Consider the following 56,251-nt stretch of genomic DNA (forward strand, 5'->3'; position numbering starts at 1 on the left):
TCAACGTTCTGTGGGCGATGATCCGAGACGGAGAGTGCTTTCACTCTTCACCCCCCGTCACGGGAGCAGCTTGACAACACGATTGGGAAGTTCCTCCCTGTAGACCTGATTCATGGCCTTCATCGAGGAACACGGGAAAAGTGGTGCCGGGGTTGCCTGTGGATGCCATGTAATTCAAGGGAGTTGAGGTCCGCACGGCTCTTCACGGGTCTCCCGGCACGGGCCGGGCCGTCGGTGATCATGTCACCATGGTGGGCTGAATGATTGACCCGACAACTACCGTGGAGCGCGACGCATGACGGACCCCGGCCGCGGCACAGCCGCGCCCCAGCGTGCCCCCGAGGGCGGCTCCGGCGGACACGGCGACCGGATAGCCGCGGCCCGGCGTACGGGCCTGCTCGTCACCCTCGTCCTCGGCGGCCTCACCGCCCTGCCGCCGCTGTCCATGGACATGTATCTCCCGGCCCTGCCGGAGGTCACCGACGCCCTGCACCGGCCCGCGGCGACCGTCCAGCTCACGCTCACCGCCTGCCTCCTGGGCATGGCGCTCGGCCAGCTCGTGGTCGGCCCCATGAGCGACAAGTGGGGGCGCAGGCGGCCCCTCCTCACCGGCATGGTGATCTACGTCCTCGCCACCGCGGTCTGCGCCCTCGCGCCCACCGCCGAGCTGCTGATCGGCTTCCGCCTCGTGCAGGGGCTGGCGGGCGCGGCGGGCATCGTCATCGCCCGCGCCGTCGTGCGCGACCTCTACGACGGCGACGCCATGGCCCGCTTCTTCTCCACCCTCATGCTGATCTCCGGGGTCGCGCCCGTCGTCGCCCCGCTCATCGGCGGGCAGGTGCTGCGGCTCACCGACTGGCGGGGCGTCTTCGTCGTCCTCACCGCCGTCGGCCTGCTGCTCACCGTCGTCGTGTGGCGCGGCCTGGGCGAGACGCTGCCGCCCGGGCGGCGCCAGGCCGGCGGGCTCCGCGAGACCCTGCGGGCCATGGGCGGGCTCCTCGGCGACCGGGTCTTCACCGGCTACATGCTCTCCGGCGGCTTCGCCTTCGCCGCCCTCTTCGCCTACATCTCCGCGTCGCCGTTCGTGATCCAGGACATCTACGGCGCCTCCCCGCAGACCTTCAGCCTGCTCTTCGGCGTCAACTCCGTCGGCCTCGTCATCGTCGGCCAGATCAACGGCAAGGTGCTCGTCGGCCGCGTCAGCCTCGACAAGGCGCTCGCCGTCGGCCTCGCCGTCGTCACCCTCGCGTCCGTCGCCCTGCTGCTGATGGCCTCCGGCGTCTTCGGCAAGGCGGGCCTGGTGCCGGTCGCGGCCGGGCTGTTCGTGCTGATGTCCGCGATGGGCCTCGCCATGCCCAACACGAACGCCCAGGCGCTGATGCGCTCGCGGGACGCGGCGGGCTCGGCGTCGGCCCTGCTGGGCACGTCGACGTTCGCGCTCGGGGCGGTGGCGTCGCCGCTGGTGGGCATCGCGGGGGAGGGTACGGCCGTGCCGATGGCGACGGTGCAGGTCGTTTGCGCGGTGGCGGCCGTGGTGAGCTTCCTGGCGCTGTGCCGGCCCTGGCGGCGCTGACGCTCCGCTCATGGTGGGTCGTGGCTGGTCACGCCCACGCGGTGGAGCCGCATGTCGAAACAGCCCCGCGCCCCTTCGGGGCACTGCCGAACCGCCCCGGCCTTCGTCAAGCCTGCTTGGATCCGACAGGTGAGGACGGTCTCGCCAGACCGTAGAATTCTGCGAATGCACGCCCCCCACCCCCTTCCCGTCGCGGACGATCTGCGCTCCGCGCTCGCCGCGGTGCTCGACGGGCTGCCGCCGCGGGTCGCCGCGCAGGCCGTCGAGCGGCTGATCGCCAACTACCGGGGGCGTACCCCCACGCACACGCCCGTGCTGCGGGACCGCTCCGACGTCGTCGCGTACGCCGCCTACCGCATGCCCGCGACCTTCGAGGCCGTGCGGTCCGCGCTGGAGGCATTCCGGGACCGGCTCCCGGAGTGGGTGCCCGCCTCGCACGTCGACGTCGGCGGCGGTACGGGCGCCGCGAGCTGGGCCGTGGCCGCTGCGTGGCAGGGGCACGCGCGCCGCACGACCGTCCTCGACTGGGCCGAGCCCGCGCTCGCCCTCGGTGCCGAACTGGTCCGCGCCGCGCACGACGAGGGGCTGCGCACCGCCGAATGGCGGCGCCAGACCATCGGCAGTGCCCTCGCCATCCCCGACGGCACGGACCTCGTCACCGTCTCGTACGTCCTGGGCGAGCTCACCGAGGCGGACCGCCGCGCGGTGACCGACGCGGCGGCCCGCGCCGCCCGTGCCGTCGTCCTGATCGAACCGGGCACGCCCGACGGCTACCTCCGCGTCATCGAGGCCCGCGACCGCCTGATCGCGGCCGGTTTCCGCGCGGTCGCCCCCTGCCCGCACAGCGCCGCCTGCCCGATAGAGCCGGGCACGGACTGGTGCCACTTCTCCGCCCGGGTGAGCCGCTCGTCCCTGCACCGGCAGGTGAAGGGCGGTTCGCTGCCGTACGAGGACGAGAAGTTCTCGTACGTGGCGGCGGTGCGCGACCTCGACGCACCGCCCGCGCCCGCCCGCGTCGTACGCAAGCCGCAGATCCGCAAGGGCCAGGTGCTGCTCGACCTGTGCACCCCGGAGGACGGCCTCACGAGGGAGACGGTGACGAAGCGGCACGGTGGGGTCTACAAGGCGGCGCGCGACACGGCCTGGGGCGACGACTGGGCGCCGCCCCAGAACTGACCTTCTGTGCCACCGGGCTGGGTACGCGAGGCTCCGCCCCGGACCGCGCTTCGCGCGGTGTCCTCAATCGCCGGACGGGCTGAAAGACAAAAGCAAAGCGCACCCCGAAACCTGATGTTGCCCACCGGTGGGAGGGGGTGGGGCCGGAGGGTGGGGTTCTGGAACGCGGTGCGACTTCAGGGCACCCAAAACGCGTAAGGGCACCCGCACCGCGTTCCAGGTCCCCAGCCCGGAGGACCCGCCCCCGGCACCCACCACAACCCAAGCCCGGCCGGCGTTTGAGGCCGCCCGCCGCAGGCGCAGTGGACCCGCACCTAAACACGCCCCCGCACCCAGTGGAAAGCGCACCCACCACCACCCGAGCCCGGCCGGCGTTTGAGGCCGCCCGCCGCAGGCGCACGCGGGCCCGCACCCAGAACCGCCCCCGCACTCAGCGGAAAGCGCACCCACCACAACCCAAGCCCGGCCGGCGTTTGAGGCCGCCCCGCCGCAGGCGGCAACGCACCCGCAGATACTGACGCGCCGTCACCGAAGCTCCTGCGTGCAGCACTTCACGCTTCCGCCGCCCTTCAAGAGCTCGCCCAGGTCCAGCCCGATCGGTTCGTAGCCCCTGGCTCGCAAGGGGGCGAAGAGGCCCACCGCGGCCTGGGGCAGGAATACGTGGCGGCCGTCGCACACCGCGTTCAGGCCGAGCGCCGCGGCGTCCTCCTCGGTGGCGATCAGGGCGTCGGGGAAGAGGCGCTCCAGCACGGCCCGGCTGCCGGGTGAGAAGGCGCCGGGGTAGTACATCACCTCGTCGCCGTCGAGCACGGACAGCGCCGTGTCCAGGTGGTAGTAGCGCGGGTCGATCAGGTCGAGCCCGATCACCGGGCGGCCGAAGAACTCCTGTGCCTCGGGGTGGGAGAGCGGGCTGCTGCGGAAGCCGCGCCCGGCGAGCAGCCAGGAGTCGGTGACGGCGAAGTCGCCCTCGCCCTCGTTGATGTGCTCCGGTTCGAGGACGTCGCGGTAGCCGTGCGCGCGGAACCACTCCGCGTGCACGCCCGCCTCGGCGGCCCGCTCGGGATGGGCGAAGCGGGCGCCCAGCACCCGCCCGTCGACGACGGTCGCGCCGTTGGCGGCGTAGACCATGTCGGGCAGGTCGGGGCGCGGTTCGAGCTCCTCCACGGTGTGCCCGAGGGCGACGTACCGGTCGCGCAGGTCCTCCCACTGCGCGAGCGCGAGGCGCAGGTCGACCGGCTTGGCCGGGTCCATCCAGGGGTTGATGGAGTAGGTGACCCTGAAGTGGGCCGGGGGGCACATCAGATAGCGCCGCGGCCGGGCGGTCCGCCGGGTGGCGGCAGCGGCAGGTGGAGCGATACGCAAGGAGAGCTCCTCACGGTGGTGTGGGGCACGTGCGGGGTTGTGGCACGTGCCCCAAATCGTCCTCGCTCCAAGGGCTTTGGCACATGAACCGTACGGGTGGTTTACCGTGACCCGCTCACGCTCCGGTGGTTTCGCCCCTTCCCTCCCGCAACTTCCGCAGCAGTTCCCGCTTCTGGGCGTTCGCGTCCGCGCCGCCACCCCCGGTGCGGCCGCCGCGTCCGCCGCCGCGGAGCGCGCCGCGGGAGAGGTTGCTGCGGGTGCCGCCGACTCCGAGCATGTTGCCCGAGCTGCCCCGGCTCATGAGATCTCCTCCCGATCCGACGAGACGATTCGTCTCGCTTCGCCGTCAAGGCTGGACGAGACGCGGCGTCTTGTCAAGACGATACGTATCGATTCGTAGGGTGCGGATCCTCGCTAGGATGCGGCCATGTCCCAGAAGACGCCCGCTCCCAAGAGCCCCGACGTCAGCCGCCGCAGCGAGCGCTCCCGCCGCGCGATCCTCGACGCCGCCCTCGAACTGGTCGCGGAGGTGGGGTTCTCCAAGCTCACCATCGAGGCCATCGCCGCCCGCGCGGGCGTCGGCAAGCAGACGATCTACCGCTGGTGGCCCTCCAAGGCGGCCGTGCTCTTCGAGGCCGTCGTGCCCGAGGGCATCGACGACCCGGCCACCGTCGAACTGCCCGACACCGGCGACCTCGAGGCCGACCTCAAGCAGGTCCTGCGGGCGACCGTGGACGAGCTGACCGGGGAGCGCCTCGAAGCCGCGACGCGCGCGCTGTCCGCCGAGACGCAGAACGACGCCGAGCTCGGCCGCGCCCTCACCGAACGGATCCTCGAACCCCAGCTCCAGTCGTACGTCCGCCGCCTGCGCTCCGCGCAGCGGGCCGGGCAGGTGGCCGAGGACGTCGACCTCCGCGTCGCCCTCGAACTTCTGGTCGGGCCGGTCTTCCACCGCTGGCACAACCGCACCCTGCCGCTCACCCACGACTACACCGACACCCTGGTCGACCTGGCACTTCGCGGCCTTGGCCCCCGCTGACGGCGGCGCGAGCGGCCGGTCTCACACCACCCGGATAGGTCCGACGGTCACACCAGGAGCAGGATGGTGGCAGCATTGACCGAAGACCGCGGTCGAAGTGAGGGGATAGATGGAACGCAAGAGCAGGTTCTCCCAGTGGCTGCGCCGCCCCAGGAGCGGAGCGGGCGGCGATACGGGTACCGGAGCGGCCTCCGAGGCCGCCCGCGAAGAACTGCTCCTGGCCGCGGCAGCCGCCGGCTTCCCGCTGGCCCCCGCCGCGCACCCGTCGGGCTACGGCTGTTCCTGTGAGCGCATCGGCTGTCCGACGCCCGGCCGCCACCCCGTCTCCTTCGCCTGGCAGACCCTCGCCACCACCGACGCCGAACAGGTGACCAAGTGGCTGCGGGCCCAGCCGGAGGCCAATTTCATCACCGCCACCGGCATCGCCCACGACGTCCTGGACGTCCCCGCGGAGGCCGGCCGCAAGGCCCTGGACCGGCTGGAGGCGGCCGGCGTCGAGGTGGGCCCGGTCGCCACCGTCACCCCCGACCGCATGCTCTTCTTCACGGCCACCCGCGGCACGCCCGACGACGAGGACGAGTGGTGGCCCTGCGAGCTGGACTGCCACCCCGAGACGCTGGACGAGCATCCGGGGCTGCGGTGGCATTGCCGGGGGAGCTACGTTCTCCTGCCGCCGTCGCGTCTGCCCTCCGATGGGTGCGTCGCTTGGCTGTACGGGCCGGAGCGGGGTCTTCCTGACCCGTTGTCGTTGCTCGAGGCGCTTACGGATGCGTGTGCGCAGGTTGAACACCACGAGTCTGCGGCGTGGCCGATCGGGCGGTAGGCGGGCCTCGCCTGCGGCGGGCTTGTTCCCCTACCCCGCCCCTTCCCGGCTGCATCTGATGTGCGGCTCCGCCGCGTGGGGGGCGCTGCCCCAGACCCCGACGTGCGGGTCCGTCGGCTGACGCGCAGCGCCTGCGGCGCTAGCGCGCGAAGCGTGCTTCGGGGGTCTGGGGGCTTGCCCCCCAGTTCGGGAAGGGGCGGGTAGGGGAAAAGCCCGCCGCAGGCGCGACGCACCCGCACCCGCCCACTCCACCTACTCCCCCTTCACCCCCGTCACGCTCTCGATCCGGTTGAGAAAGACCACCGGCCCCGAAGACTTCGGGATACGAACCGCCGCCTCCGACACCTTCGTATACGTCACGGACCGCCGAAGATCACCGCGAAGCAAAGCCTTCATCCGAGGATCAGTGATCGCCGGCCGCAGGCCCTGAGCCATCGTGCGCCGCTCGCGGTGGTGCGCGGTGAAGAAGGCGAGCGCGCCCCCGTCGGACGTGCGCAGAGCCGGGGCAGGGAAGCCGTCGGAGGTCTCCGGAGTGTCGATGAAATCCGTCCAGAACGTGGGCGTCCGCCGGATCTTGTCGCGGTCCTCGCGCAGACCGGTCGTGCGCGGGCCCGGCGCGAACGTCCGGCCGGTGCCGGTCCGCAGGAAGTCGGTGTAGGCGGTGCTCACCGCGTCCGGCGCGACGGCCAGGCCCGGGTCCTTGCCCTTGGCGGCCGGCACGGCCTCGGCGTAGCCGTCCTTGTCGGTGGCGAAGGACGGCACCTTGTCGGGGCTGAGGATCGACAGATAGGCGGCCCGCCAGGGCTCCTTGACGCCGTCGCGCAGGAAGACCACGAACCAGCGGTTGCCGTCGCGGTTGCTGCGGGTGTCGGCGAGGAAGAACTTCGGCCAGCCGGCCTGCTTGGGGATCGTGAAGCGGGCGTCGTCGAGGACGAGGGGCGGATACTGCGGGTTGCCGCCCGGCGTCAGCGCGCTCTGCGTCGTCATGTCGGCATTGCCGATCTCGGCGAGCGGACCGCTCTCGACCCGGGCTATGACACCCCGGTCGAGCTTGCGGTACGCCTCGTTGTAGCCCTCCGTGAAGCGCTGGAGGACCTTGGGGGCCTCAGCCCTGTCCACCGACGGGACGATCTCCCGTTCGCCGTGCACCGTCACGCACCCGGTCGCCGTCAGCAGCAGCGCCGACACGGTCAGCACCGCCGGGGCTATCGGCGATCGGCGGGACGGCCGGGGTCTCATGCGGCTTCGACTCCTTGGTGGCGGCTCGGGACGGCGCCACCCTACCCGGGGCGAAGAAGACCAGAAGGGTGGGTACCAGATACAGCGCCCACACCGCGACCTGGAGCCAGGTCGGGTCCGGCTGGAAGTTGAAGACGCCCTTGAGGAGGGTGCCGTACCAGCTGTCGGCCGGGATCTGCGCGCTGATGTCGAACGCCTTGCTGCCCAGCCCCGGCAGCGCGTCGGCCTCCTGGAGGTCGTGGAAGCCGTACGCGAGCACGCCCGCCGCCACCACGATCAGCATGGCGCCGGTCCAGGTGAAGAACTTCGCGAGGTTGATCTTCAGCGCGCCCCGGTAGAACAGCCAGCCCAGCACCACGGCCGTCAGCAGGCCCAGCAGCGCGCCGACCAGCGGCCGTACGCCGTCGTCCGTCGCCTGCACGGCCGTCCAGATGAACAGCGCGGTCTCCAGGCCCTCGCGGCCCACGGCCAGGAAGGCGGTGACGACCAGCGCGGTCGTGCCCATCGCGAGCGCCGCGTCGAGCTTGCCGTGCAGCTCCTTCTTCAGGTGCCGCGCGGTGCGCCGCATCCAGAAGACCATCCACGTCACCAGGCCCACCGCGACGACCGACAGCGAACCGCCGAGCATCTCCTGCGCCTTGAACGTCATGCTCTGCGAGCCGAACTGGAGCAGCGCGCCGAAGCCCATGCTCAGCAGCACGGCCACGGCGATGCCGAGCCACACCGGGCGCAGCGCGTCCTTGCGCCCGGTCTTGACCAGGTAGGCGACGAGGATGCAGACGACCAGGCTGGCCTCCAGGCCCTCGCGCAGGCCGATCAGGTAGTTGCCGAACACGCGGCTTCCCCTTCCGTAGAGAGACCGTCCATCATGCGAAGAGCGCCTTGCCCCACCAGTCGTCCTTGCCGCGGACGCCGGGCGGGACGGCGAAGACCGCGGAACCCACGTGCTGGATGTACTCGTTGAGGGCGTCCTTGGCCGCGAGCCGCGTCTGGAGCGGGACGAAGCCGTCGCGTACGTCCTTCTGGTACGCGATGAAGAACAGGCCGGCGTCCAGGCGGCCCAGGCCGTCCGTGCCGTCGGTGAAGGAGTAGCCGCGGCGCAGGATCGTCACGCCGTTGTTGCTGTCCGGGTGGGCCAGCCGCACGTGCGCGGTGTCCTTCATCGCCCGCAGGTCGGGCTCGTCGTGCTCGCGCTGCTTGCCCTGGGGCGCGCCCTCGGCCTTGTCGCGGCCGAAGACATCCTCCTGCTCCTTGAGCGAGGTGCGGTCCCAGGTCTCGATGTGCATGCGGATGCGGCGGGCGACGAGGTAGGAGCCGCCGGTCATCCACTCGGGGCCGTCCTTCTCGCCGACCCAGACGTACTTCGCGAGGCGGTCGGTCTCGGTGCCCGCGATGTTGCGGGTGCCGTCCTTGAAGCCCAGCATGTTGCGCGGGGTCTGGGCGTCGGGCGTCGTGGAGGACGTCTTGCCGAAGCCCAGCTGCGACCAGCGGATCGCGACCCGGCCCATGCCGATCCGGGCGAGGTTGCGGATCGCGTGCACGGCGACCTGGGGGTCGTCGGCGCACGCCTGGACGCACAGGTCGCCGCCGCTGCGGGCCGCGTCGAGGTTGTCGCCGGGGAAGGCCGGCAGGTCGATCAGGGCCTTCGGACGCCGGGACTTGAGCCCGAAGCGGTCCTTGCCGTCCTTCTCGAAGAGGCCGGGGCCGACGCCGAAGGTCAGGGTCAGCCGGGAGGGCTTGAGGCCGAGGGCCTCGCCCGTGTCGTCCGGCGGCAGCTCCTCGTTCTCACTGATCGCACCCTCGCCGACCTCGTGCCCGGCCGTCATCCGCGCGGCGGCGGCCGTCCACTCCTGGAGCAGCTTCACCAGGGCGGCGCGGTCGGTGGTGGTCACGTCGAAGGACGCGAAGTGCAGGCGGTCCTGCACGGGGGTGGAGATGCCGGCCTGGTGCTCGCCGAAGAACTCCACCGCGTCGCCCCCGGAGGCGGCGGGCGAGGTGTCGTCACCGACGCGCAGCGCGGCGACGGTGCCACCGGCGGCGGCCGCGCCCAGCGCGAGCCCGGCACCGCCCCAGCCCAGCACGGAACGGCGGGAGGGCGCGGGCTTCTTGCTGTCGGAGGACGTCTCGTCCGTCATCTTCTCGTCATTCATGAAAGATCGTTTTCCCCGGGCTACTTGGCGACGGCCGCGGCGAGCTTGGACAGCGGCTCGGAGAGGGCGTTGACGGCGTCGGACAGCTTCTTGCGGTCGTCCTTGCCGACGGTGTCGTACGACTTGAAGCCGTCGCCCTCGCGGTAGTCGTCGAGCGCCTTCTTCACCGCGGCGAACTGCTTGTCCAGTTCCTTGGTGAGCTCGGGGTCGTGCTTGGAGGCGACCGGCTTCAGCAGCCCGTACGCCTTCTCGGCGCCGTCGACGTTGCCCTCGAAGTCGACCAGGTCGGTGTGGCTGTAGCGCTCCTCCTCACCGGTGATCTTGTTCCGGTAGACCTCGTCGAGGAGTTCCTTGGCGCCGTTGGCCATGCTGGTCGGGGTGATCTCGGCGGTGCCGACGCGCTTCTGCCAGTCCTTGAGGTCCGTCATCAGCTGGTCGGCGAGCTTCTTGTCGTCGTCCGTGATCTTCTTGTCGTCCCAGAGCGACTTCTCCAGCCGGTGCCAGCCGGTCCACTTCTGGTCCTTCTCCAGGCCGTCCTCGCGGACGTCCACCTTCGGGTCGATGTCACCGAAGGACTCCGCGACCGGCTCGGTCCGCTCCCAGCCGACGCGGGAGACGGCGTACTGCTTCTTCGCCTCGTCCAGGTCGCCGCTCTTGACCGCGTCCGCGAACTTCTGCGCCGCGGGTATCGTCTCGTCGGCCTGCGCCTGCGCGTACTTGCGGTACTCCGCGACCGCCTTGTCCAGCTCCGGGTCGCCCTTCTTCGCGGCGCCGCCGCCCGTCACGGTGATCTTCTGCCGGATGCCGTCGCCCTTCATGCCGGGCTTGCAGGCGATCTCGTACGAACCGGCCTTGATGGTGGCGGTGATCTCCGCCTTGGTGCCGGGGCCTATGTTCTCGCGCTCGGTGACGATCCGGTCGTCCGGGGCGTAGACGTAGACCTCGGTGACCTTGGAGCCCTTGTTCTGGACATTGATCTTGACGTGCCCGGCCGGGAAGGTCGTCCGGGAGACCTCGCACTTGTCGTCGGACGCGGTGACGTTGACGGCGTCCGAGCCCTTGCCGTCCGACTTCTCGGCACAACCGGACACGGCGGTCAGGGCCGCTGCCGCCGCGACGGCGGTGACGGCGGAGGTGCGGAGGACGCGCATACGGGACTCCAGGCATGCTCAAGGAGGACGGAACTGAACTCGGCCCGTTGGCCGAAACAGCATGGCCTATTTAGGCCGCCCTAACTTATCTGAGGCTTGCCTATCCTGTTCCCCGATCGGTGCGTGATTCTGCTCTCATGGGGCAAATTCTCGCCCCTCGCGTCTCGGGAGCACCAAAGGTTCACCGGTGCGCGGATGATCAATTATCTCGACCGGCTGCATATAGATCTGACTCAGCAATTCCGCGTCGAAGACCGCGGCCGGCGGGCCTTCGGCCGCGATCCGGCCCTGGTGCAGCACGGCCACCCGGTCGGCGTACGCCCCGGCGAGGCCCAGATCGTGCAGCACGACCACCACCGCGTCACCCGCCGCGGCCCGCTCCCGGCACACCCGCAGCACCAGTTCCTGGTGGCGCAGGTCCAGCGCGGCGGTCGGCTCGTCGAGCAGCAGCAGCGGCGCGCGCTGCGCGAGGACGCGGGCGAGCGAGACCCGGGCCCGCTCGCCGCCGGACAGCGCGGCGAAGGGCCGGTCCGCGAGGCCGGTCACCTCGGCGGCGGCCATGGCACCGCGCACGGCCTCGTCGTCCTCCTCCTGTGCGCAGGTCCCGGCCCAGGGCGCGCGCCCCATCCGCACGACGTCCCGGGCCGGGAAGGGGAACGACAGCCCGGCCGACTGCGGCAGCACGGCCCGGCGCAGCGCGAGGTCGGCGGGCGTCCAGGCACCGGCGGGCCGCCCGTCGATCCACACCTCGCCCGACTCCGCGGGCAGGTCATGGGCGAGCGCGGCGAGCAGGGTGGACTTCCCGGCGCCGTTCGGCCCGACGAGCGCGAGCACTTCGCCCCCGGCGACGACCAGCTCGACCTCGGAGAGGACGGTACGCCCCCCGAGCCGCACCCGCAGCGCCCGCGCCTCGGCCCGCACGGTCCCGATGGGCGCGGGCAGCGGCGAGTGGGGCGTACGGGACCGGAAGGGGGATCGCATCATGCCCAGCCTCCCTGTCCGCGCCGCGTTTTCCGCAACAGCCAGCTGTGTCTTTCCGGGGGCAACCCCCGGGCCCCCGGCCGGACACCCGGTCGTGGTCTGCGTGGTTGCCTTGGCGGTGGGGCGTTCATGCCCAGCCTCCTTGCCCACGCCGCGACTTCCGCAGCAGCGCGAAGAAGAACGGGCTGCCCAGCAGTGCCGTCAGGACGCCCAGGGGAAGTTCCGCCGGCTGGGCCGCCGTGCGGGCCGCGAGATCGGCGGCGGTCAGGACCAGCGCGCCGCCGAGCGCGCTGCCCGGGACGAGGAAGCGGTGCCCCGGGCCCGCCGCCATGCGCAGCAGGTGCGGCACCAGCAGCCCCACGAAGGTGATGATCCCCGCCACGGCCACCGCCGCCGCCGTCAACAGCGCCACCACCAGTACCAGTACGAGGCGCAGCCGCTCGACGTCCACCCCGAGGTGCCGCGCGGGCCGCTCCCCGAGGGCGAGAAGGTCCAGCTTCCGCGCGTACCAGGGCGCGACGGCCAGCCCGGCCACCGCGCACGGCAGCACGGCGAGCACTTTCGGCCACGTCGCCTGGGCGAGCGAGCCCAGCTGCCAGAAGGTGATCTGGGTGAGCTGCGCGCTGTCCGCGAGGAAGACGCACAGGCCGATGAGGGCGCCCGCGAAGGCGTTCACCGCGATGCCGGTGAGGATGAGGGTGACCACTTCCGTACGCCCGCCGGACCGCGACAGCGCGTACACCGCCAGCACCGTCACCAGCCCGCCCGTGAACGCGCAGACCGTGACCGTCCAGTTGCCGAGGAAGGTCAGGCCGAGCGCGATCGAGGCGACCGCCCCGACGGCCGCGCCCGCCGAGATGCCGATGACGCCGGGCTCGGCGAGCGGGTTGCCGAACACGCCCTGCGTCAGCGCCCCCGCGCACCCCAGCGACGCGCCGACGAGCAGCGCGAGGGCCACGCGCGGCAGCCGGACGTTCCACAGCACGCTCTCGCCGACCCGGTCCAGCGGGTGCCCGCCGAGGCCCACGCGGTGGAGCAGCGAGCGGAGCACGTCGCCGACGGAGATGTCGTACGCGCCGAGGCCCGCGGAGAGCAGGCACAGGACGAGGAGGGCCCCGGCCATGCCGAGGGTGAGGAGCGTGGCTGTGCGGGGGCGCCGGGGCGGGCTGTCGCCGCCGGGCGCCGCCAGCTCCGGCGGCTTGGCCAGGAGGGCCACGTCAGGACCTCTTCGGGTGGATCTGCTCGATCAGGGAGGTGAGCACGGTGTCGGTGCGCGGCCCGAAGTTCAGCAGGGCGCCGTCGTCGGACGAGGCGACGCGGCGGTCCATCCCGGCCGGCGTCTGGGCCACGCCGGGGATCTTGAGCAGGCCGTCCACTCCGCCGACCGATTCGAGGCCCTTGCGCATGACCAGCAGGACATCGGGGGCCGCCTTGGCCAGGGCCTCGCTGGTGACGGGGGTGAAGTCCCGCTTCAGCCCCGACTCCTCGCCCGCGTCGACCCCGCCCGCCGCCTCGACGAGCGAGTCGGCACCGGAGCCCGGACCGCCGAGCAGATAGACGGACGCCGAGCCGCGCAGATAGAGAAAGGCGACCCGGGGCTTCTTCCCGTCGTGCGGGACACCCTTCCGGGCGGCGTCGAGGCGCTGCTCGGTGCGGCGGCGCAGCTCGTCACCGGCGGAGCGGACACCGAGCGCCTCGGCCACCTTGTCGATGCGCGGCCCGATATCGGCCAGCTTCTTCGCGGGGTCGAGCACGACGACGGGGACGCCGGCGTCCCGGATCCTGCCGACCGCCTCGGCGGGGCCGGTGCTGGTCTCGGCGAGGACGAGGGTGGGCTTGAGCGAGAGGACGCTCTCGGCGGAGACATCGTGGCCACGCGTGACGACGGGGAGTTTCCTGGCCTGTTCGAAGGTGGCGGTGACGTCACGCGCGACGACATGCTCGCCGAGGCCGAGCGTGAAGACGGTCTCGGCGAGCGCCCCGGTGAGCGGCACGATCCGGTCCGTGGCGCGCACGGTCACGTCGTGGCCGTCGGCGGACCGTACGGTGACGGGGAGTTGGGCCCGGTGCACGCTCGCGAGTGGCTCGACGCGGTCGGCGCCTTCAGCGGCGGCGCTCTTGGACGGGCTCGGGCTGCCGCTCGCGCTGTCGTCCTTCGAGCAGCCGGTGAGGCCGATGAGCGCGGCCAGGAAGGCGAGGAGGGCGACGAGTGCGCCGACGCGGCGCGGGGTACGTATCAGGGAGCCCGCCGACTGCCGTTGAAGCACGGTTCCGCCTTTCGCTCAGGCCGGGGATTCCGACGCGATGGGGATAATTTAGGTTAGCCTTACCTAACCCGCAATGGGGTGGGGTGAGTGTGGCGCGTTCGCTTCCGCTGGGCGTCGGCGCGGAGGCGTGTTCCCGGCGGTACGCAGCTGCGAGGTGGCGTCCGTAACGCGGATATCTGGTTCCGTTTCAGGGAAATGACCGGCCTGCCCGGTGTCGCCCGTGACGTACCCTCATGTGGCTCGGCCGACCCGGCACTTCCCCGGTCCCCGGTGACCTGATGTCATGGAGGTCAAACTCTGATCCCAGTTGTCTCAAGTTTCTCTAGGAGAACCACACATGACCGTCACCGCACGCCGTGCCGCGCTCGCCGCGCTGGCCACGGCGACTGCCCTCGGGGCGACTGTGCTGACCGCGCCCGCGTTCGCGGCGGAGGCGCCGAAGCAGGGCGAGGCGTCGGCTCCGGCCGATGCGTCGAAGCTGGGCGGCGCCCCGAAGCCGGTCGAGGCGCCGTCGTCGAACGACGCGTCGAAGCCGGAGCTCAAGGACGGCAAGCTCGAGTGGGGGGTGAAGCAGTCGCTCCGTGACGACATCAAGGGCGGGAAGGTCAAGACCGACGGCGCCCGGCAGGCCAAGGGCAACGGCGTCTTCACCTTTGGCGAGGGCAAGGGCACGTACGACACGGCGACCGACGCGGTCACCATCACCTTCAAGGACAGCCTGCGCTTCCAGGGGAACGGGGACGCGGAACACGGCTACAAGCTCGACCTCAAGCTCTCCGACCTGAAGGTCGTCACCGCGACCAAGGACAAGAAGGGCGAGATCACGGCGACCGTCACGAAGGGTGGGGGCACGCCCAAGGAGAAGGTGGTCATTGCCACCCTGGAGCGCGTCGAACACAGCGCGCAGGGCGGCGTCCACACCTTCAAGAAGATACCCGCGAAGCTGACGGCGGACGGGGCGGAGGCGTTCGCGCAGACGGACGGCGAGAAGCCTTACAAGGAGGGCGACGAGCTCGACTCGCTCGACTTCTCGGCGAAGGTGGCGACGGCCGAGCCGACGAACAACGGTGGGAACACGGGCAACGAAGGCAACGGCAACGGAAGCTCGGGCGGGGCGAGCGGCGGCGAGCAGGGGAAGGAGACCGACAACAAGGGCAAGGAGGGTGAACAGAAGGCCGGGACCGACGTCGTCGACGGCAACCTGGACTGGGGACTGTCGGACACCTTCCGTCAGTACATCGACCGCACGAGCGGCAAGGCCACGGTCGACGGTGACGCGAAGCGTTTCACGGGGGGCTACCGCTTCACCAAGGGCGAAGGTAAGTACGACGCCACAGCCAAGAAGCTCGACGTCACGTTCAAGGGTGCGGTCCGCTTTACCGCTCATGGTGGCGACGTGGATCTGAAGCTCACGGACCTTCAGGTCAAGGTGGAGGGCAAGGCCGGCACGGTCACTGCCATGACCAACCGAAGCACCAAGGCGATCCCGCTCGCCAAGCTGGCGCTTGCCGGGGACTTCCCGGAGATCAAGGACGGCGTGTTGACGCTGTCGGCGGTCCCGGCGACGCTCACGCCTGAGGGCGCGGCTGCGCTCACCTTCAAGAACAAGGACACGATCGTCAAGAGCGGTGACGCCCTGGACCCGCTGACAGTGAACGTCGCAACAGACAGGAACGCCAAGCTCCCTGACGTACCGGCGGGCACCGGTTCCGACAAGAGCACCGCCACCACGGACACCACCGGCGCGACCGCCACCAACACCTCTGCCACCACCGGCGGCACCGGCTCCACCGCCACCACCGGCGGTACGGCGACGGACACCACCGCTTCCGGCTCGCTCGCCTCCACTGGCGCGAACACGCCTACCGGCCCGCTCCTCGGTGGCGCGGCCGCGCTGATCGTGGTCGGCGGCGGTGCGGTGTACGCGGCGCGGCGCCGTAAGACCGGCCGGCAGGGCTGACGTCCAGCGCCTCGCCCACACGCCCTTCGGGAGAAGCGTGTGGGCGGGGCGGTCATCGGGGCTACTTGATGACCGCGGACCACTTGCCCCGTGAGAGATGGCAGGTCCCGTCAGATTCGATCTCCACGCGACTGCCGTAAACCGGTAGGCCACCCTCCGCGTTCTGCCGATGCCGGATGCGTTCGAGGGCGTCCCAGAGTCGGCGGGGCCCACCCTGGTGAACGGTGGGCGGCTCCAGCCGTGCGGCAGTCGCCCGCGCCCGTGATCCATCCTCGTGGATGAGCCATGCGGTGCGCTGCCCGCCCTCCTGCCGATAGTGGGTTTCCACTCCGGGGGCGGAGAGTTCGAGCATCGACCGCAGTTCCCATGCGTCACTGAGGTTCAGGACCGGGTACCGACCCTGGGTGACGTGCTCTCCCTCCGAGTCCTTGATCGCGTCGAGTCGGCTCCCGAGTCCGGGCGGATAGTCGTCGCCTTGGCGGGTGTGCATGAATCCGGCCCAGTCGCGTTCGATCTGTCCGACTGCCCCGCCGTCATCGGTCTTCCATGCCGTGAGGATCATCGAGGTGTTCGCGATGGTGGTCACGAGACGTCCGCCGGGCCGGAGCGCGGACAGCCATGAGGCCGGAACGGGCCAGGCGGAGACCATGGACACGATCCGGTCGTAGTCGCCCGGGATCGGACCCGTTGCGTCGCACGTGATGACGTTCGGCTGAAGCCCGATGCGATCGAGGCGCTCCCGCGCGGCTTCTGCGAGGTAGGGGTCGACGTCCAGCGCTGTGACGTGCTGTTCCCCAAGTGCGCGTGCCGCGAGAGCGGTTCCGTAGCCCGAGCCCGTGGCGACGTCGAGAAGATCGGCGCCTTCATACAGTCGGCCGTAGCGGTACATCTTGACGACCAGGCCCGGAAGCGTCGAGGACGATGTCGGTCGGCCGGAGGTGATCTCGTCGGCTTCCGCGTGGTCGGCGTGGAGCGGCCCGATCTGGGTGACGAGCGTCTGATCCGAGTAGGTGGCGGTCATCCACGCTTCCGGCTCTCCGGGCCCATCGTGCAACAGCCATCCGTCGTCGGCCCGCTCCCACCACCGGGGTACGAACGCGTGGCGGGGAGTCTCGGAGATCGGCACACCCCATCGCGAGACGGGGTCGGTCACCTGCGCGGCGAGTCGTCGCGCGTGCGGCTTCCAGCCCACGGGCATCACTCTCACTTCTTGTCGCCGTCGCCGATGTCGGCGTACGCGGGGTCACATGCTTCCTGCTCCGCGGGGGCGCAGTCACCCCCGTCCAGCGCCGGGAGGCAGTCGGGGTCGCACGGGTTCTCCGCGCGAGCCGGGATGTTCTCCAGCGCGCTCCGCCACTCGGTGCCGCCCAAGGTGTCCGCGAGGGGCCGCTCCCGCACTGTGCCGCAGGGCAGGAACGGACTTTGCCATCGAGGAGCGGCTTTGAGGCCGCGCCCGCACGGGCGCTCCGCGCAGGCGTGACGGACCAGGTGGCTCGACTGTGTCTCAGGGAACCGCTGGCGCGAAAGAGCCCCGCCCGTATGCCTCGGGGAAGCGTGTGGGCGGGGCGTTGTGGGGTGCTAAGCACTGCACGAGCACGGGTAGCTGACGGGCTCCCCGTTGTTGACCATGACGATTTTCCCGAGACCCCGGCAGTTGGCGCATCCGCGCCTGCCCTGTCGGACCGCTTCAGCTACTTCGTTGCGGAAGTGCTCGACCACGTGGGCCTGTTTCGGGTCGGTCCACTCGACCGGTTCGCCTGATGCTCTGTCCTCTGACCGTTCCGCCATCTTCGCTGGCCTCTCTGCCCGTTGAACGCGACACGGGCAAGGTACTGCCGACGTGCTAGTTGGGAGAAGGGCCGTTGTCCGGGGGTCCGCTACTTGCCCAGACCCGTTGCAGACCGAGCAGGGAAGATCCTTCATCTTCCCGTCCGAGTCCGTGTAGATCGTTCGACCCATGCCGTTACAGGCTGAACAGTTGGCCATGGTGCGCGCCTCCGATCATCGCTGATGGGGAGTAACTGCACTTGCTGACCCGTCCGGCCAGACCTGCCAAGTCGAAGGCCGGACGGGCGCTTGGGACCTGCTCCTGTGTCGGGAAGAGGGAGAGTCAACCTCACGGGGTGAGGGGGCGTCCGGTAGAGGGGCAGGCAGCCTAGGGATGTAGTCGGCAGGGTGTTGCTCTCCGCGCTCAATAGTCCACGTCCCGCGGGCCGAGTCCGAGGGTGCGGCGTTCCTCGTTCGTGGCCAGGCGGACGGCCGCTGCCGGTGTCGTCCAGCGATCGGCGTTCCCGATCCCCGCGAGCGTGTACCGCTCGCCGTCGAACGCGTGGGAAACGCCCAGCCGGCCGGTGGTCCTGTCCATCACCAGGGCGCCGGACCGGTAGCCGGTCCACAGGGCCGCACCCGTCGGTTCCGTCATTGTGTTCGAGCCTCCGCGTGTCCCGCTCATGGGGAGCGGGCATCAACCGTGAGGCTCAGATTCCACCGGCGCCGCTAGGCTGACCAGGGTTCCAGCGATTCCAAACCGGGCTGGAATATGGGGAGTTGAACACATGAGCGATGAGTCGGGCTCGCCGGAGTCGCCTGTCGGGACGTTCGGCGCGGAGATCAAGTATGCCCGTGAGGCGCGCGGGTGGTCGCAAGCCGTGCTCGCCGAGAAACTGTGCTTCCGGCAGCCCTACGTCAGCAAGGTCGAGACGGGGCAGCAGCTGGCCAGTGCCCAGTTCGCCGAACAGTGCGACAAGGTCTTCGGTACGCCGGGGGTCTACGCCAGGATGCGTCAGCGGGCGGCGGACGCGGGTAATCCGGCGTGGATGATCCCGTATCTCCAGTTGGAGCGCGAGGCGGCGGACGTCTGTGACTACTCGCCGATCCTGGTGGCAGGCATATTGCAGACCCCCGAGTACGCCGAAGCCGTCTACCGGGCGGCTCGGCCAGGCGACGCGACGCCACTGATCAAGCAGCGCGTAGAGGACCGCATGCGGCGCCGGGAGGTGTTCGAGCGGCCCGAGCCTCCATCGTTCTGGGTCATCCTGCATGAGGCCGCGCTGTGGTCCGGCATGGGTGGCGCTGACGTGATGCGGAGGCAACTCCGGCACTTGGTGGCGGTAGCCGAGCATCCGCACATCACCGTTCAGGTGTTTCCCCTCGACGGTGCCCCTGCGAGGGGAACGCCGTTTATCTTGCTCAGGCAGAAGGACGGGACCGAAGTCCTGTATTCGGAGAACTATGTGCAGGGGCAAGTGCATGACCAACCGGTAACGGTCGCGGAAGCGCGCGTGGCCTATGAGCGGCTGCGTGCCAACGGCCTGTCACTTGATGACTCCCTCTCCCTGATTCGGCATGTTTTGGAGGCGTACGACTATGAGCACCACCCCCGATCTGACCCGCGCGATATGGGTGAAGTCCAGCTACAGCGAGGGGAATGGCGGAACCTGCGTCGAATGGGCCCCCGCATTCGCGGCGTCCGGCGCCGTCCCCGTCCGTGACAGCAAGACCCCGCGGAACCCCGCGCTCGTACTCCCGGCGGCTGCCTGGTCCTCGTTCGTCACCGCCGTCCGGGGGGACACGCTCACCGCGCTCTGACTACGCGCTCAGCGGGAATTCCCGGCCCAGTTCATGGAACACCTCCGTGTTCAGCGCGAAAGCGCGCTTGCACTCGTCCACCACCCGCTGCTTCTCCAGGTCGTCCACCGGCAGCGCGTCGAGCAGTTCGCGGTACTCCCGCTTGAAGGCCGCCGGGTTGCCGATGCCCTCGAAGACGTAGAAGCGGACGCCGTCGCCCTTGCGCGCGAAGCCCCACGTCTTCTCGGCGGTGCCGCGGATGATCTGGCCGCCGGAGAGGTCGCCCAGATAGCGGGTGTAGTGGTGGGCCACATAGCCCGCGGGCCACTCGCGGGCGCAGGCCTCGACGCGCGCGGCGTAGGCGGCGGTGGCCGGGAGTGGCTCAAGGCCCGTGCGCCAGTCAGGGCCGCCGAGGTGGGCCAGGTCGCGCTCCAGCTCGGGCGTGCGGGTCAGCTCGGGACGTATGAAGGGGCCCGCCACCGGGTCGTCCGCGAGGGCCGCCGAAGCGGATTCCAGGGCGCGGTAGACGAACCAGAGCTGTTCCGTATAGCGGCGGTAGGCGGCGACGCCGAGCCGGCCGCCGAGCATGTCGCTCATGAAGGACGAGTTCTCGGCCTCCGTGTGCTGCTCGTGCGAGGCGGTGCGGATCAGCGTGGAGAACGGCGTGCTGGCGGGCGCGTCCAAGGCGGACCTCCGGAGGCCGAGGGGGCGGGAGTGGCGGGACGGGGCGCGGGCGCGCCTGCGATACCGATACTCTCTACTTAGGCTTACCTAAGTCAATGGGTTCCCGACGTGCTGTCGGTAAAACCTTACCGCCCCCGGCCGCCTTACGGCAGGGTCAGGATCTCCGCCCCGGAGTCCGTGACCACCAGCGTGTGCTCGAACTGCGCGGTCCGCTTGCGGTCCTTCGTGACGACCGTCCAGCCGTCCGCCCACATGTCGTACTCGTACGTCCCCAGCGTCAGCATCGGCTCGATGGTGAAGGTCATCCCGGGCTGGATCAGGGTGTCGTGGTGGGGGCTGTCGTAGTGCGGGACGATCAGGCCGGAGTGGAAGGACGAGTTGATGCCGTGACCGGTGAAGTCACGGACGACGCCGTAGCCGAAGCGCTTGGCGTACGACTCGATGACCCGGCCGATGATGTTGATCCGGCGGCCCGGCTTGACGGCCTTGATCGCGCGGTTCAGCGCCTCGCGCGTCCGCTCGACCAGCAGGCGGGACTCCTCGTCCACGTCGCCGCACAGGTAGGTGGCGTTGTTGTCGCCGTGCACACCGCCGATGAAGGCCGTCACGTCGAGATTGACGATGTCGCCGTCGCGCAGCACGGTCGAGTCGGGGATGCCGTGGCAGATGACCTCGTTCACGGAGGCGCACAGCGACTTGGGGAAGCCGCGGTAGCCGAGCGTGGAGGGGTAGGCGCCGTGGTCGCACATGTACTCGTGCGCGACGCGGTCCAGCTCGTCCGTCGTCACGCCCGGAGCGATGAGCTTGGCCGCCTCCTCCATCGCCCGCGCGGCGATGCGGCCCGCGATCCGCATCCGCTCGATCGTCTCGGCGCTCTGGACCTCGGCGCCGTCGTACGGCGTCGGCATGTCCTTGCCGACGTACTCGGGCCGCGGGATCGAGGCGGGCACGGAGCGGGTGGGGGAGAGCGTCCCCGGACTGAGAAGCGACTGGCCAGACATGTCAGCGAGTGTATCCAGGGCGCATCGGGGAGCATGTGGGCGAGAGCCCGATGAGTGTTGGGAGAGCTGATGGCACTGTTCAAGAGGCGTACGGCCGGCCAGGCGGGGGAGTGGTACTTCTGCCTCAAGCACGGCGTGGTGGAGGAGGGGCCGGAGTGCCGGGCCGCCGACCGGATGGGTCCTTATGGGACGCGGGAGGAGGCGGCTCATGCGATGGAGACGGCGCGCGAGCGGAATGAGGAGTGGCGGGAGGATCCTCGTTGGAACGACGACGGGGGGCGGCCGTCGGGGGAGTGACGGGGGTTGGGGGGCGGGTGCGTGGCGCCTGCGGCGGGCTTTTTCCCCAGCCCCGCCCCTTCCCGAAACTGGGGCTCCGCCCCAGACCCCGAAGCACGCTTCGCGCGCTGTCCTCAAACGCCGGACGGGCTGAATAGGGGGGCTGGGAGCTTGCTACTACGCCGCCTCAGCCATCGCCTTGGACGCCCGCATACGAACCGCATGCTCATCCGTCCGCCCGTCATAAGCCAGAAGCTTGGGCAAGGCGACAGCCAGCAACCCCACCGAGGCCACACAGGCGACACCCCCCGCCCACACAGACGTCCGCGCATTCGTCAGCGAAGCCATGCCGCCCGCCCGGACCTGGCCTATCTGGGGGCCCAGGGAGTAGGAGAGCATCTCTATGCCCGCCAGGCGGCCGCGGAGTTCGTCCGGGATGGTCTGGTCCCAGATCGCGGAGCGGAAGAGGCCGCTCACCATGTCGCAGCCGCCCGCCACCGCGAGGAACAGCAGCACCAGCCAGACGCTGTGCATCCAGCCGGCCACGGCCATCGCCGCGCCCCAGCCGAGGGCGGCGAGGACGACCATCCGCCCGTGCCGGTGGACGCGGGAGGCCCAGCCGCTGGTCAGGCTCACGACGAGGGAGCCGACCGCGCCGGCCGAGTACATCAGGCCCAGTGCCCAGGGCGCGCCCAGGTCGTCGGCGAGGAAGGGGAAGATCGCGGTGGGGAAGGCGAACAGCATGGCCGCCATGTCGATGGCGTACGTCCCGAGCAGTTCCTTGCGGCTCCACGCGTAGCGGCCGCCCTCCAGGATGCCGCGCAGCGACGGCTTGCGTGCCTCGCGCGCGGCGGGTGAGGGGGCGAGGCCGAGCAGCAGCAGGCCGGAGACGGCGTACGAGACGATGTCGAGGGTGTACGCCCACGGCAGCCCCGCGAACGCGATGATCAGGCCGGCCAGGGACGGGCCCGCGATGGCGCCGAGCTGCCAGCGCATCGAGTTCAGGGCGATGGCCGCGGGGAGCTGGTCGTGCGCGACGATGCGCGGCACGATCGCCTGCATCGCGGGGCGCTGGAGCCCGCTCAGGGCACTGGTCAGCGCCGCCACCACGTACAGCGGCCAGATCATCGGGTCCGGCAGCAGCGTGTTGAGCAGCAGGATGACCGACAGGACCCCGAGTCCGGCCTCGGTCCACAGGATCAGCTTGCGGCGGTCGAGGGCGTCGGCGAGCGCGCCGCCGTAGAGGCCGAAGACGATCAGGGGGACGAGCTCGACCGCGCCGACCGCGCCCACGGCGAGTGCCGAGCCGGTCAGCTCCTTGAGCTGGAGCGGCACCGCGATGAAGGTCAGGAACGTGCCGAAGACCGTCACCAGCCCGGCCAGCCACATCCGGCGGTAGTCGGGGGAGGAGCGCCAGGGGGACAGGTCGGGCAGCAGCGCGCGCAGGCGGCGGCCGGGCACGGGGGCGGAAGGGGCGGAAGGGGCGGAAGGTTCGGAAGGGGGGTCTTGCGCAGTCACGGGAGACCATGGTCCGTAACCGGGCCGGGTGGAGCAAACCGTTTTCTGCGGAATCGTCACCAGCGGGGCGGCGGCGGGGCCGTCAACTGGTCGGCGAGGCGCGCCAGCCGGTCGCGGAAGCGGTGGCCGCGCCGGGTGGGCGGGCTGTTCTCCCCGGCGGCGGCGCTGACCAGGTGCTGCACGGTGTCGAGGTCGAGTTCGGTGGTGGTGGAGGACGGCGAGGCGGGCACGGTCAACCGGTCGTGGGCGAGGGCGCACAGCTCGGAGTCCGTACCGTCCGGGGTGCCGTCCAGGGCGAGCACGGTCGCCCCGCCGCGGCGCACGTCGTGCACCCGCTCCAGCATCTCCGCGCCGGGCCGCCGGTCCGTCACCACCAGCAGCGTCTCGCCCCGCCGGGCCGCGGCGAGCCGGCCGAGACCGACCGACAGGTGCGCGGGGCCGCCGGGCGGGACCCGGTGCCGCACGAGGGTGGGCGACAGCTCCGGCAGGCCGGACCAGGCGGCCTCGTCGTCCAGATGGGCGGCCAGGTGCCAGGGTTCGTACTCCGCGGTGCCGACGAGGAGCAGGCCGCCGTGGTTGCGGGTGACCGACGTCCGCAGCGTTCCCGCGAAGCGGCGGGTGGACTGGAGCCATTCCGTTCCGGCGAGGACTTCGCGCAGGAGCGCGACGCGTACGGCATCCATGCGGCTGGATTGTGCCGTGCCGCGGTGTGGCCCTGGGGCGGGTTGCCCGGGTTCTCACCCGTACGGGCCGGGAAACGCCGGAGGCGATCCCTCCGGGTCTGCGTGACAGGATCGCTCCCATGACTACTTCTGACGACACGAAGAAGGCCCCCGCCAAGGACCCCTGGGACCTGCCCGACGTCTCCGGGCTCGTGGTCGGCGTGCTCGGCGGCACCGGTGACCAGGGGCGCGGCCTCGCCTACCGGCTGGCGAAGGCCGGCCAGCGGGTGATCATCGGCTCGCGCGCCGCCGAGCGCGCGCGGACCGCCGCCGAGGAGCTGGGCCTGGGCGTCGAGGGCGCGGACAACGCCGAGTGCGCGCGGCGCAGCGACATCGTGATCGTCGCCGTGCCGTGGGACGGGCACGCGAAGACCCTGGAGTCGCTGCGCGAGGAGCTCGCCGGGAAGCTGGTGATCGACTGCGTCAACCCGCTCGGCTTCGACAAGAAGGGCGCCTACGCGCTGAAGCCGGAGGAGGGCAGCGCCGCCGAGCAGGCCGCCGCCCTGCTGCCGGACTCCCGGGTGACCGCCGCCTTCCACCACCTGTCGGCGGTGCTGCTGTCCGACCCGGAGATCGCCGAGATCGACACGGATGTGATGGTCCTGGGCGAGGCACGGGCCGACACGGATCTTGTGCAGGCGCTGGCCGCTCGCATTCCGGGGATGCGGGGGGTTTTCGCGGGGCGGCTGCGGAATGCGCATCAGGTGGAGTCGTTGGTGGCGAATCTGATTTCTGTGAATCGGCGGTACAAGGCGCATGCGGGGTTGCGGGTGACGGACGTGTAGGGGTTCGCCGTTGTGGGGTGCGGGTCCGCTTCGCCTGCGGCGCTTTGTTCCCCAGCCCCGCCCCTTCCCGAAACCGGGGAGACCCCGGGCCCCCTTGACCGCGCTCCGCGCGGTGTCCTCAAACTCCCCCAGCTACCTCCCCCAGACTCCGTCCGGGGGTGCCCCCAGAGGTGCCCCCAACGGGCTGGATTGGCACTCACATCAGCCAAATCCAGCCCGTCCGGCGTTTGAGGACGAGCGCCGCAGGCGCTGCGCGTCAGCCGACGTACCTGCACATCGGGGTCTGGGGCAGAGCCCCGGTTTCGGGAAGGGGCGGGGCTGGGGAACAAAGCCCGCCGCAGGTGCACCTCGCCCCTGGGGGACAATGGCCAGGAAACAACGCCCGCCCCGACAGGAGCCGTCCCCCATGCCCCGCCTCGCCCTCTACGCCATCGCCGTATGCGTCCTCGCGGCCGTCGCGGCCGTCATCTCGTTCGTGCAGGGCAGCTGGCTCGGCGTCGTCTGGGTGCTGCTGCTCGGCGTCTCGTCCAACATCGCCTGGTACTACGTGCGCAAGGCGAAGAACGACCGGGCCGCCGAGCAGGCCGCAGGCCGCTAGCCGATGACGATGTCGCTGAGCCGCGGGATGTCCGGCGTGCCCTGCCAGAAGCGGAACAGCTGGCGTCCCCAGTAGGTGTCCCACTCCGTCACGCCCAGGCCGCGCAGCAGCGAGTTGATCATGTCGAAGAAGGCGTGGTTCACCTCGGGGATCCACAGGAAGCCGAAGACCGCGAGCAGGCCGAACGGCGCGAAGGGCTCCACCTGCCGGCGGATTCCGTGGGAGAGCCAGGGCTCGATCACGCCGTAGCCGTCCAGGCCCGGCACCGGCAGGAAGTTCAGGATCGCCGCGGTGACCTGGAGCAGCACCATGAAGCCCAGGGCGTAGCGGAAGTGGTCCGGCACGCCGTCCATCGCGTCCAGCCAGAAGGGCGCCGCGACGACGGCCGCGAAGAGGGCGTTCGTCAGCGGGCCCGCCGCCGAGACCAGGCTCTGCTTCCAGCGGCTGCGGATGCGGTGCCGCTCGATGAAGACCGCGCCGCCGGGCAGGCCGATCCCGCCCATGATCACGAAGATCACCGGCAGGACGATGCTGAGCACGGCGTGCGTGTACTTCAGCGGGTCGAGTGTCAGATAACCTTTCGCCCCCACCGAGATGTCACCGCCGAAGAGCGCGGAGCGCGCGTGCGCGTACTCGTGCAGGCAGAGCGAGACGATCCAGCCCGAGACGATGAAGAGGAAGACGGCGAAGCCGGGGCTCGCCGAGAAGTCCGTCCACACCGCCCATATGGAGACCGCCATGATGGCGACGAGGGCGAGGAAGACGGGGCTCACGCGCCGTTCGCCGCGGGTCGCTGTTGACATAGGTGTGCGCTCCTGAGGGTTTGACCGGTGCCGCCGGGAATGCCCCGGGTGTACGAACGTACGGGGCGAACCGTACTTCCTCCGGCCGCGTCCGCGTAACGCGTGCGAGGGCCGGTGGAAAAACCGGGTGGACGGGCCGGGGAGAATGGGTCCGTGCGCTACGGCATCCTCGGCACCACCCAGGCCCATTCCGGCGACGGCCGTCCCACCGGCGTCGGCGGCCCCCGGCTGCGCGCGCTCCTCGCGGCGCTCGCCCTGCACCCGGGGCGCACCCGCACCGCGCAGGCGCTGATCGGCGCCGTCTGGGACGACGAACCGCCCGCCGACGCGGCCGGTGCGCTCCAGGCGCTCGTCGGACGGCTGCGGCGCGCGCTCGGCCCGGACGCGGTGGCCTCCGTGGACGGCGGCTACCGCCTGTGCGCCGAGCCCGACGACGTCGACCTGCACCGCTTCCAGCGGCTCGCCGACGAGGGGGCGGCCGCGCTCGCCGCCGGTGCCCCCGAGCGGGCCGAAGCGCTGCTCGGCGAGGCCCTCGCCCTCTGGCGCGGCCCCGTGCTCGCCGACCTGCCCGGCCGCTCGGCGATGGCGGGCCGCTACGAGGCCCGGCACCTCGACGCCCGCCGTGGGCGGCTCGCCGCGGCGGTCGCCCTCGGCCGCGCGGAGCGGGCCCTGCCGGAACTGGCCGAGCTCTGCGCCGACCACCCCCTGGACGAGCCGCTGCACGCCCTCCACCTGCGTGCCCTGCGCGCCGCGGGCCGCCCGGCGGAGGCCCTCGCGGCGTACGAGACGGTCCGTGCCGCGATAGCCGACCGCCTGGGCGCGGACCCGGGCCCGGAGCTGCGCGCCCTGCACGCGGAGCTGCTGTCGGGGGATGACTCGGTTCCGTCGGCGCCGGGCGGAGCGGCCGCGTCGCAGGACGCCGCCACGCCGGGCGGTGGCCCCGGTTCGTCCGGGGTGCCCGCGCCCGGCGCCGCTCCCGCCCCGCACGCCCCGTACGGCGCGACCCGGCACGGCAATCTCCGTGCCCGGCTCACCTCCTTCGTCGGGCGGGAAGGAGATCTGGAGCGCATACGCGGCGACCTCGGGCGGCACCGGCTGGTGACCTTGCTCGGGCCCGGCGGCGCCGGGAAGACGCGGCTGTCGCAGGAGGCCGCGGAGACGGCGGCCGACGCGGGCGGCGGCTGGCCGGACGGCGTGTGGCTCGCCGAGCTCGCGCCCGTCGACGACCCCGGCACCGTGCCCGAGGCCGTGCTCACCGCGCTCGGCGCGCGCGAGACCGTCGTGCGCGGCACCACCGCCGAGGGCGTACGGGCCGAGGCCGCCTCGCTCGACCCGCTGGACCGGCTCGCCGAGCACTGCGCGCCGCGCCGCATGCTGCTCGTGCTCGACAACTGCGAGCACGTCGTCGACGCCGCCGCCCGCCTCGCCGAGACCCTCCTCGCGCGCTGCCCCGACGTCACCGTGCTCGCCACGAGCCGCGAACCGCTCGCCGTACCGGGCGAGTTGGTGCGCCCCGTGGATCCGCTGCCCGACCCCGTCGCGCTGCGGCTGCTCGCCGACCGGGGCGCCGCCGCCAGCCCCGGCTTCCGCGTCGAGGACGACCCCGAGGCGTGCGCCGAGATCTGCCGGCGGCTGGACGGCCTGCCGCTGGCCATCGAACTGGCCGCCGCCCGGCTGCGGATGCTCACCCCCCGCGGGCTCGCCGACCGCCTCGACGACCGCTTCCGGCTGCTGACCTCGGGCAGCCGTACGGTCCTGCCGCGCCAGCAGACCCTGCGCGCGGTCGTCGACTGGTCCTGGGACCTCCTCGACGCGCCCGAACGGGCCGTTCTGCGCAGGCTGTCCGTCTTCTCCGGCGGCTGCGACCTCGGCAAGGCCGAGGAAGTGTGCGCGGGGGGAGACGTCGGGCCGTGGGACGTCGCCGCGCTGCTCGGCTCGCTGGTCGACAAGTCGCTGGTCGTCGCCGCGCCCGCCGCCGACGGCGACATGCGCTACCGCCTGCTGGAGACCGTGGGGGAGTACGCCGCCGAGCGGCTGGACGAGGCCGGGGAGCGTACGGCCGTCGAGCGCCGCCACATCGTGGCCTACCGGGAGCTCGCGCGCACCGCCGACCCGCTGCTGCGCGGGCCCGAGCAGCGCGTCTGGCTGGACCGGCTGGAGCTCGAACACGACAATCTGCGCAGCGCGTTGCGCAGATCCATCGCCGCCCGGGACGAGCAGGAGGCGCTGTGCCTGGTGCTGTCCCTGGCCTGGTTCTGGCAGCTGCGGGACCACCGCGGTGATGTCCGCGCCTGGGCGGAGGCGGCCGCGGCGCTGGGCCCGGACCCCTTCGCGGACCCCGTGGAACCAGCCCCTCCGCTGTATGTGGGCTGCACCGACGCGCCCCCGCCGATGTCGGGGGAGCTGCTGACCGAGGCCCGCCGCCAGGCGCGGATGATCGCGCTCGCCAACGCCGAGAGCAACATGCTGGTGATCGGCACGCCCGAGATGAAGCAGCGGATGCGCGGCGTGCTGGAGGCGTACGGCGACGGGCAGCCGCAGAACTGCCGGGTGCCGGGCTTCATGTGGTTCTTCGCGATCCTGCTGTCCGGCGACTTCGACGGCGTGCAGGCGGCCGTGGACTCGGGCGTGGCGCGCTGCCGCGAGCTCGGCTACGACTGGGAGCTCGCCCACGCCCTCCAGCTCCGCGCCAAGATCCTCAACGACCGCAAGGGGTGGCTGGCGCAGGGCGCGCGGGACGCCGAGGAGGCCCTGGGGATCTTCCGCCGGATCGGGGACGCCTGGGGCGTGGCCGAGGCGTTGTCCGGGCGCGGCGAGGCGTACGAGCGGCGGAGCGAGTTCGCGCTCGCCGCGGAGGCGTACCGCGAGGCCGTCGACCAGGCGGTGGAGCTCGGTGCCATGGGCGAGGTGCCCGCCATTCGGGCCCGGCTGGCCGAGGCGTTGCTGGAGACGGGGGCCATCGGCGTCGCGGAGGGGGAGGAGATGCTCCGGCAGGCGATCAGGGAGGCCGACAAGGCCAACCCGGAGGCGTCCGCCTTCGCCCGGGTCCAGCTCGCCGGCCGGATCGCCCGCGACGGCCGCACGGCCGAGGCCCGGGAGATCTTCGACGAGCTGATGGCCGACTTCACCAAGGGCATCCTCGTGGTCTTCCAGAGCCTGATGCACGGTCAGCTCGGCTGGCTCGACATCCTGGAGGGCAAGTTCGACGACGCGCTGGAGCGGCTGCGGGCCGGGCTCGCGATGACCGACGACGTGCTGGCGCAGCTCGTCCTGCCGCAACTGGCCGCGCTCCAGCTGAAGTACGCGGCGCTGGCGTACGCCGAGATGGGCGGCGCGGAACACGCCGGCACCGCGGCCCGCCTGCTGGGCGCCTCCCAGGCGCTGCGGCCCCTCGACTACTGCCCGCCGTCCATCGAGCGCGAGACCGTGGCGCGTGTGGAGACCCTGGCCCGCGCGGCGCTCGGTGGCCCGGACTACGAGCGCGCGTACGCCGAGGGCGGCGGCCTCACCATGGCGGAGGCCACCGCTCTCGTATGACGCGACGCCCCGGGCGGGCCCGGCCGTCAGGTCTTCCTGCGGAAGCGGGAGACGGCCAGCGGCGCGGTCACGGCCGTGATGGCGACGGACCAGGCGAGCACCATCCACACGGAGTGGGCCACCGGGCCGCCCCTGATGAGGTGCCGCGCGGCGTCGGCGAGGTTGGACAGCGGGTTGTACTTCGTGAAGCCCTCCAGCCAGCCCGGCATGTTCGTCGTGGGCGCGAAGATGGAGCTGCCGAACTGGAGGGGCATCAGGACGAGCATGGCGATGCCCTGGACGGCCTGCGGCGTCTTCATGGTCAGGCCCAGCAGGATGAAGACCCACATCAGGGAGGCGCCGAAGACGATCGACAGCGCCACCGCGGCCAGCAGGTGCAGGACCGAGGTGCTGACGGTCAGGCCCAGGGCGAAGCCCATGCACAGCAGGATCGTCGTCGCGATGAGCATCCGGCCGACCTCGACCACGATCTTCGCGACGAGGACCGAGGACCGGGCTATCGGCATGGTGCGGAAGCGGTCCATCACCCCCTTCTTGAAGTCGTCGTTGATGCCGGTGCCCACCGCCATGGAGATGTTCATCCCCATCATCGCCATCAGGCCGGGGACCAGGTAGTTCAGATACTCCCGCTCGTGGCCCTTGCCGCCGATGGAGCCGCCGAAGACATAGGTGAAGAGCAGGATGAAGATTACCGGCATGAGCACGGCGTCGAACATCGACTCCGGGTCCTGCTTGATCTGGAGCATGTTGCGGCGCGCGAGCGCCCCGATGTGGCGGACGTTGGCCCGGAGGCCGATCCGGCCCTCGCCGGCGGCCTTCCTCGCCGGCGCGCACGCCGTTGCCGTTGCGGTGCTCACGCGGCGACCTCCTGGAGTGCGTCTGCGCCGGCTGCGTCGTCGTCCCGCGCCGCCGGGGCGGATGCCTTCTGGCCGGTGATGGCCAGGAACACCTCGTCGAGGCTGGGCAGGTGGGTGCCGATGTCGGCGATGGCGAAGCCGCGCTCGCTCAACATGCCGATCACCGAGGTCAGTTGCTGGTCGCTCAGCAGCGGGAGGCTGACCACGCCCTCCGCCTCGTCGGCGGTCGCGCCGGTGACGCCGTCCAGCCCGGCGTGGGCCAGCGCGCCCACCATGCGGGACAGCTCACCGCGGTCGGCGGGCCGGATCACCAGGGTGCGGCCGCCGACCTTCGCCTTGAGCTCGTCGACGCGGCCGCCCGCGATCACCCGGCCGCGGTCGATGACCGTCAGCTCCTGCGCGAGCTGCTCGGCCTCCTCCATGTACTGCGTGGTGAGCAGGACGGTGGCGCCCTCGGCGACCATCCGCTGGACCTCCTCCCACACCTCGTTGCGGGTGCGGGGGTCGAGGCCGGTGGTCGGCTCGTCCAGATAGAGCACGGCCGGCTGTCCGATCATGGACGCGGCCAGGTCCAGCCGGCGGCGCATGCCGCCGGAATACTGCATGGCGGGCCGCTTGGCCGCCTCCGTGAGAGCATCGCGTCGGCGCGGCGCCGGGCGTCCTTGCGGGAGAGGTCGAGCAGCCGCCCGATCATGTAGAGGTTCTCGAAGCCGGACAGCTTCTCGTCGACCGAGGCGTACTGCCCGGTCAGCCCGATGACCCGGCGCAGCTGCCGGGGCTGGGTCAGTACGTCGTAGCCCGCGACGCGGGCGGTGCCGGCGTCGGGCCTGATGAGGGTGGACAGGGCGCGGACCAGAGTGGTCTTGCCCGCGCCGTTGGGGCCCAGCACGCCGAGGACGGTGCCCTCGCGTACGTCCAGGTCGACCCCGTCCAGGGCTTTGGTGGCACCGAAGTGCTTCACCAGGCCCCGGACTTCGACGGCGTTCCCGCCGCGGTTGTCGTTTCGCGTCATGGGTCCACGGTCGCAGCACCCACTGACAACGCGCCTACAGTCCGCCGACAGCTCGCCGATGGCTGGGGCGGGTGTTGCGCCTGCGGCGGGCTTTGTTCCCCTGCCCCGCCCCTTCCCGGCTGCGTCTGATGTGCGGCTCCGCCGCGTGGGGGGGGCACTGCCCCAGTCCCCTGGGTGCGGGTCGGTTCGCGCCTGCGGCGGGCTTGTTCCCCTACCCCGCCCCTTCCCGAAACTGGGGCTCCGCCCCAGACCCCGAGCTGCGGGCCCGTTGCCTCCCCCAGCTACCGCTGGGAGGTGCCCCCAGCGGCGGGAGCGCACTGCGTGCGCGTCCTCAATCGCCGGACGGGCTGAAAAACAAAAGCATGGCGTGCCCCGAAGCGTGATGTCACCCTCCGGTGGGCGGGGGTGGGGTCGGAGGGTGGGGTTCTGGAACGCGGTGCGACTTCAGGGCACCCAATACGTCTTACGCTGCCCGCACCGCGTTCCAGGTTCCCAGCCCGGAGGCCCCACCCCCGGCACCCACCACAAACCCAGCCCGGCCGGCGATTGAGGCCACGCCCGAAGGGCGTCCAAGCCGCACCCGACAACGGCGAACCCCACCACCCAAGCCCGGCCGGCGTTTGAGGCCGCCCGCCGCAGGCGGAAACGAACCCGCACCCAGCAGCGAATCCGCACCCCAGGAATCCGCTAGTGGAAAGAGTGCTCCTCCGCCGGGTAAACCTCCCCCACGACCTCCGCCCCGAACGCCCGCGCCGCCTCGCCCAGCGTCTCGCGCAGGTGCGCGTACTGCTTCACGAAGCGCGGCAGCCGGCCGGGCGTCATGCCCGCCATGTCCGTCCACACCAGCACCTGCGCGTCGCACTCCCGGCCCGCGCCGATGCCGACCGTCGGGATGTGCAGGGTGCGCGTGACCTCGGCGGCCAGTTCCGCCGGGACCAGCTCCAGGACGACCGAGAACGCGCCCGCGTCCTGGACGGCCTTGGCGTCGCGGAGCAGCTGCTGGGCCGCCTCCTCGCCGCGGCCCTGGACCGGATAGCCGCCGAAGGCGTTGACCGACTGGGGGGTCAGCCCGATGTGGGCCATGACCGGGATGCCGGCCTCGACCAGCAGCCGGATCTGCCCGGCGGAGCGCTCGCCGCCCTCCAGCTTGATCGCGCCGACGCCCGCCTCCTTCACCAGCCGGGTGGCGTTGCGCAGCGCCTGGACGGGGCCCTCCTGATACGACCCGAAGGGCAGGTCGGCGACGACGAGGGCGCGCTGGGTGCCGCGTACGACGGCGGCGGAGAGCACCGCGATCTCGTCCATCGTGACGGGCACGGTGGAGTCGTAGCCGAGGTGACAGTTGCCCATGGAGTCGCCGACGAGCAGGACGGGGATGCCGGACTCGTCGAAGACGGAGGCGGTCATCGCGTCGTAGGCGGTGAGCATGGGCCACTTCTCGCCGCGCGCCTTGGCGGCGGCGATGTCGCGGACGGTGATCCGCCGGGAGCTCTTCCCGCCGTACAGCGCCTTGGGGTTGGCCGGGCTGCTGTCGGGGGTGTTCGGGACATGCGTCATGACGGTGGCTCCTGTGATGTCGTCTCGAGGCGCCCTGACGGCGTCCCCGGATCACCTCCATGCTGACACGCCCCGGCCGGGCAGACCAGAGCGGTCCTTCGCAAAGACTTTCCAATACGAGACGGGTTCGTATCGAAAGAAACGTAGGCTGTGCGCATGTCGACCGATATCCCGGCCCGCAGGGTTCCCGAGGCGGTCCACCGCAGACGGTGGGCGATCCTGACGGTGCTGTTGTTCAGCCTCCTGATCGTGGTGCTCGACAACTCGATCCTCAACGTGGCGATGAAGACCATCGCCTCCCCGGCCCCCACCGGCCTGGGCGCGACGCAGAGCCAGCTCGAGTGGGCGATCAACTCCTACACCCTGGTCTTCGCCGGAATACTCTTCACCGCCGGGCTGCTCGGTGACCGGCTCGGACGCAAGAAGGTCCTGCTCTTCGGCATGGCGGTGTTCGGCTTCGGCTCGGTGCTCTCCGCCTTCGCCGGCTCCTCCGGCGAGCTGATCGCCTTCCGCGCCGTGATGGGTTTCGGCGGCGCGTTCGTGATGCCCGCGACCCTGGCCATCATCATGAACGTCTTCGAGCGCGACGAGCAGCCCAGGGCCATCGGCATCTGGGCCGGGGCCGTCGGGCTCGCCATCGCCATCGGGCCGATCACCGGCGGCCTCCTGCTCGACCACTTCTGGTGGGGCTCGGTCTTCCTGGTGAACGTCCCGATCGTGATCATCGGCGTGATCGCGATGGTGCTGCTCGTCCCCGACTCCAAGGACCCGCGGCCCGGCCGCCTCGACCCAATCGGCGTGCTGCTGTCCGTCGTCGGCCTGGTCCTCCTCGTCTACGGGATCATCAAGGGCGGCCAGCTCGCCGACTTCACCCGGCCCGAGGTCTACGGCACGGTCGGCGGCGGCCTGCTGGTCCTGATCGCCTTCGTCCTGCACGAGCGGCGCAGCGACCACCCGGCCATCGACGTGCGGTATTTCAAGAACCCCGCCTTCTCCGCCGCGGTCTCCTCCATCTCGCTGGTCTTCTTCGCGCTGATGGGCACGACCTTCTTCATCGTCTTCTACACCCAGAGCGTGCGCGGCTACACCCCGCTCCAGAGCGGCCTGCTCCTGCTGCCGCTGGCCGCCGCCCAGATGTTCTTCGCACCGCGCGCCCGGCTCGTCGTCGACAAGTTCGGCGCCAAGGCCGTGTGCACGGCGGGCATGCTGCTGGTCGCCGCCACCACGGCGGGCTTCATGCTGCTCGAGACCGACACCCCGATCTGGGTCCTGGAGGTGCTGTTCTTCCTCCAGGGCACCGCGATGGCGCACATCATGCCGCCCGCCACCGTCTCGATCATGCAGTCGCTGCCCCGCGAGAAGGCCGGTTCCGGCTCCGCCGTGAACAACACCTTCCGGCAGGTCGGCGGCGCGCTCGGGGTCGCGGTGCTCGGCTCCCTGCTCTCCACCACCTACCGCGACGGCATCTCCGGCGACCTCGACGCCGTCCCCGGCCTGTCCGACTCCGCGCGGCACGCCGCGGGCGAGTCCGTCGAGGCCACCCTGGGCGTCGCCGAGAAGCTCGGCCCGCAGGGCAAGGCGCTCGTCGCCCCGGCCCACGACGCCTTCATCCACGCCATGCACGTCACCGTGCTGGGCTCCGCGGGCGTCGCCCTGCTCGGCGCGGTCGTCGTCGCGCTCTTCCTGCCGGGCCGCGAGGCCACCGGCCAGGACGGGGCCGACACCCGGCCGGGCGCGGAGAAGGAACAGGCGGGAGCGGGCACATGACCGGGCGGGCAGCGGGCGGCATGACCACCGCGGCGACCGGGCCGGCCCCCGCCCCGGCGGCGGAGCCCGCCGAGCGGCGCGGCCGGCCGCGCAACGCCGCCGTCGACACCACCGTCGTCGAGACCGTCCTGCGCCTCCTCGAGGAAGGCGTCACCATGGGCGAGCTGTCCATGGAGCGGATCGCCCGCGAGGCGGGCGTCGGCAAGGCCACCCTCTACCGGCGCTGGGCCGGCAAGGAGGAGCTGATGCTCGACGTCCTGCGCTCCATGGACGACGCCGTCCCCGAGCTCCCCGGCACCTCGGCCCGCGACGACCTCGTCGTCCTCCTGGAACTGCTGCGCAGACGCGGCCTCGCCAAGCGCTCCTCCGCAGTCCTGCGCACGGTCATCAGCCAGGTCCAGGCCCACCCCAGGCTGTGGAAGGAGTACCACCGGACCGTCATCCTCGCCCGGCGCGCGACGGTCCGCACGGTGCTGCGCCGCGGTGTGGCCACCGGCGAGCTCCGCTCCGACCTCGACGTCCAGCTGCTCTCCGACCTCTTCGTCAGCCCGATGCTCTCGCGGGCCATGTTCGACGAGTGGGAGGACCTCCCGGAGGGGCTCGCCGAGGAGATCGTCGACGCCGTCATGGAGGGCGCGCGGCCCAGGGCGGAGGGCCCTGCCCACCGGCCTGCCGACTGACCCGCCATACGACCCGCCCACCGGCCCGCACGACCCGGCCGCTGCCCCGCGAGGACCCGCGGGGCGGCGGCCGCGCTCGAATATGCCCGTTGTGTCACAGCCCGCCCGCGCGGCCCGCCCACCGGAACCCGGCCGGGCCGGGGACACGTCCTCGATACCGACACCCCATCCGGGGTGGACGGGACCGCCCCGGCACCGGAGATCACCTATGGTCGTGCGGGGGCCGCAGCGGATGATCAGTGAGGCAGTCGATGGCGCAGGCGTACATGCAGGAGACGGGTCGAGACGGGAACGGTCCGGAGCGGGCCGGCGCCCGGGCCCGGCGCCTCATGGGCCAGTGGCGCGGCCCGGGCGTCTGGCGGCGCGGCCTCGTCGTCGCCGCCTTCGCGGTCCTCCTCGGACTGCTGATGCTGCTGCACACCCACCTCCCCAACCGGGTGGGCAACCTCGGCAGCCTCACCGAGACCTTCCTGCCGTGGCTCGGCCTCGGCATACCGGTGCTGCTCGTCCTCGCCGTGCTGCGCCGCTCCGCGACCGCGCTGATCGCCCTGCTGCTGCCGGCGATCGCCTGGGTCAACCTCTTCGGCGGACTGCTCACCGACAAGTCCGGCAAGGGCGGCAACTTCACCGTCGCCACCCACAACGTCAACGCCGAGAACCCCGACCCGACCGGTACGGCCAAGGACGTCGCCGCCTCCGGCGCGGACGTGGTGGCGCTGGAGGAGCTCAAGGCGTCGGCCGTCCCGACGTACGAGAAGGCCCTCGCGAGCAGTTACAGGTACCACTCCGTGCAGGGCACCGTCGGCATCTGGAGCAAGTACCCGCTCGAACTCGTCCAGCCCGTCGACATCCGCATGGGCTGGACCCGTGCGCTGCGCGCCACGGTCAAGACGCCGCAGGGCCCCGTCGCCGTCTACGTCGCGCACATGCCGTCGGTGCGCGTGAAGTTCAACGCGGGCTTCACCGCCGGACAGCGCGACAACAGCGCCGAGGCGCTCGGCCAGGCGATCGCCAAGGAGCCGGAGAAGAAGGTCCTCCTCCTCGGCGACCTCAACGGCACCATGAACGACCGCTCGCTCGCCCCCGTCACCTCTCAGCTGCGCTCCGCCCAGGGCGCCGCGGGCGACGGCTTCGGCTTCAGCTGGCCGGCGAGCTTCCCGATGGCGCGCATCGACCAGATCATGGTGCGCGGCATGGACCCCGTCTCCGCCTGGACCCTTCCCAAGACGGGCAGCGACCACCTGCCGGTGGCGGCGCGGATGAAGCTCTGACCGGGCCGTACACCGGGCCGTTCACCTGATCGTTCGCAAAAGGGAACGACAGCGGGAACATCCGCCTGAGAGGCTTTGTTCTTCGGGGGAACTTTCCGTGGGCGGCAGGCCCACGTCCCCCGCCGAACACACTCCCCCCTCGAAAGGCTGCTTCCCCATGCCCCTGGCGCTGCTCGCCCTCGCGGTCTCCGCCTTCGGTATCGGCACGACCGAGTTCGTGATGATGGGGCTGCTGCCCAACGTCGCCGACGACCTGGGCACGTCCGTCCCCACCGCCGGCTACCTCGTCTCCGCCTACGCGCTCGGCGTCGTCATCGGCGCCCCGCTGCTCACCGCCCTCGGCTCCCGCATCCCGCGCAAGCGCATGCTCGTGCTGCTCATGGGGCTCTTCACCATCGGGAACCTCGCCTCCGCGCTCGCCCCCTCCTTCGGGCTGCTCATCGCCGGACGCGTGCTCGCGGGGCTCCCGCACGGCGCGTTCTTCGGCGTCGGCGCGGTCGTCGCCGCCCGTCTGGTGAGCGAGGGCCGGCAGGCGCGGGCGGTCGCCACGATGTTCCTCGGCCTCACGGTCGCCAACATCGTCGGCGTCCCCACGGCCACTCTGCTCGGCCAGCACCTCGGCTGGCGCGCCACCTTCCTCGTCGTCGCGGCCATCGGGATCGTCGCCATGGCCGCGCTCGCCGCCCTCGTCCCGCACATTCCGCGCGAGCGGAGCGGCGGCCTCGGCCGGGAGCTGCGCGCCCTCGGCGACCGGCAGGTGCTGCTCGGCCTGCTCACCGCCGTCTTCGGCTTCGCCGGGGTCTTCGCCGTCTACAGCTACCTCGCCTCGATGACGACCGAGGTCACCGGCTTCGCCGAGTCCTCCGTGACCGTCGTGCTCGCCCTCTTCGGCATCGGCATGACCCTCGGCGCGCTCGTCGCGGGGCCCCTGACCGACCGGGCGCTGCGCCCCACGCTGTACGGATCGCTGGCCGCGCTCGCCGCCGTCCTGGTCCTCTTCGACTTCACCGTCCATGTGAAGTGGGCGGCGCTCGTCACCGTCGTGATCCTCGGCGCGGTCGGCTTCATGACCACCACACCGCTCCAGATGCTCGTCATGAACAAGGCGCGGCAGGCCCCCACCCTGGCCTCCGCCTCCAACCACTCGGCGTTCAACCTGGCCAACGCCGGTGGCGCCTGGCTCGGCGGGGCCGCCATCGCCGCCGGCTGGGGCTGGACCTCCCCGACCCTGGTCGGCGCCGTCCTGGCGGTCGTGGGCCTGGCCGTGGCGGTCACCGCCGGTCTGCTGGACCGCGACCGCTCCGTCCCGGCGGGCGGCTCCCGGGTCGTCGCCTCCGGCGAGCGGCCGGGCGACCGCGCTCCGGAGTCCGCCGGCGTCCCGCACTGACAGCCCTTGGCCACGGGCGGCGGTCCGCCGGTGACGCGCGGCACACTGGGGGCATGTGCCGCAGTATCAAGACCCTCAGACCGCCGGTGACGCCCGAGGTGGGCGACGAGGACATCCACGCGGCGGCTTTGCAGTACGTACGGAAGGTGTCCGGCTTCCGGGCACCCGCCGCGCACAACCAGGCGGTTTTCGAGCAGGCCGTGGACGCCGTCGCGCTGGCCACGAAGGCCCTGCTCGACGGCCTGGAGATACGGGGCGGCCCGGGCGCCGGGCGCCGCCCCGCGACGGGGTGAGCGCGGCCCCGGCCCGGCCGGCAAGCGGACGATAAGAGGGCGCGAGAAGGCGTGAGAAGGAAGGAGTGGTCTCGTCAGGCCATGACACAGCCGACGCTCACCGAAGGCCAAGTAGCAGCGATCCGCCAGTTCTGTGTGCAGGGCGGCATCCACCTGGGGGTGTCGTCCGGGGTGCCGGTCGTCATCCCGGTGCGTAGCGGATTCCCCACCTGCCCGGCGTGCGGCCGGCTGCCGTCGTCCGTGATGCTGGAACCGGGCACGCTCACGGGCGGCCGGATCACCTATGAAGGATGCGGGCACGTCTTCAAGATCCCACGGGGGGAGCAGACATGAGTGGTGACGAGCGGCAGCCGCAGCAGCCGTGTCAGCACTGTGAGGGCAAGGGGCTCATCGCCCAGCCGGACGGTTCGGTGGTGGTCTGCCCCGAGGCGAACGGTCCTGGCCACTATTGAAATCGGCGGCGACTTTGGCTGAGGCCCGCTGCTTCCGCCTGCGGCGGGCTTTTTCCCCAGCCCCGCCCCTTCCCGGCTGCGTCTGATGTGCGGCTCCGCCGCGTGGGGGGCTTCGCCCCAGACCCCGCAACACGCTTCGCGCGTTGTCCTCAAACTCCCCCAGCTACCGCTGGGAGGTGCCCCCAACGGGCTGAATTCAGCCCGTCCGGCGTTTGAGGACGCGGCCGCAGGCCGCTCCCGCCGCAGGCGGTGGACCGGCCGCAGTTCGGGGTCTGGGGCAGCGCCCCAGTTTCGGGAAGGGGCGGGGTGGGGAAAAGGCCCGCCGCAGGCGGCAATGGCGGGACAGCCGGGGGTCTGGGGCACGAGCCCCCCACGCGGCGGAGCCGCACATCAGACGCAGCCGGGAAGGGGCGGGGTAGGGGAACAAAACCCGCCGCACCCGGCAACGCACCCGCACCCAAAAGAGGTCAGAGCGCCTCGCGCCACCGGTTCGTGATCGGGAGGCGGCGGTCCTTGCCGAAGCCCTTGGCGGAGATCTTCGTGCCCGGCGGGTACTGCCGGCGCTTGTATTCCGCGGTGTCGACCAGCCGCAGCACCCGCGCGACCAGCTCCGCGTCGAAGCCCGCCGCCACGATCTCCGCCCGGCCCTGGTCCCGGTCGACGTACCGCTCCAGGATCCGGTCCAGCACCTCGTAGTCCGGCAGCGAGTCGGTGTCCACCTGGCCCGGGCGCAGCTCGGCGCTCGGCGGCTTGGTGATGGAGTTCTCCGGGATCGGCGGGGTCTCGCCGCGCTCCTGGGCCGCCCGGTTGCGCCAGGTGGCAAGCCGGAAGATCGAGGTCTTGTAGACATCCTTGATCGGCCCGTACGCGCCGACGGAGTCGCCGTAGAGCGTGGAGTAACCGCAGGCCAGCTCCGACTTGTTGCCCGGCGCGAGCACGATGTGCCCCTCCTGGTTGGAGATCGCCATCAGCATCGTGCCGCGCAGCCGCGACTGGAGGTTCTCCTCCGCGAGGCCGGTGAGCCCCAGCGCCCCCATGTACGCGTCGAACATCGGCGCGATCGGCACGGTCCGCAGGTGCAGGCCGGTGCGCCGGGCGAGCTCCTCGGCGTCGGCGAGGGAGTGCTCGGAGGAGTAGCGCGAGGGCATGGCCACGCCGTACACGTTCTCCGCGCCGAGCGCGTCGCACGCGATCGCGGCGACCAGCGCCGAGTCGATGCCGCCGGAGAGCCCGATCACGACGCTGCGGAAGCCGTTCTTGGCGACGTACGCGCGCAGGCCGATGACCAGCGCCTCGTACACCTCCTCGTCGTCGCCGAGCCGCTCGGCGACCGTGCCGGCCGCGTCCGCCTCGTACGGCGGGAGCGGGTCGGCGCTCAGCACGACGTGGTCGATGCGCAGCCCGTCGTCCACCACCCCGGACGGCGCCTCGGGCGCGGCGGCCGGCAGGTCGAGGTCGATCACCACGCAGCGCTCCTCGAACTGCGGGGCGCGCGCGAGCACTTGGCCGTCGCGGTCGACGACGATGGTGTCGCCGTCGAAGACCAGCTCGTCCTGGCCGCCGGTCATCGCGAGGTAGGCCGTCGTGCAGCCCGCCTCCTGGGCGCGCTTGCGGACGAGCTCCAGCCGCGTGTCATCCTTCTCGCGCTCGTACGGCGAGGCGTTGACCGACAGCAGCAGCCCGGCACCGGCGGAGCGGGCGGCGGGCACCCGGCCGCCCTCCTGCCACAGGTCCTCGCAGATGGCGAGCGCGACGTCGATGCCGTGCACCCGCACCACCGGCATGGTGTCGCCGGGCACGAAGTAGCGGAACTCGTCGAAGACGCCGTAGTTGGGAAGGTGGTGCTTGGCGAAGGAGAGCACCACCTCGCCCCGGTGCAGCACGGCCGCGGCGTTGCGCGGCGCCCCCGCCGGGCGGCCCAGCCGGGGCTGCGTCCGCGTGCTGCGGTCGAGGTAGCCGACCACGACCGGCAGCTCGCCCAGGCCCTCGGCGGCGAGCCGGGCGGCGAGCGAGCGCAGCGCCTCCCGGCCGGCCTCGACGAAGGAGGAGCGCAGCGCGAGGTCCTCCACGGGGTAGCCCGTCAGCGCCATCTCGGGGAAGGCGGCCAGGTGGGCGCCCTGCTCGGCGGAGTGCCGGACCCAGCGGACGATCGACTCGGCGTTCCCGGCGAGATCACCGACGCAGGAATCGATCTGATTCAGAGCGAGACGAAGTTGAGGCACGCCGCCCAGTCTAATCGTCTGTCTGACGCGATCTGGGGGAGCGGGGCCGCCGTCGTGGCGGGTGCATGTGATCTTGTGACAAGCTTCGCGGGTTGCCCGTGGCGCATGCCATGGGCATGACTACTTTGTCCGAAGTTCTTCCAAGGAGACCGCGTTGAGCACGCAGGGCTACCCTCCGGCCATGCCCCCGCAGAACCCGTACGGCGGCGCGGGCTATCCGCAGCAGGCGCCGATGGGCTACCCGGCCCCGGGCCCCGCTGCCTACGGCCTGTCGATGAAGCGCCGCAACCCCTTCGCCGCCTGGCTGGGCCTGCCGCTGATCACCCTCGGCATCTACGGCATCGTCTGGCACTACAAGGTCAACAAGGAGATGGCGCAGTTCGACAGCCGGCGGCACATCAACCCGGCCATGTCGGTGCTCGCCATCACGCTGGGCATCTTCCTGATCATTCCGCCGTACGTCTCGATCTTCAACACGGGCCGGCGCATCTCCGAGGCCCAGCGCGCCGCGGGCCTGGCGCCCTCGTGCAGCGGCGGCCTGGGCCTGCTGCTCGCCTTCCTCGGCTTCCACGCGCTCTACTACCAGTTCGAGCTGAACAAGGTCGTCGACCACTACGGTCGGATCGCGCCCGGCACCCAGGTGCCGCTGGCCGTCTGAGCCGCGCCGCACGAGGAGCCGGCGGGGCCCGCGCCGAACCGGCGTGGGCCCCGCGGCCGTTGGTCAGCGCAGGTAGCCGAGGACCGTCATCATCCCGGACTCCGCGTGGTAGACGTTGTGGCAGTGCAGCATCCACAGCCCCGGGTTGTCGGCGTCGAAGTCGACCTCGAGCCGCTGCCCCGGCCGGACGATCGCGGTGTCCTTGCGGGGCCCGCCGCCGGGCAGCGCGAAGGTGTGGCCGTGCAGGTGCATCGGGTGCCACATCGTCGTCCGGTTCACGAAGGCGAGCCGCACCCGCTCGCCCGCCGCCACCGGACAACGCCGCTCGGGCGCGTACTTCTTGTTGTTGATCGCCCAGTCGTACTTCGCCATCGAGCCCGTGAGGTCGAGCCGGATCGTGCGGTCCGGCCGGCGGCCCTGGAGCAGCACGCTCCGGTCCGCCTTCAGCCGGTCGGCCGTCAGCAGGGTGCCGTCCAGTTCGCGGGGGCGGGCGGACGCGTCGGGCGCCGCGCCCCCGCCCGTGCGCAGCACCGCCAGCGCGGCGGCCTTCTTGCCCTCGGCCAGCGCCGTCAGCGGGAACACCCCGTCCCCGGCCTCGATCAGCACGTCGTACCGCTCGCCCATGCCCAGCAGCAGCGCGTCCGTCTCCGCGTGCTCGACGGGGAAGCCGTCCGTGTGCGTCACCGTCATCCGGTGGCCGCCGAGCGCCACCCGGAAGGCCGTGTCGCCGCCCGCGTTGACGAAACGGACGCGGACGCGGTCGCCGGGCTTCGCGGTGAAGGTCTCCGGGGCGTCGGGCGTCCGCCCGTTGACGAGGTAGTGGGGGTAGGCGACATCGCCCGCGTCCCCGCCGAGGAGCGGGCTGGTCGCGCCCATCATCATCCGCGGCGGCCCGGCCGGGGCGGGGGAGGACTGCCCGGCACCCATCGTCATGCCGGGCATCTGCCCCATGCCGTGCCCGCCGTGCCCGCCGTGGTCCATGCCGCCCATGCCCCGGCCCAGTTCGGCCAGCACCCCGTCGGGCGTGCTGCCGTCCACGCCGTCGACCCAGTCGTCCAGCACGACCACCCACTCCTTGTCGTAGGAGAGCGGCTCCTTGGGGTCCTCCACGATCAGCGGGGCGTAGAGCCCCCGGTCCTGCTGGACGCCCGAGTGCGGGTGGACCCAGTAGGTGCCGGGGTGCGTGACGGTGAAGCGGTAGTCGTACGCGGCCCCCGGGCGGACCGCGCGCTGGGTGAGGCCGGGGACGCCGTCCATGTCGTTGCGGAGCGCGAGCCCGTGCCAGTGCAGGGAGGTGGCCTCGGGCAGGTGGTTGGCGAGGGTCAGCGCGAGCGTGTCGCCCGCGGTGACCCGGATCTCCTGACCGGGCAGCCGGTCGCCGTACGCCCAGGAGTCGACCGTACGGCCGCCCAGGTCGAGGCGGGTGCGGGTGGCCGTCAGCTGCACCTCGCGTACGGGGCCGGCGCCACGCTTCGCCTCGGCGGCGGCGACCTCCTTGCCGTCCGGGGAGAGGTAGTCGGCGGAGGGGGTCGCGGCGGACGAGCCGCTGTCGGAGCTCCCGGAACAGGCGGCGAGCAGTCCGCTTCCGGCAGCGGCGAGTCCCGCGCCGAGCACGGCGCGGCGGGTGGTGGAAGGCATGAAGAAAGGCACCTCGTGGTGTCGGGTCCTGTGTGCAGGGGCAGCGGTGCGTGCCCGCCGCGCACGCGAGCGCGGCGGCACCCGCTGCTACACGCGCAGGACCGACAGCCGGGCGAGGGCCTTGTGCCGAGGTGGTGGTGGGATGGGCCGGAGGGTGAGGAGCAGCCGCGCGCGGACGGCGGCCGGGACCGCGGCGGTGCGGCGCAGCGCGGCCGCGCCGAGGAGAAGGGCGAGCGCGAGGAGGGCGGAGCCGAGCACGGCGAGGCAGACGGACATGGGGTCCATGCCGTGGTGCTCGCCGTGGACGGAGGCGGCCTGCGGGGGAGCGGCGTGGTGGCCTTCCGCCGCCATGGTGTGCGTCTGCGAGGTGGCGGCGCGATGGCCGTCCGCCGCCATGGTGTGCGAGGCGGCGGCCCGGCCGCCGTGCTCCGCCGGGTGCCCCAGGGTGTGCATGGTCACGACGCCCAGCAGCAGCGCGCCGAACAGCAGCAGCCGGCCGCACCAGGCGGCGGCGCTCCGCTGTCCTGCCCTCACCTGTCCCCCGAACTCCTTCACGTACCTCCGCCGCACCTTACCCCCTCGGGGTATGCCTTCTCCAGGTGTCGCAGATGGGATCATTGGGACGCACATGACCGACGCCCCGCCGAAGGACGCTCCACCTCACATGACCAGCACGGACCAGGTGAGGGACGACCGTCCCCTCGCCACGGGCGCCATCACCCCGGGCGCCGCCCAGCCGCAGTTCATCTCGTGGGTGACCCTCGCGATGATGACCACGGCATCGGTCGCCAACCTGCGGCCCTCGCCGTCCATGGCGATCTACGGCCTCGCCGCCGTCTTCCTCTACGTCGTACCCGCCGTGGTCTTCCTGCTGCCGACCGCGCTGGTCTCCGCCGAGCTCGCCTCCGGCTGGACCGGCGGCGTCTACCGCTGGGTGAGCGAGGGGCTCTCCAAGCCGCTCGGCTTCCTGGCCGTCTGGTGCCAGTTCGCGATGACCATCGCCTACTACCCGAGCCTGCTGGCCTATGTGGCGAGCACGTTCGCGTACGTCATCGACCCCCGGCTCGCCGGCAACGGCCTCTACGTCGCCCTGGTCATCGTGGTCGTCTACTGGTCGGGCGTGCTGATCTCCTCGCGCGGCACGAAGGCGGTCGCCGGGCTGGCCGGCGCGGGCCTGGTGATCGGGACGCTGATCCCGGGCGTGGTCCTCGTCGTGCTCGGACTGGTCTTCCTCGGCCAGGGCAACGCCTCCGCCGCCCCCATGGACAGCGGCCACTTCCTGCCGCCGTGGACCGGGCTCGCCAGCCTCGTCCTGATCGTGGGCAACTTCCTGTCCTACGCGGGCATGGAGATGAACGGCGTGCACGTCGCCTCGCTGCGCGAGCCCGGCAAGCAGTTCCCGCGCTCGGTCTTCGCCGCCACCGGACTCGTTCTGCTGATCTTCATCCTCCCGGCGCTCGCGATCAGCTGGGTGATGCCGGGCGAGGACCTCAGCCTGACCGCGGGCGTGATGCAGGCGTTCCAGGGCTTCTTCGACCACTTCCACGTGGGCTGGCTGACCAAGGTCGTCGGGGTGATGCTCGTGGTGGCCGCGCTCGGCGGCATGCTCGCCTGGCTGGCGGGTCCCTCCAAGGGCCTGCTGATGGTCGCCCGGCAGGAGGGCTATCTGCCGCCGGTCCTTCAGAAGCTCAACAAGCACGGCGTGCAGCGGAACATCATGGTCGCGCAGGGCGTGCTCACTACCCTCATCGCGCTGCTCTACGCCTTCATCCCCGATGTCTCCAGCGCCTACTGGATCTTCTCGGTGATCACCACCCAGATCTATCTGGTCGTCTATCTGCTGATGTTCGCCGCCGTCGTCCGGCTGCGCACCACCCAGCCGGACCGGCCGCGCGGCTTCCGCGTCCCGGCCGTGCGGCTGGTCGCGGGCGTCGGTTTCGCGGCGTCGCTCGCGGCCATGTGCATCGGCTTCGTCCCGCCGGACCAGTTCGGCGGCGGCCCGCTGTGGCGCTACATCCTCACCGTGGGCGGCGGCCTGCTGGTCATCGGCTTCCTCGCCCCGCTCGCCCTGCTGAAGTTCCGCAAGCCGCACTGGGTGGCTCCCGAGCACCGTGAGCCGGTGGCCGGGGAGTGACTGTCCCGCTGCCACGGGAACCCCCGCGAGGGGCCCCGTGGCGCGGGCCGCCTCCGCGCGCCGGTACGGTCGTCTCCCGCGCTCCGCGCGGTGTGGACGGACGGGTCACAAGGGGGACAGTGTGGACGGTATGGAGCGGCCACCAGGGCACATGCTGAGGGTCGGCGGGGTGCCGCTGCACGTCGTGTGCGAGGGCTCGGGGCCCGTGTGCGTGCTGAGCGCGGGGCTCGGCATGGGCTGGTTCGACTGGGACCCCGTCGTACCGCTGCTCACCGGGCACCGCACCGTCGTCCGCTTCGACCGGCCCGGCCTCGGCTTCAGCGCGCCGCCCCTCGAACCGCCCACCGCCGCCGGGGAGGCCGCGCGGATAGCGGGCGTCCTCGACGCCCTGGGGCTCGGCGGGCCGGCCACGGTCGTGGGCCACTCGCTCGCCGGCTTCCACGCGGAGGCGTTCGCCCGGCTCCACCCGCGGCGTACGGCCGGGATCGTGCTGGTCGACAGCAGCGTGGAGGAGGAGCGCGGGGCCGCGCCCGCCCGTGAGCTGCGCACGACCGCCGCGCACGCCCGGGGCCTGGTCCTCGCCGCGGCGGGGCTGCCCCGCGCGCTCGGCCCCTCCCTGCGCAAGCTCACCGTCCGGGCCGCCTCCGTCACCCGCCAGGACCCGGCCCCCGCCGAGCTGGTGCGCCGCACCTACGGAACCGGCCGCGTGCTGCGCGCCCTGCTGATGGAGAACGCCCGCTACCGCGACGTCGCCGCCGAGCTCCACGAGCTGCGCGACCGCCACCCGCTGCCGCCCGTGCCGGTGACCGTGCTCGCGGCCTCCCCGGGCACCGGATCCGCCGTGGAGCGCCGCTGGCTGGAGCGCCAGCGTGCCCTCGCGGCCCGTCTCGACGGCCGTTTCGAGGCGGTGGCACCGGCGGGCCATCTGCTGATGTACGACCGGCCGCAGTCGATCGCGGCGGCGGTGCTGGCCATGCCGATGATGCCCGACGGCACCTGAGGGACAGGGGGTGCGGCTCCTTTATGGACGCCGCACCCGAGGTCTCCTTTCAACCACTGGCGAAATGGGGTCCGTTGGCTGGCCGGTATTCATGGCCGATGTTCGCCCGTGTCCGACGCGGCCGTATTGACTCGATGGTCACCGCTCGATTCTCCTTGTACCGCTGCGGAGTTCGTGGATTTCGGGTGGTCATGCATCTGATCAAGAACGGCGGATTCGTCGAGTGAATTCTCGGGTGATGGTGCGAGGAGTGGAATACCGCATTCCCTGGCCGAATCCGGGGTGTCGTCCCCCGGAACTCCGCCGCCCGCGCGTGTCTTCGCCGTAACCGGTGCCGCGAGAGCGCGGCGGCTTCTCCTTTTGCGTCCCGCTTCCCTGAGGCGTGCCCGGAATTCGCCTGTGCAGCAGCCCACTTCACTCTGACAGGAGACCGTGATGGCCACGAACGACAGCAAGTCCACCCTGGCCTCGTCACCCTATCCGGACGGAACGATCGTCACCGTGGCCGGCACCGGCGTGGCGGGATTCGTCGCCGACGGCGGTCCGGCCGTGGGCACCAGCCTCTACTACCCGCGCGGGCTGGCGTACGACACGGGGGGAAATCTCTACATCGCCGACGAGCACAACCACCGCATCCGCAAGGTGGCCCCCAACGGCATCATCACGACCGTCGCGGGCACCGGCACCGCGGGGTTCATCGCCGACGGCGGCCCGGCCGTGGCCACCCGGCTCAACACCCCCTGCGACGTGACGCTGGACGCGGCGGGGAACCTCTACATCGCCGACACGTCCAATCACCGGGTGCGGAAGGTGTTCCCGAACGGGAACATCACCACGGTCGCGGGCACCGGTACCGCCGGGTTCATCTCGGACGGCGGCCCGGCCGTGGCCACCCGGCTCAACACCCCGACCGGCGTGGCCGTGGACGCCGCCGGGAACCTCTACATCGCCGATCAGGGCAACCACCGGGTGCGGAAGGTGGACCAGAACGGGACGATCTGGACCGTGGCGGGCAACGGCCAGGCCGGTTACGTCTCGGACGGCGGCCCGGCCGTCGCGACCAAGCTGTACAGCCCGCATCAGGTCGTGGTGGACCCCGCCGGGAACCTCTACATCGCCGACTGGAACAACCACCGGGTGCGGAAGGTCGACGCCAACGGCATCATCACCACGGTGGCGGGCAACGGCGTCGCCGGCTACATCTCGGACGGCGGCCCGGCCGTCGCCACCCGGCTCCACTACCCCGGCGCCCTGGTGCTGGACGCCGCCGGCAGCCTGTACATCGCCGAATACGGCAACCACCGGGTGCGGAAGGTCGACGCGAACGGCATCATCACGACCGTCGCGGGCAACGGCGTCGCCGGATACGGCACCGACGGCGGCCCGGCCGTCGGCACCCAGCTCTACTACCCCCTCGGCCTGGCCCTGGCCCCCGACGGCGGCCTGTACATCGGCGACCGGCACAACCACCGCGTCCGCAAGGTCTACGGCGCCGCCGCCGTCGTACCGCCCACGCCCCCGCAGGCCGACCTCTACGGCGAGGTCGTCCACCCCGCCTCCGTGCCGCGCGGCCAGGAGTTCGACCTCGGCGCCCGGATCCGCAACCGGGGCCCGGCGACCGTCGACGGCGGGGACGTCACCGTCGTCCTCACCCTGGCGGAGGGCCTGCTCGGCGGGCCCGGCACCAGCGGCCGCCGCCTCACCCGCACCTTCACGGGCGCGCAGCTCTTCCCCAACGCCGGTTCGCTGGACGGGGTGTTCCGGGTGACCGCCCCGGGCGGCCTGATCCCGGGCACGTACGAGTCGACGCTGGAGATCCAGTACGGCGGCGAGCTCAACCTCAAGGACAACACCTACACGCTGCCGGTCTCCATCGTGGTGCCCGCGCCGGTCGGGGACGAGACCGCGCTGACGATCTATCAGGAGACCGTCCCGGAGGCCGCGCCGGGCCAGAGCGCGCGCGTCGACCTGCGCTTCCTGTCGCCGACCAGCCGACCCGTCAACCCCGGGGTCGTCATCCAGCGGTACACCGCCCCGACGGACTTCGTCTTCACCGGCAGGCCGGTCTACGCCTACCACACCGCCTCCCACGGGGTGATCTCCGGCGACCTCGACTTCCAGATCCACGACGGCGGGCGCACGCTGATCATCGTGGCCAACCCGCACCTGAACACCACCCCCACCGACACCGGCTCCCTCGTCTACTCCATCCCGCTCCTCGCCCTGCCCGGCTCCGCCCCGGGCCTGCGGACCGACGGCTCCGCGACCATCGGCAAGCGGCAGCCGGTGCAGATCGCGGCCAAGGTCACCCGCTCCTCGGCCGAGAGCGCCCGGGTGGAGCAGCTCCAGCGGGACCGGGCCAAGGTCCGGCGCGGGCAGCAGTGGGTGTACCCGGCGGTCTTCAAGGTGACGAACACCGGGCAGAGCCGGATCGGCACCCAGCAGATCGTCCTCACCGCCCCGGAGGGCCTGCGGTTCACGGAGAACCGGCTGGTCATGACCCGGCAGGACGACGCACCCAGGGAGACCGTCAACGTCGCCGAGCGGTCGGCCGACAACCGCACCCTGACCGTCCGGGCCTCCGCCCTGGAGCTGGACCCGGGCAAGACGGCGACGCTGTACCCGGAGCTGGAGGTCGACCCGGCGGCCCCGCTCGGCGAGGCCCCGGTGGGCTTCCAGCTGGGCAGCCCGGCCTTCGCCTCCGGAACGGCCACCGTCACCGTCGAGGCGTAGCGCCCGGAACCCGTGCCGACAGGGGGTGCCGCCCGGTCCACAGCGGACCGGGCGGCACCCCGCGGCGTTCCCCCGGACCGCCCCGGCCGTTACACGGACGAGGACCAGCAGGCAGTATGGGGAGTGCGGCACCCCGCACAGGCCGATGCGTCCGGAAGCGTGTACGCAACGCATTCGAAATCGTGTGGTGGGATGCTCATGTGCCCCCGATGTGCCCCGCGGCTTGGGAAGGGGCGGCCTGACCGAGGATAGGTGGATTATGGATAAGCAGCAGGAGTTCGTGCTCCGCACGCTCGAAGAGCGCGACATCCGGTTCGTACGGCTGTGGTTCACCGACGTGCTGGGCTATCTGAAGTCCGTGGCCGTCGCCCCGGCGGAGCTGGAGCAGGCCTTCGACGAGGGCATCGGCTTCGACGGCTCGGCGATCGAAGGATTCGCTCGTGTGTACGAGTCGGACATGATCGCCAAGCCCGACCCCGGCACCTTCCAGATCCTCCCCTGGCGCGCCGAGGCACCCGGCACGGCCCGGATGTTCTGCGACATCCTGATGCCCGACGGCTCCCCGTCCTACGCCGACCCGCGCTATGTCCTCAAGCGCATCCTCGCCAAGACCTCCGACCTCGGCTTCACCTTCTACACCCACCCCGAGATCGAGTTCTTCCTGCTCAAGGACAAGCCGGTCGACGGCTCCCGCCCGGTGCCCGCCGACAACTCCGGCTATTTCGACCACACCCCGCAGAACGTGGGCATGGACTTCCGCCGCCAGGCCATCACCATGCTCGAATCCATGGGCATCTCGGTCGAGTTCAGCCACCACGAGGGCGCGCCCGGCCAGCAGGAGATCGACCTGCGCTACGCCGACGCGCTCTCCACCGCCGACAACGTCATGACCTTCCGCCTCGTGATGAAGCAGGTGGCGCTGGAGCAGGGCGTGCAGGCCACCTTCATGCCCAAGCCGTTCTCGGAGTACCCCGGCTCCGGGATGCACACCCACCTCTCCCTCTTCGAGGGCGACCGCAACGCCTTCTACGAGTCGGGCGCGGAGTACCAGCTCTCCAAGGTCGGCCGCTCCTTCATCGCCGGACTGCTCCGGCACGCCGCCGAGACCTCCGCCGTCACCAATCAGTGGGTCAACTCCTACAAGCGGATCTGGGGCGGCTCCAAGCGCACCGCGGGCGCCGGCGGCGAGGCCCCCTCGTACATCTGCTGGGGCCACAACAACCGCTCCGCGCTCATCCGCGTGCCCATGTACAAGCCCGGCAAGACCGGCTCCACCCGCGTCGAGGTCCGCTCCATCGACTCCGGCGCCAACCCCTACCTCACCTACGCCGTCCTGCTGGCCGCCGGCCTCAAGGGCATCGAGGAGGGCTACGAACTGCCCGCCGGCGCCGACGACGACGTCTGGGCGCTGTCCGACGCGGAGCGCCGGGCCATGGGCATCGAGCCGCTGCCGCAGAACCTCGGCGAGGCCATCGAGCTGATGGAGCGCAGCGAACTGGTCGCCGAGACGCTCGGTGAGCACGTCTTCGACTTCTTCCTGCGCAACAAGAAGCAGGAGTGGGAGGAGTACCGTTCGGAAGTGACCGCGTTCGAACTGCGCAAGATGCTTCCGGTTTTGTAGCCGTTGTCCGGGGTTCCCGCCGTCGTCGGCTCTCCCGCCGTCGCCGCCTGCGGCGGGAGCGGTCTGCGGCCGCGTCCTCAATCTCCCCCAGCTACCGCTGGGGAGGTGCCCCCAGGGGCTGGAATCGGGCACCGACCGGCGTTCGGCGGCCGGAACCGAACACGCGCGGAGAGGAAACAGATGACCGTGCCGGATGGGCGTCGTCGTAGCTCCTACAGCCGGCTGCTGCGCCATGGTTTCACCGACACCGCCACCGCCGAACGCCTCCTCGACACCCCCGTCCTCGCCCCCGTGCGCTCCGATCCGCTGCTGCTCGACGCCCTCGGTGCCACCGCCGATCCCGACCTCGCCCTCCAAGGGCTCGTGCGGCTCGTCGAGGCCACCGGCACCGCCGAGCGGCAGACGCTGCTGGACACCCTGGTCACCGCCAAGCCCCTGCGCGACCGGCTGCTCGGGGTGCTGGGCGCGTCCGAGGCGCTCGGCGACCACCTCGCCCGGCACCCCGGCGACTGGCACGCCCTCCTCACCTACGAGCCGGCCGACCTCAACCCCACGACACCGGAGTTCGAGAAGGCCCTCACCGACGGGGTGCGCGGCGAGCGGGGCGCCGGGCTGGCGCCCGCCGACGCGCTGCGCGCCGCCTACCGGCGCTGCCTGCTGACCATCGCCGCCCGGGACGTCTGCGGCACCTCCGACGTCGCCCAGACCGCGGCCGAGCTCGCCGACCTCGCCACCGCCACCCTCCGCGCCGCCCTCGACATCGCCGCCGAGGAGGCGCCCGAGGACGCCGCGGCCTGCCGGCTCGCCGTCATCGGCATGGGCAAGTGCGGTGGCCGCGAGCTCAATTACGTCTCCGACGTGGACGTCATCTTCGTGGCGGAGCCCCGCGCCGGCACCGCAGAGGGCGCCGCCGTGCAGGCCGCCACCCGGCTCGCCTCCCGGATGATGCGCGTCTGCTCGGACGTCACCCCCGAGGGGACCATCTGGCCCGTCGACGCCAACCTCCGCCCCGAGGGGCGCAACGGCCCGCTCGTCCGCACCCTCTCCAGCCACCTCGCCTACTACCAACGCTGGGCCAAGACCTGGGAGTTCCAGGCCCTCCTCAAGGCCCGCCCGGTCGCCGGTGACGCGGCGCTCGGGCAGGAGTACGTCGACGCCGTCTCGCCGCTCGTCTGGCAGGCCGCCGAGCGGGAGAACTTCGTCGCCGACGTCCAGCAGATGCGCCGCCGCGTCATCGCCTCCATCCCCGCCGGACAGGTCGACCGCGAGCTCAAGCTGGGGCCCGGTGGCCTGCGTGACGTCGAATTCGCCGTCCAGCTGCTCCAGTTGGTGCACGGACGCAGCGACGCGACGCTGCGCGGCGGCGGCACCCTCGACGCCCTGACCGCGCTCGCGGCCGGCGGCTACGTCGGGCGCTCCGACGCCGCGGCCCTCGACGCCGCGTACCGCTTCCTGCGCACCCTCGAACACCACATCCAGCTCTACCGGCTGCGCCGCACCCACCTCATGCCCGAGGACGAGGCCGACCGGCGCCGCCTCGGCCGCTCCCTGGCCCGCGCCTTCCAGTGGCCGCCCGGCACCGAACCGGTCGCCGAGCTCGCCAAGGTCTGGAAGAAGCACGCCCGCGAGGCCCGCCGCCTGCACGAGAAGCTCTTCTACCGCCCGCTCCTCGACGCCGTCGCCCAACTGGAGCCCGGCGAGATCCGGCTGAGCGCCAAGGCCGCGGGCCACCGCCTGGAGGCCCTCGGCTACGCCGACCCCGCCGCCGCCCTGCGCCACCTGGAGGCGCTCGCCTCCGGGGTGAGCCGCAAGGCCGCGATCCAGCGCACCCTGCTGCCCGTGCTCCTCGGCTGGTTCGCCGACTCCGCCGACCCGGACGCGGGGCTGCTGAACTTCCACAAGGTCTCCGACGCCCTCGGCCGGACCCCCTGGTACCTGCGGCTGCTGCGGGACGAGGGCGCCGCCGCCGAGAACCTCGCCCGGGTGCTGTCCGCCGGGCGCCTCGCCCCCGACCTGCTGCTGCGCGCCCCCGAGGCCGTCGCCCTGCTCGGCGACCCCGAAGGGCTGCGCCCGCGCGGCCGGGAGGCCCTGGAGCAGGAGGTGCTGTCCGCGGTGGGCCGCGCGGCGGACGCCGAGGCGGCGATCGTGGCCGTGCGCGGGGTGCGCCGCCGCGAGCTCTTCCGCACCGCCGCCGCCGACATCATCGGCGCCTACGGCCCCGCCGGGAGCGGCAACGGCGCCTCCGCGCAGGCGCGTCCGGCCGAGACCGAGGACACCCACCTGCGGGTCGACACCGTCGGCGGCGCCGTCTCCGACCTCAACGCCGCGGCCGTCGCCGGGGCGCTGCGCGCCGCCGTGCGCGCCGAGTGGGGCGATACCCTCCCCGCCCGCTTCGCGGTCATCGGCATGGGCCGCTTCGGCGGCCACGAGCAGGGCTACGGCTCGGACGCCGACGTGCTCTTCGTCCACGAGCCCCGCGAGGGCATCGGTGACGAGGAGGCCGCCCGCGCCGCCTTCGCCGTCGCCACCGAGATGCGCCGGCTCCTGCAACTGCCCACCACCGACCCGCCGCTGCTCGTCGACGCCGACCTGCGGCCCGAGGGCAAGTCCGGGCCCATCGTGCGCAGCCTCGCCTCCTACGCCGCCTACTACCGCCGCTGGTCGCTGGTGTGGGAGAGCCAGGCCCTGCTGCGCGCCAAGCCGGTCGCGGGCGACGCCGGGCTGGGGCAGCGGTTCATCGAGCTGATCGATCCCCTGCGCTATCCCGCCGAGGGCCTCGGCGAGGACGCCGTGCGCGAGATCCGCAGGCTCAAGGCCCGCATGGAGTCCGAGCGGCTGCCGCGCGGCGCCGACCCCACGACCCACACCAAGCTGGGGCGCGGCGGCCTGTCGGACGTGGAGTGGACCGTGCAGCTCCTCCAGATGCGCCACGGCTGGGCCGAGCCCGGGCTGCGGACGACCCGCACCCGCGAGGCCCTCCACGCGGCCTGCGCCGCCGGGCTGCTGAGCGCGGAGGAGGCGGCCATACTGGATGACGCGTGGGTGCTCGCGACGAGCGTCCGCAATGCCGTGATGCTCGTACGCGGCAGGGCCGGCGACACCTTCCCCTCGCACAGCCGCGAGCTGGCCGCCGTCGGCCGCTACCTCGGCTACGAGCCGGGCCACGTGGGGGAGATGCTCGACGACTACCGCCGCGTCACCAGACGGGCCCGCGCCGTCGTCGAGGAGCGCTTCTACGGATCCTGACGCCGCCGCCCGGCGGGCGGCGCCCGTTCAGTCAGAGGCCGTGGCCACGTGGCGGGCCAGGCGGTACGGGAACGTGCGGTACCAGCCGTAGGACAGCGCGAAGCCGAACGCCAGGCAGAGCAGGCCGCCCACCGCGTCCAGCCAGAAGTGGTTCGCGGTGGAGACGATCACCACCAGCGTCGCCACCGGATACAGCGCGCCCAGCACCCGTACCCACACCGGCCGGGCCAGCATCGCGATGGTCAGGCCGCACCACGCCGACCACCCGATGTGCATGGACGGCATCGCCGCGTACTGGTTCGACATGTCGGCGAGATTGCCCGATGCCATCGAGCCCCAGGTGTGGTGCACCACGACCGTGTCGATGAAACCGACGTTGTTCATCAGCCGTGGCGGGGCCAGCGGACAGAGGTAGTAGCCGAGCAACGCGACGCCGGTGGTGGCGAAGAGGACCAGCCGGGCCGCGGCGTAACGGCCCGGATGCCAGCGGTAGAGCCACACCAGCACCCCGATCGTGAGCACGAAGTGCAGGGTGGCGTAGTAGTAGTTCATCCCCACGATCAGCCACGTCACGGAATTGACCGCGTGGTTGATCGAGTGCTCGACCGCGATGTGCAGGGAGTTCTCGGTGCGCCAGACCCAGTCGGCGTTGCGCAGCGCCGCCGCCCGCTGCTCGGGGACGGCGTTGCGCACGAGCGAATACGTCCAGTAGCTCACCGCGATGAGCAGCACCTCGAACCACAGGCGTGGCCGGCGCGGTGAACGCGGCTGCCACGAGCCGAGTTTTCGCTGAGTGGGACGCTCCGCCGGCGGCCGGTCCGCTCGCTCCTCGGTGGGTGACGGGCCGGCCGTGCGGCCTTCCAGCTGCCTTACTGTCGCTTCACCCATAGCCAACCAGTCTGCCAGACGGCCGCCCGGGGCAGATCATCCCCAAGACTGGTCTTCGCCGCTTTGCGCCTGATTCGGCAGCACCGTACGAGCGCCCGTACGCGCGTCTGTGCGGGCCTGTTCGGGAAGTCGCGTGTCCGCGCCGCCACGGGACGTGCCCGGCGCCGAAGCCGTTGAACCCCGGACCACCAACTCCGGCAGGAACACGAATTCGCTGTGCGGCGCGGGCGTACCGCCGACCTCCTCCAGCAGCGCCCCCACCGCCGCCTGCCCCATCGCCTGCACCGGCTGCCGGATCGTGGTCAGCGGCGGGTCGGTGAAGGCGATGAGGGGCGAGTCGTCGAAGCCGACCACCGAGACGTCGCGCGGGACCTCCAGGCCGCGCTGACGTGCCGCGCGCACCACGCCCAGCGCCATCATGTCGCTCGCGCACACCACGGCCGTGCAGCCGCGGTCCAGGAGCGCGGAGGCGGCCGCCTGGCCGCCCTCCAGGCTGAAGAGCGAGTGCTGGACCGACTCCGCCGCCTCGGCCTCCGTCACCCCCAGCTCCTCCCGCATGGCCGCGAGGAAGCCCTCGATCTTCCGCTGCACCGGGACGTACCGCCGCGGGCCCAGCGCGAGACCGATGCGCCGGTGACCCAGTGCGGCCAAATGGGTGACGGCGAGCCGGACCGCGGCCCGGTCGTCGGGGGAGACGAAGGGTGCCCGCACCTTGGCCGAAAAACCGTTGATGAGCACGAACGGCACGCCCTGGGCACGCAGCCGCTCGTAGCGCTGCATATCCGCGGACGTGTCCGCGTGCAACCCGGAGACGAAGATGATCCCGGCGACCCCCCGGTCCACCAGCATCTCGGTCAGCTCGTCCTCCGTCGAGCCGCCCGGCGTCTGCGTGGCCAGCACCGGCGTATACCCCTGCCGGGTCAGCGCCTGCCCTATGACCTGCGCGAACGCCGGGAAGATGGGGTTGTCCAGCTCCGGGGTGATCAGCCCGACGAGGCCCGCGCTGCGCTGCCGCAGCCGCAGCGGCCGCTCGTAGCCCAGCACGTCTAGCGCGGCCAGCACGGACTGGCGGGTGGCGGCGGCCACCCCCGGCTTCCCGTTGAGGACGCGGCTGACGGTTGCTTCGCTGACACCCGCCTGCGCTGCGATATCGGCAAGCCGGGCGGTCACAGGACTGGACCTTACCGGTCGCATCTCAGACTGCCCACCAGACGCAGGAATCGGCGGGGATCCGGACCGTGCCGGCCGCGCTGCGCCCCTCCGGGAAGACGATGGACAGCGCCGACGTCGCCAGCACCGGACGCCCCGGCACCGGCAGCTCCACCTCCGTGCCCAGCGTGTTGAGCGTGCACACGAAACCGGGCCGCGAGAAGGCCAGCACCCCCTCCGGCGCGTCCAGCCAGACCATCTCCCCGTCGCCCAGCCCCGGCAGCTCGCGGCGGAGCGTCAGCGCCGAGCGGTACAGCTCCAGGGTCGAGCGCGGATCGCCCGACTGCGCCGCCACCGACAGCTCCCGCCACTCCTCGGGCTGCGGCAGCCAACTGCCGCCCGGCCCGAAGCCGTACGGAGCCTGATCGCCCGACCACGGGATCGGCACCCGGCAGCCGTCCCGGGTGCCGTCCT

Annotated in this window: 49 protein-coding genes and 1 pseudogene (1 of these 50 cut by a window edge); 24 read left to right on the top strand and 26 right to left on the bottom strand. The window is 71.8% G+C overall.

Features of this window, described 5'->3' with window-relative positions; genetic code table 11:
* Positions 1-295 precede the first annotated feature (295 nt).
* Both ACFY1P_RS11000 and ACFY1P_RS11005 read left to right on the top strand, forming a co-directional pair.
* Positions 296-1,573, top strand: a complete 1,278-nt coding sequence (locus ACFY1P_RS11000; RefSeq protein WP_390750475.1) for a Bcr/CflA family multidrug efflux MFS transporter — start codon at positions 296-298, stop codon at positions 1,571-1,573.
* 165 nt (positions 1,574-1,738) lie between these two features.
* Positions 1,739-2,749, top strand: coding sequence for a small ribosomal subunit Rsm22 family protein (locus ACFY1P_RS11005; protein ID WP_390750476.1), 1,011 nt, complete (start codon positions 1,739-1,741; stop codon positions 2,747-2,749).
* A gap of 525 nt (positions 2,750-3,274) precedes the next feature.
* Here ACFY1P_RS11005 and ddaH read toward each other — a convergent pair.
* Positions 3,275-4,105, bottom strand: coding sequence for a dimethylargininase (gene ddaH / locus ACFY1P_RS11010; protein ID WP_361530108.1), 831 nt, complete (start codon positions 4,103-4,105; stop codon positions 3,275-3,277).
* A 121-nt stretch (positions 4,106-4,226) separates the two neighbouring features.
* Entirely contained in the window at positions 4,227-4,412 is a 186-nt protein-coding gene (locus ACFY1P_RS11015) for a DUF6243 family protein (protein ID WP_361530072.1), read from the bottom strand.
* A gap of 126 nt (positions 4,413-4,538) precedes the next feature.
* Here ACFY1P_RS11015 and ACFY1P_RS11020 point away from each other — a divergent pair, with 126 nt between their 5' ends.
* Both ACFY1P_RS11020 and ACFY1P_RS11025 read left to right on the top strand, forming a co-directional pair.
* Positions 4,539-5,150, top strand: a complete 612-nt coding sequence (locus tag ACFY1P_RS11020) for a TetR/AcrR family transcriptional regulator (protein ID WP_361530069.1) — start codon at positions 4,539-4,541, stop codon at positions 5,148-5,150.
* A 109-nt stretch (positions 5,151-5,259) separates the two neighbouring features.
* On the top strand, positions 5,260-5,973 hold the full coding sequence (locus tag ACFY1P_RS11025; RefSeq protein WP_361530066.1) for a bifunctional DNA primase/polymerase: 714 nt from the start codon (positions 5,260-5,262) through the stop codon (positions 5,971-5,973).
* Between the two features lie 252 nt (positions 5,974-6,225).
* Here ACFY1P_RS11025 and ACFY1P_RS11030 read toward each other — a convergent pair whose 3' ends face one another.
* The 7 genes from ACFY1P_RS11030 to ACFY1P_RS11060 all read right to left on the bottom strand — a co-directional run bounded on the left by ACFY1P_RS11030 (position 6,226) and on the right by ACFY1P_RS11060 (position 13,761).
* Positions 6,226-7,170, bottom strand: a complete 945-nt coding sequence (locus ACFY1P_RS11030) for a hypothetical protein (protein ID WP_390750573.1) — start codon at positions 7,168-7,170, stop codon at positions 6,226-6,228.
* Positions 7,079-8,047: an iron uptake transporter permease EfeU gene (gene efeU, locus ACFY1P_RS11035; protein WP_361529997.1), complete on the bottom strand. Its 969-nt coding sequence runs from the start codon at positions 8,045-8,047 to the stop codon at positions 7,079-7,081. Before efeU ends, ACFY1P_RS11030 begins: the two co-directional genes overlap by 92 nt.
* Before the next feature lie 31 nt (positions 8,048-8,078).
* Positions 8,079-9,347 (bottom strand): iron uptake transporter deferrochelatase/peroxidase subunit, encoded by a 1,269-nt coding sequence (efeB, locus tag ACFY1P_RS11040; protein ID WP_390750574.1) that lies wholly within the window; start codon positions 9,345-9,347, stop codon positions 8,079-8,081.
* A gap of 35 nt (positions 9,348-9,382) precedes the next feature.
* Complete coding sequence (gene efeO, locus ACFY1P_RS11045) at positions 9,383-10,513, bottom strand: iron uptake system protein EfeO (protein WP_361529994.1); 1,131 nt, start codon at positions 10,511-10,513, stop codon at positions 9,383-9,385.
* A 135-nt stretch (positions 10,514-10,648) separates the two neighbouring features.
* Complete coding sequence (locus ACFY1P_RS11050) at positions 10,649-11,497, bottom strand: heme ABC transporter ATP-binding protein (RefSeq protein WP_390750477.1); 849 nt, start codon at positions 11,495-11,497, stop codon at positions 10,649-10,651.
* 124 nt (positions 11,498-11,621) lie between these two features.
* The gene (locus tag ACFY1P_RS11055) at positions 11,622-12,683 is read right to left on the bottom strand and encodes an iron ABC transporter permease (protein WP_361530009.1); all 1,062 of its coding nucleotides are present in this window, start codon (positions 12,681-12,683) and stop codon (positions 11,622-11,624) included.
* Between the two features lie 28 nt (positions 12,684-12,711).
* Entirely contained in the window at positions 12,712-13,761 is a 1,050-nt protein-coding gene (locus ACFY1P_RS11060; protein ID WP_390750478.1) for a hemin ABC transporter substrate-binding protein, read from the bottom strand.
* 337 nt (positions 13,762-14,098) lie between these two features.
* On the opposite strand from ACFY1P_RS11060, the gene ACFY1P_RS11065 reads away from it, so the two are divergent.
* Complete coding sequence (locus tag ACFY1P_RS11065) at positions 14,099-15,721, top strand: HtaA domain-containing protein (RefSeq protein ID WP_390750479.1); 1,623 nt, start codon at positions 14,099-14,101, stop codon at positions 15,719-15,721.
* Positions 15,722-15,782: 61 nt separating this feature from the next.
* Here the strand turns inward: ACFY1P_RS11065 and ACFY1P_RS11070 are convergent, their stop codons facing one another.
* The 3 genes from ACFY1P_RS11070 to ACFY1P_RS11080 form a co-directional block, all read right to left on the bottom strand.
* On the bottom strand, positions 15,783-16,742 hold the full coding sequence (locus ACFY1P_RS11070; protein ID WP_390750480.1) for a methyltransferase domain-containing protein: 960 nt from the start codon (positions 16,740-16,742) through the stop codon (positions 15,783-15,785).
* Between the two features lie 182 nt (positions 16,743-16,924).
* Complete coding sequence (locus tag ACFY1P_RS11075; RefSeq protein WP_390750481.1) at positions 16,925-17,119, bottom strand: hypothetical protein; 195 nt, start codon at positions 17,117-17,119, stop codon at positions 16,925-16,927.
* A 793-nt stretch (positions 17,120-17,912) separates the two neighbouring features.
* Complete coding sequence (locus ACFY1P_RS11080) at positions 17,913-18,143, bottom strand: hypothetical protein (protein ID WP_390750482.1); 231 nt, start codon at positions 18,141-18,143, stop codon at positions 17,913-17,915.
* A gap of 133 nt (positions 18,144-18,276) precedes the next feature.
* On the opposite strand from ACFY1P_RS11080, the gene ACFY1P_RS11085 reads away from it, so the two are divergent.
* Positions 18,277-19,212, top strand: coding sequence for a Scr1 family TA system antitoxin-like transcriptional regulator (locus tag ACFY1P_RS11085; RefSeq protein WP_390750483.1), 936 nt, complete (start codon positions 18,277-18,279; stop codon positions 19,210-19,212).
* A complete protein-coding gene (locus tag ACFY1P_RS11090; RefSeq protein ID WP_390750484.1) occupies positions 19,124-19,309 on the top strand; it encodes a DUF397 domain-containing protein in 186 nt (61 codons plus the stop codon). Before ACFY1P_RS11085 ends, ACFY1P_RS11090 begins: the two co-directional genes overlap by 89 nt.
* Here the strand turns inward: ACFY1P_RS11090 and ACFY1P_RS11095 are convergent, their stop codons facing one another.
* A complete protein-coding gene (locus ACFY1P_RS11095; RefSeq protein ID WP_390750485.1) occupies positions 19,310-19,972 on the bottom strand; it encodes a heme oxygenase (biliverdin-producing) in 663 nt (220 codons plus the stop codon).
* Positions 19,973-20,115: 143 nt separating this feature from the next.
* Positions 20,116-20,973 (bottom strand): type I methionyl aminopeptidase, encoded by an 858-nt coding sequence (gene map, locus ACFY1P_RS11100; RefSeq protein WP_390750486.1) that lies wholly within the window; start codon positions 20,971-20,973, stop codon positions 20,116-20,118.
* 69 nt (positions 20,974-21,042) lie between these two features.
* On the opposite strand from map, the gene ACFY1P_RS11105 reads away from it, so the two are divergent.
* Positions 21,043-21,270 (top strand): hypothetical protein, encoded by a 228-nt coding sequence (locus ACFY1P_RS11105; RefSeq protein ID WP_361529970.1) that lies wholly within the window; start codon positions 21,043-21,045, stop codon positions 21,268-21,270.
* A 156-nt stretch (positions 21,271-21,426) separates the two neighbouring features.
* Here the strand turns inward: ACFY1P_RS11105 and ACFY1P_RS11110 are convergent, their stop codons facing one another.
* Positions 21,427-22,710, bottom strand: coding sequence for an MFS transporter (locus ACFY1P_RS11110; protein WP_390750487.1), 1,284 nt, complete (start codon positions 22,708-22,710; stop codon positions 21,427-21,429).
* A gap of 113 nt (positions 22,711-22,823) precedes the next feature.
* Positions 22,824-23,450, bottom strand: coding sequence for a hypothetical protein (locus ACFY1P_RS11115; RefSeq protein WP_390750488.1), 627 nt, complete (start codon positions 23,448-23,450; stop codon positions 22,824-22,826).
* 119 nt (positions 23,451-23,569) lie between these two features.
* Between ACFY1P_RS11115 and npdG the strand changes: the two genes are divergently transcribed.
* Together npdG and ACFY1P_RS11125 are read left to right on the top strand one after the other, a co-directional pair.
* A complete protein-coding gene (gene npdG, locus ACFY1P_RS11120) occupies positions 23,570-24,274 on the top strand; it encodes an NADPH-dependent F420 reductase (protein ID WP_361529964.1) in 705 nt (234 codons plus the stop codon).
* Positions 24,275-24,680: 406 nt separating this feature from the next.
* Positions 24,681-24,872 carry a hypothetical protein gene (locus ACFY1P_RS11125; protein WP_361535794.1) on the top strand — a complete coding sequence of 64 codons (192 nt, stop codon included), beginning with the start codon at positions 24,681-24,683 and terminating at the stop codon, positions 24,870-24,872.
* On the opposite strand, the gene ACFY1P_RS11130 is transcribed toward ACFY1P_RS11125, so the two are convergent.
* The gene (locus ACFY1P_RS11130) at positions 24,869-25,675 is read right to left on the bottom strand and encodes a site-2 protease family protein (RefSeq protein ID WP_361535797.1); all 807 of its coding nucleotides are present in this window, start codon (positions 25,673-25,675) and stop codon (positions 24,869-24,871) included. The two genes, ACFY1P_RS11125 and ACFY1P_RS11130, sit on opposite strands and share 4 nt — an antisense overlap.
* 153 nt (positions 25,676-25,828) lie before the next feature.
* Between ACFY1P_RS11130 and ACFY1P_RS11135 the strand changes: the two genes are divergently transcribed.
* Positions 25,829-29,212, top strand: a complete 3,384-nt coding sequence (locus tag ACFY1P_RS11135; RefSeq protein ID WP_390750489.1) for a BTAD domain-containing putative transcriptional regulator — start codon at positions 25,829-25,831, stop codon at positions 29,210-29,212.
* A gap of 26 nt (positions 29,213-29,238) precedes the next feature.
* Here ACFY1P_RS11135 and ACFY1P_RS11140 read toward each other — a convergent pair whose 3' ends face one another.
* The 3 genes and pseudogenes from ACFY1P_RS11140 to panB form a co-directional block, all read right to left on the bottom strand.
* A complete protein-coding gene (locus ACFY1P_RS11140; protein WP_390750490.1) occupies positions 29,239-30,069 on the bottom strand; it encodes an ABC transporter permease in 831 nt (276 codons plus the stop codon).
* A pseudogene (locus tag ACFY1P_RS11145) lies at positions 30,066-31,081 on the bottom strand (ATP-binding cassette domain-containing protein). Before ACFY1P_RS11145 ends, ACFY1P_RS11140 begins: the two are co-directional and overlap by 4 nt.
* Positions 31,082-31,768: 687 nt before the next feature.
* Positions 31,769-32,638, bottom strand: coding sequence for a 3-methyl-2-oxobutanoate hydroxymethyltransferase (gene panB / locus ACFY1P_RS11150; protein WP_390750491.1), 870 nt, complete (start codon positions 32,636-32,638; stop codon positions 31,769-31,771).
* A gap of 156 nt (positions 32,639-32,794) precedes the next feature.
* On the opposite strand from panB, the gene ACFY1P_RS11155 reads away from it, so the two are divergent.
* From ACFY1P_RS11155 to ACFY1P_RS11185, 7 genes are all read left to right on the top strand, one after another.
* Positions 32,795-34,405 carry an MFS transporter gene (locus tag ACFY1P_RS11155; protein ID WP_390750492.1) on the top strand — a complete coding sequence of 537 codons (1,611 nt, stop codon included), beginning with the start codon at positions 32,795-32,797 and terminating at the stop codon, positions 34,403-34,405.
* Positions 34,402-35,085, top strand: coding sequence for a TetR/AcrR family transcriptional regulator (locus ACFY1P_RS11160; protein ID WP_390750493.1), 684 nt, complete (start codon positions 34,402-34,404; stop codon positions 35,083-35,085). Before ACFY1P_RS11155 ends, ACFY1P_RS11160 begins: the two co-directional genes overlap by 4 nt.
* 329 nt (positions 35,086-35,414) lie before the next feature.
* Complete coding sequence (locus tag ACFY1P_RS11165; RefSeq protein WP_390750575.1) at positions 35,415-36,356, top strand: endonuclease/exonuclease/phosphatase family protein; 942 nt, start codon at positions 35,415-35,417, stop codon at positions 36,354-36,356.
* 157 nt (positions 36,357-36,513) lie between these two features.
* Positions 36,514-37,743, top strand: coding sequence for an MFS transporter (locus ACFY1P_RS11170; protein ID WP_361535251.1), 1,230 nt, complete (start codon positions 36,514-36,516; stop codon positions 37,741-37,743).
* A gap of 53 nt (positions 37,744-37,796) precedes the next feature.
* Positions 37,797-38,036: a DUF2277 domain-containing protein gene (locus tag ACFY1P_RS11175; RefSeq protein ID WP_390750494.1), complete on the top strand. Its 240-nt coding sequence runs from the start codon at positions 37,797-37,799 to the stop codon at positions 38,034-38,036.
* Between the two features lie 81 nt (positions 38,037-38,117).
* A complete protein-coding gene (locus ACFY1P_RS11180; protein WP_361535245.1) occupies positions 38,118-38,369 on the top strand; it encodes a hypothetical protein in 252 nt (83 codons plus the stop codon).
* Entirely contained in the window at positions 38,366-38,488 is a 123-nt protein-coding gene (locus ACFY1P_RS11185) for a hypothetical protein (protein WP_361535242.1), read from the top strand. The genes ACFY1P_RS11180 and ACFY1P_RS11185 overlap by 4 nt, the downstream gene beginning before the upstream one ends.
* 467 nt (positions 38,489-38,955) lie before the next feature.
* Here the strand turns inward: ACFY1P_RS11185 and ACFY1P_RS11190 are convergent, their stop codons facing one another.
* Entirely contained in the window at positions 38,956-40,710 is a 1,755-nt protein-coding gene (locus tag ACFY1P_RS11190) for an NAD+ synthase (protein WP_390750495.1), read from the bottom strand.
* A 181-nt stretch (positions 40,711-40,891) separates the two neighbouring features.
* Between ACFY1P_RS11190 and ACFY1P_RS11195 the strand changes: the two genes are divergently transcribed.
* A complete protein-coding gene (locus tag ACFY1P_RS11195) occupies positions 40,892-41,368 on the top strand; it encodes a DUF4234 domain-containing protein (protein WP_361521556.1) in 477 nt (158 codons plus the stop codon).
* Positions 41,369-41,431: 63 nt separating this feature from the next.
* Here ACFY1P_RS11195 and ACFY1P_RS11200 read toward each other — a convergent pair whose 3' ends face one another.
* Positions 41,432-43,006, bottom strand: coding sequence for a multicopper oxidase family protein (locus tag ACFY1P_RS11200; protein WP_390750496.1), 1,575 nt, complete (start codon positions 43,004-43,006; stop codon positions 41,432-41,434).
* A gap of 87 nt (positions 43,007-43,093) precedes the next feature.
* Positions 43,094-43,540 (bottom strand): DUF6153 family protein, encoded by a 447-nt coding sequence (locus ACFY1P_RS11205; RefSeq protein WP_390750497.1) that lies wholly within the window; start codon positions 43,538-43,540, stop codon positions 43,094-43,096.
* 130 nt (positions 43,541-43,670) lie between these two features.
* Here ACFY1P_RS11205 and ACFY1P_RS11210 point away from each other — a divergent pair, with 130 nt between their 5' ends.
* The 5 genes from ACFY1P_RS11210 to ACFY1P_RS11230 all read left to right on the top strand — a co-directional run bounded on the left by ACFY1P_RS11210 (position 43,671) and on the right by ACFY1P_RS11230 (position 53,740).
* Positions 43,671-45,140, top strand: coding sequence for an APC family permease (locus ACFY1P_RS11210; protein ID WP_390750498.1), 1,470 nt, complete (start codon positions 43,671-43,673; stop codon positions 45,138-45,140).
* Positions 45,141-45,270: 130 nt separating this feature from the next.
* On the top strand, positions 45,271-46,140 hold the full coding sequence (locus ACFY1P_RS11215) for an alpha/beta hydrolase (RefSeq protein ID WP_361521567.1): 870 nt from the start codon (positions 45,271-45,273) through the stop codon (positions 46,138-46,140).
* A gap of 435 nt (positions 46,141-46,575) precedes the next feature.
* The gene (locus tag ACFY1P_RS11220) at positions 46,576-48,873 is read left to right on the top strand and encodes an NHL repeat-containing protein (RefSeq protein WP_361521570.1); all 2,298 of its coding nucleotides are present in this window, start codon (positions 46,576-46,578) and stop codon (positions 48,871-48,873) included.
* Between the two features lie 259 nt (positions 48,874-49,132).
* On the top strand, positions 49,133-50,494 hold the full coding sequence (gene glnA / locus ACFY1P_RS11225; RefSeq protein ID WP_361521573.1) for a type I glutamate--ammonia ligase: 1,362 nt from the start codon (positions 49,133-49,135) through the stop codon (positions 50,492-50,494).
* A gap of 180 nt (positions 50,495-50,674) precedes the next feature.
* Positions 50,675-53,740, top strand: coding sequence for a bifunctional [glutamine synthetase] adenylyltransferase/[glutamine synthetase]-adenylyl-L-tyrosine phosphorylase (locus ACFY1P_RS11230; RefSeq protein ID WP_361521576.1), 3,066 nt, complete (start codon positions 50,675-50,677; stop codon positions 53,738-53,740).
* A gap of 27 nt (positions 53,741-53,767) precedes the next feature.
* Here the strand turns inward: ACFY1P_RS11230 and ACFY1P_RS11235 are convergent, their stop codons facing one another.
* The 3 genes in view from ACFY1P_RS11235 to ACFY1P_RS11245 are tightly spaced (at most 36 nt apart) and all read right to left on the bottom strand, a layout consistent with a single transcriptional unit that may run on beyond the window.
* Positions 53,768-54,628, bottom strand: coding sequence for a phosphatase PAP2 family protein (locus ACFY1P_RS11235; RefSeq protein ID WP_361521579.1), 861 nt, complete (start codon positions 54,626-54,628; stop codon positions 53,768-53,770).
* A gap of 36 nt (positions 54,629-54,664) precedes the next feature.
* Entirely contained in the window at positions 54,665-55,798 is a 1,134-nt protein-coding gene (locus ACFY1P_RS11240) for a LacI family DNA-binding transcriptional regulator (RefSeq protein WP_361521581.1), read from the bottom strand.
* A gap of 25 nt (positions 55,799-55,823) precedes the next feature.
* Positions 55,824-56,251: the final stretch of a glycoside hydrolase family 13 protein gene (locus ACFY1P_RS11245; protein ID WP_361521583.1), read on the bottom strand. It continues 1,228 nt past the right edge of the window; 428 of the gene's 1,656 nt are visible here — the last part of the coding sequence; its start codon lies off the right edge, out of view; it ends in the stop codon at positions 55,824-55,826.

Origin of the sequence: Streptomyces sp. NPDC001407 (genome assembly GCF_042895325.1) — a bacterium.
GTDB lineage: Bacteria > Actinomycetota > Actinomycetes > Streptomycetales > Streptomycetaceae > Streptomyces.

What these genes read in the sequence shown, in the direction of transcription:
- ACFY1P_RS11000 (WP_390750475.1), top strand. Translation starts at nt 296, where the DNA reads ATGACGGACCCCGGCCGCGGCACAGCCGCGCCCCAGCGTGCCCCCGAG.
- ACFY1P_RS11005 (WP_390750476.1), top strand. Translation starts at nt 1,739, where the DNA reads ATGCACGCCCCCCACCCCCTTCCCGTCGCGGACGATCTGCGCTCCGCG.
- ACFY1P_RS11015 (WP_361530072.1), bottom strand. Translation starts at nt 4,412, where the DNA reads ATGAGCCGGGGCAGCTCGGGCAACATGCTCGGAGTCGGCGGCACCCGC.
- ACFY1P_RS11020 (WP_361530069.1), top strand. Translation starts at nt 4,539, where the DNA reads ATGTCCCAGAAGACGCCCGCTCCCAAGAGCCCCGACGTCAGCCGCCGC.
- ACFY1P_RS11025 (WP_361530066.1), top strand. Translation starts at nt 5,260, where the DNA reads ATGGAACGCAAGAGCAGGTTCTCCCAGTGGCTGCGCCGCCCCAGGAGC.
- efeB (WP_390750574.1), bottom strand. Translation starts at nt 9,347, where the DNA reads ATGACGGACGAGACGTCCTCCGACAGCAAGAAGCCCGCGCCCTCCCGC.
- efeO (WP_361529994.1), bottom strand. Translation starts at nt 10,513, where the DNA reads ATGCGCGTCCTCCGCACCTCCGCCGTCACCGCCGTCGCGGCGGCAGCG.
- ACFY1P_RS11050 (WP_390750477.1), bottom strand. Translation starts at nt 11,497, where the DNA reads ATGATGCGATCCCCCTTCCGGTCCCGTACGCCCCACTCGCCGCTGCCC.
- ACFY1P_RS11065 (WP_390750479.1), top strand. Translation starts at nt 14,099, where the DNA reads ATGACCGTCACCGCACGCCGTGCCGCGCTCGCCGCGCTGGCCACGGCG.
- ACFY1P_RS11070 (WP_390750480.1), bottom strand. Translation starts at nt 16,742, where the DNA reads ATGACCGCCACCTACTCGGATCAGACGCTCGTCACCCAGATCGGGCCG.
- ACFY1P_RS11080 (WP_390750482.1), bottom strand. Translation starts at nt 18,143, where the DNA reads ATGACGGAACCGACGGGTGCGGCCCTGTGGACCGGCTACCGGTCCGGC.
- ACFY1P_RS11085 (WP_390750483.1), top strand. Translation starts at nt 18,277, where the DNA reads ATGAGCGATGAGTCGGGCTCGCCGGAGTCGCCTGTCGGGACGTTCGGC.
- map (WP_390750486.1), bottom strand. Translation starts at nt 20,973, where the DNA reads ATGTCTGGCCAGTCGCTTCTCAGTCCGGGGACGCTCTCCCCCACCCGC.
- ACFY1P_RS11105 (WP_361529970.1), top strand. Translation starts at nt 21,043, where the DNA reads ATGGCACTGTTCAAGAGGCGTACGGCCGGCCAGGCGGGGGAGTGGTAC.
- ACFY1P_RS11115 (WP_390750488.1), bottom strand. Translation starts at nt 23,450, where the DNA reads ATGGATGCCGTACGCGTCGCGCTCCTGCGCGAAGTCCTCGCCGGAACG.
- npdG (WP_361529964.1), top strand. Translation starts at nt 23,570, where the DNA reads ATGACTACTTCTGACGACACGAAGAAGGCCCCCGCCAAGGACCCCTGG.
- ACFY1P_RS11125 (WP_361535794.1), top strand. Translation starts at nt 24,681, where the DNA reads ATGCCCCGCCTCGCCCTCTACGCCATCGCCGTATGCGTCCTCGCGGCC.
- ACFY1P_RS11130 (WP_361535797.1), bottom strand. Translation starts at nt 25,675, where the DNA reads ATGTCAACAGCGACCCGCGGCGAACGGCGCGTGAGCCCCGTCTTCCTC.
- panB (WP_390750491.1), bottom strand. Translation starts at nt 32,638, where the DNA reads ATGACGCATGTCCCGAACACCCCCGACAGCAGCCCGGCCAACCCCAAG.
- ACFY1P_RS11155 (WP_390750492.1), top strand. Translation starts at nt 32,795, where the DNA reads ATGTCGACCGATATCCCGGCCCGCAGGGTTCCCGAGGCGGTCCACCGC.
- ACFY1P_RS11160 (WP_390750493.1), top strand. Translation starts at nt 34,402, where the DNA reads ATGACCGGGCGGGCAGCGGGCGGCATGACCACCGCGGCGACCGGGCCG.
- ACFY1P_RS11165 (WP_390750575.1), top strand. Translation starts at nt 35,415, where the DNA reads ATGGGCCAGTGGCGCGGCCCGGGCGTCTGGCGGCGCGGCCTCGTCGTC.
- ACFY1P_RS11170 (WP_361535251.1), top strand. Translation starts at nt 36,514, where the DNA reads ATGCCCCTGGCGCTGCTCGCCCTCGCGGTCTCCGCCTTCGGTATCGGC.
- ACFY1P_RS11175 (WP_390750494.1), top strand. Translation starts at nt 37,797, where the DNA reads ATGTGCCGCAGTATCAAGACCCTCAGACCGCCGGTGACGCCCGAGGTG.
- ACFY1P_RS11180 (WP_361535245.1), top strand. Translation starts at nt 38,118, where the DNA reads ATGACACAGCCGACGCTCACCGAAGGCCAAGTAGCAGCGATCCGCCAG.
- ACFY1P_RS11185 (WP_361535242.1), top strand. Translation starts at nt 38,366, where the DNA reads ATGAGTGGTGACGAGCGGCAGCCGCAGCAGCCGTGTCAGCACTGTGAG.
- ACFY1P_RS11195 (WP_361521556.1), top strand. Translation starts at nt 40,892, where the DNA reads ATGCCCCCGCAGAACCCGTACGGCGGCGCGGGCTATCCGCAGCAGGCG.
- ACFY1P_RS11200 (WP_390750496.1), bottom strand. Translation starts at nt 43,006, where the DNA reads ATGCCTTCCACCACCCGCCGCGCCGTGCTCGGCGCGGGACTCGCCGCT.
- ACFY1P_RS11210 (WP_390750498.1), top strand. Translation starts at nt 43,671, where the DNA reads ATGACCAGCACGGACCAGGTGAGGGACGACCGTCCCCTCGCCACGGGC.
- ACFY1P_RS11215 (WP_361521567.1), top strand. Translation starts at nt 45,271, where the DNA reads ATGGAGCGGCCACCAGGGCACATGCTGAGGGTCGGCGGGGTGCCGCTG.
- ACFY1P_RS11220 (WP_361521570.1), top strand. Translation starts at nt 46,576, where the DNA reads ATGGCCACGAACGACAGCAAGTCCACCCTGGCCTCGTCACCCTATCCG.
- glnA (WP_361521573.1), top strand. Translation starts at nt 49,133, where the DNA reads ATGGATAAGCAGCAGGAGTTCGTGCTCCGCACGCTCGAAGAGCGCGAC.
- ACFY1P_RS11230 (WP_361521576.1), top strand. Translation starts at nt 50,675, where the DNA reads ATGACCGTGCCGGATGGGCGTCGTCGTAGCTCCTACAGCCGGCTGCTG.
- ACFY1P_RS11235 (WP_361521579.1), bottom strand. Translation starts at nt 54,628, where the DNA reads ATGGGTGAAGCGACAGTAAGGCAGCTGGAAGGCCGCACGGCCGGCCCG.